This is a genomic window from Neobacillus niacini (genome assembly GCF_023715415.1).
Lineage (GTDB): Bacteria > Bacillota > Bacilli > Bacillales > Cytobacillaceae > Neobacillus > Neobacillus niacini_C.
In genome coordinates, this window is the sequence record NZ_JAMBOB010000016.1 from 1 (window position 1) to 57671 (window position 57671).

The 57671-nt window shown below is 38.5% G+C and carries 60 protein-coding genes, 1 pseudogene and 1 riboswitch (1 of these 62 running past the window's edge); of the genes and pseudogenes, 44 read left to right on the top strand and 17 right to left on the bottom strand.

Annotated elements, in window-relative coordinates; genetic code table 11:
- Positions 1–259: 259 nt before the first annotated feature.
- Entirely contained in the window at positions 260–2389 is a 2130-nt protein-coding gene (gene recQ, locus M3189_RS24180) for a DNA helicase RecQ (RefSeq protein WP_251638946.1), read from the top strand.
- Positions 2390–2491: 102 nt separating this feature from the next.
- Here the strand turns inward: recQ and M3189_RS24185 are convergent, their stop codons facing one another.
- A complete protein-coding gene (locus M3189_RS24185; protein WP_251639070.1) occupies positions 2492–3280 on the bottom strand; it encodes a formate/nitrite transporter family protein in 789 nt (262 codons plus the stop codon).
- 185 nt (positions 3281–3465) lie between these two features.
- On the opposite strand from M3189_RS24185, the gene yfkAB reads away from it, so the two are divergent.
- On the top strand, positions 3466–4584 hold the full coding sequence (gene yfkAB / locus M3189_RS24190; protein ID WP_251638948.1) for a radical SAM/CxCxxxxC motif protein YfkAB: 1119 nt from the start codon (positions 3466–3468) through the stop codon (positions 4582–4584).
- Between the two features lie 28 nt (positions 4585–4612).
- On the opposite strand, the gene M3189_RS24195 is transcribed toward yfkAB, so the two are convergent.
- The gene (locus M3189_RS24195) at positions 4613–5827 is read right to left on the bottom strand and encodes an MFS transporter (protein ID WP_251638950.1); all 1215 of its coding nucleotides are present in this window, start codon (positions 5825–5827) and stop codon (positions 4613–4615) included.
- A 230-nt stretch (positions 5828–6057) separates the two neighbouring features.
- Positions 6058–6165: riboswitch (SAM riboswitch) on the top strand.
- Between the two features lie 128 nt (positions 6166–6293).
- Here M3189_RS24195 and M3189_RS24200 point away from each other — a divergent pair.
- The 5 genes from M3189_RS24200 to M3189_RS24220 all read left to right on the top strand — a co-directional run bounded on the left by M3189_RS24200 (position 6294) and on the right by M3189_RS24220 (position 11777).
- Positions 6294–7403, top strand: coding sequence for a sugar ABC transporter substrate-binding protein (locus M3189_RS24200; RefSeq protein WP_251638952.1), 1110 nt, complete (start codon positions 6294–6296; stop codon positions 7401–7403).
- 118 nt (positions 7404–7521) lie between these two features.
- Positions 7522–8283, top strand: coding sequence for a threonine/serine exporter family protein (locus M3189_RS24205; RefSeq protein WP_251638953.1), 762 nt, complete (start codon positions 7522–7524; stop codon positions 8281–8283).
- Between the two features lie 13 nt (positions 8284–8296).
- Positions 8297–8746, top strand: a complete 450-nt coding sequence (locus M3189_RS24210; RefSeq protein ID WP_251638954.1) for a threonine/serine exporter family protein — start codon at positions 8297–8299, stop codon at positions 8744–8746.
- A gap of 482 nt (positions 8747–9228) precedes the next feature.
- On the top strand, positions 9229–10728 hold the full coding sequence (locus M3189_RS24215; protein WP_251638956.1) for an amidase family protein: 1500 nt from the start codon (positions 9229–9231) through the stop codon (positions 10726–10728).
- A 20-nt stretch (positions 10729–10748) separates the two neighbouring features.
- Entirely contained in the window at positions 10749–11777 is a 1029-nt protein-coding gene (locus tag M3189_RS24220; protein WP_251638959.1) for a potassium channel family protein, read from the top strand.
- A gap of 292 nt (positions 11778–12069) precedes the next feature.
- Here the strand turns inward: M3189_RS24220 and M3189_RS24225 are convergent.
- The 4 genes and pseudogenes from M3189_RS24225 to M3189_RS24240 form a co-directional block, all read right to left on the bottom strand.
- Positions 12070–12237, bottom strand: a pseudogene (locus M3189_RS24225) (IS5/IS1182 family transposase); the annotation flags it as partial.
- 371 nt (positions 12238–12608) lie between these two features.
- On the bottom strand, positions 12609–12998 hold the full coding sequence (locus tag M3189_RS24230; protein ID WP_251638961.1) for a DUF350 domain-containing protein: 390 nt from the start codon (positions 12996–12998) through the stop codon (positions 12609–12611).
- Positions 12992–14227, bottom strand: a complete 1236-nt coding sequence (locus M3189_RS24235; protein ID WP_251638963.1) for a glutathionylspermidine synthase family protein — start codon at positions 14225–14227, stop codon at positions 12992–12994. Before M3189_RS24235 ends, M3189_RS24230 begins: the two co-directional genes overlap by 7 nt.
- A 3-nt stretch (positions 14228–14230) precedes the next feature.
- Complete coding sequence (locus M3189_RS24240) at positions 14231–14506, bottom strand: hypothetical protein (RefSeq protein WP_285889813.1); 276 nt, start codon at positions 14504–14506, stop codon at positions 14231–14233.
- Positions 14507–14649: 143 nt separating this feature from the next.
- Here M3189_RS24240 and M3189_RS24245 point away from each other — a divergent pair, with 143 nt between their 5' ends.
- The 16 genes from M3189_RS24245 to M3189_RS24320 all read left to right on the top strand — a co-directional run bounded on the left by M3189_RS24245 (position 14650) and on the right by M3189_RS24320 (position 28701).
- Complete coding sequence (locus tag M3189_RS24245) at positions 14650–15099, top strand: hypothetical protein (RefSeq protein ID WP_251638967.1); 450 nt, start codon at positions 14650–14652, stop codon at positions 15097–15099.
- Positions 15100–15199: 100 nt separating this feature from the next.
- Entirely contained in the window at positions 15200–16468 is a 1269-nt protein-coding gene (locus tag M3189_RS24250; protein WP_251638969.1) for an ATP-binding protein, read from the top strand.
- 185 nt (positions 16469–16653) lie between these two features.
- Positions 16654–17904: an ATP-binding protein gene (locus tag M3189_RS24255; protein WP_251638971.1), complete on the top strand. Its 1251-nt coding sequence runs from the start codon at positions 16654–16656 to the stop codon at positions 17902–17904.
- A 196-nt stretch (positions 17905–18100) separates the two neighbouring features.
- Entirely contained in the window at positions 18101–19240 is a 1140-nt protein-coding gene (locus M3189_RS24260; protein WP_251638973.1) for an HD-GYP domain-containing protein, read from the top strand.
- Positions 19241–19397: 157 nt separating this feature from the next.
- Positions 19398–20579 (top strand): hypothetical protein, encoded by a 1182-nt coding sequence (locus tag M3189_RS24265; protein ID WP_251638975.1) that lies wholly within the window; start codon positions 19398–19400, stop codon positions 20577–20579.
- A gap of 149 nt (positions 20580–20728) precedes the next feature.
- Positions 20729–21811: a hypothetical protein gene (locus M3189_RS24270; RefSeq protein ID WP_251638977.1), complete on the top strand. Its 1083-nt coding sequence runs from the start codon at positions 20729–20731 to the stop codon at positions 21809–21811.
- Positions 21798–23966, top strand: coding sequence for a molybdopterin oxidoreductase family protein (locus M3189_RS24275; RefSeq protein ID WP_251638979.1), 2169 nt, complete (start codon positions 21798–21800; stop codon positions 23964–23966). The genes M3189_RS24270 and M3189_RS24275 overlap by 14 nt, the downstream gene beginning before the upstream one ends.
- On the top strand, positions 23967–24527 hold the full coding sequence (locus M3189_RS24280) for a 4Fe-4S dicluster domain-containing protein (protein ID WP_063253156.1): 561 nt from the start codon (positions 23967–23969) through the stop codon (positions 24525–24527). It abuts the gene before it with no gap.
- Positions 24528–24539: 12 nt separating this feature from the next.
- On the top strand, positions 24540–25064 hold the full coding sequence (locus M3189_RS24285) for a ubiquinol-cytochrome c reductase iron-sulfur subunit (RefSeq protein WP_251638981.1): 525 nt from the start codon (positions 24540–24542) through the stop codon (positions 25062–25064).
- The gene (locus M3189_RS24290; protein WP_251638983.1) at positions 25054–25245 is read left to right on the top strand and encodes a hypothetical protein; all 192 of its coding nucleotides are present in this window, start codon (positions 25054–25056) and stop codon (positions 25243–25245) included. Before M3189_RS24285 ends, M3189_RS24290 begins: the two co-directional genes overlap by 11 nt.
- The gene (locus tag M3189_RS24295) at positions 25238–25549 is read left to right on the top strand and encodes a hypothetical protein (RefSeq protein ID WP_251638985.1); all 312 of its coding nucleotides are present in this window, start codon (positions 25238–25240) and stop codon (positions 25547–25549) included. The genes M3189_RS24290 and M3189_RS24295 overlap by 8 nt, the downstream gene beginning before the upstream one ends.
- A complete protein-coding gene (locus tag M3189_RS24300; protein ID WP_251638987.1) occupies positions 25536–25808 on the top strand; it encodes a hypothetical protein in 273 nt (90 codons plus the stop codon). Before M3189_RS24295 ends, M3189_RS24300 begins: the two co-directional genes overlap by 14 nt.
- 23 nt (positions 25809–25831) lie before the next feature.
- Positions 25832–26503, top strand: coding sequence for a sensor histidine kinase (locus M3189_RS24305; protein WP_251638988.1), 672 nt, complete (start codon positions 25832–25834; stop codon positions 26501–26503).
- A 2-nt stretch (positions 26504–26505) separates the two neighbouring features.
- Positions 26506–27159 carry a response regulator gene (locus M3189_RS24310; RefSeq protein WP_285889806.1) on the top strand — a complete coding sequence of 218 codons (654 nt, stop codon included), beginning with the start codon at positions 26506–26508 and terminating at the stop codon, positions 27157–27159.
- A gap of 15 nt (positions 27160–27174) precedes the next feature.
- Entirely contained in the window at positions 27175–27636 is a 462-nt protein-coding gene (locus M3189_RS24315) for a GAF domain-containing protein (RefSeq protein ID WP_251638989.1), read from the top strand.
- Between the two features lie 3 nt (positions 27637–27639).
- Entirely contained in the window at positions 27640–28701 is a 1062-nt protein-coding gene (locus tag M3189_RS24320; protein WP_251638995.1) for a sensor histidine kinase, read from the top strand.
- A 35-nt stretch (positions 28702–28736) separates the two neighbouring features.
- Here M3189_RS24320 and M3189_RS24325 read toward each other — a convergent pair whose 3' ends face one another.
- Positions 28737–30434 carry a glutamine--tRNA ligase/YqeY domain fusion protein gene (locus tag M3189_RS24325; protein WP_285889807.1) on the bottom strand — a complete coding sequence of 566 codons (1698 nt, stop codon included), beginning with the start codon at positions 30432–30434 and terminating at the stop codon, positions 28737–28739.
- A gap of 120 nt (positions 30435–30554) precedes the next feature.
- Between M3189_RS24325 and M3189_RS24330 the strand changes: the two genes are divergently transcribed.
- The 4 genes from M3189_RS24330 to kynB all read left to right on the top strand — a co-directional run bounded on the left by M3189_RS24330 (position 30555) and on the right by kynB (position 35306).
- A complete protein-coding gene (locus M3189_RS24330; RefSeq protein ID WP_251639081.1) occupies positions 30555–31538 on the top strand; it encodes a Gfo/Idh/MocA family protein in 984 nt (327 codons plus the stop codon).
- A 175-nt stretch (positions 31539–31713) separates the two neighbouring features.
- Positions 31714–32727, top strand: a complete 1014-nt coding sequence (locus M3189_RS24335; RefSeq protein WP_251638999.1) for a 4Fe-4S binding protein — start codon at positions 31714–31716, stop codon at positions 32725–32727.
- Positions 32728–32857: 130 nt separating this feature from the next.
- A complete protein-coding gene (locus tag M3189_RS24340; protein WP_251639001.1) occupies positions 32858–34615 on the top strand; it encodes a WG repeat-containing protein in 1758 nt (585 codons plus the stop codon).
- A 70-nt stretch (positions 34616–34685) separates the two neighbouring features.
- Complete coding sequence (gene kynB, locus M3189_RS24345; protein ID WP_251639012.1) at positions 34686–35306, top strand: arylformamidase; 621 nt, start codon at positions 34686–34688, stop codon at positions 35304–35306.
- Between the two features lie 35 nt (positions 35307–35341).
- Here the strand turns inward: kynB and M3189_RS24350 are convergent, their stop codons facing one another.
- Positions 35342–36433 (bottom strand): copper resistance D family protein, encoded by a 1092-nt coding sequence (locus tag M3189_RS24350; RefSeq protein WP_251639014.1) that lies wholly within the window; start codon positions 36431–36433, stop codon positions 35342–35344.
- Positions 36434–36679, bottom strand: a complete 246-nt coding sequence (locus M3189_RS24355; protein WP_251639017.1) for a hypothetical protein — start codon at positions 36677–36679, stop codon at positions 36434–36436.
- A gap of 231 nt (positions 36680–36910) precedes the next feature.
- Here M3189_RS24355 and M3189_RS24360 point away from each other — a divergent pair, with 231 nt between their 5' ends.
- A complete protein-coding gene (locus M3189_RS24360; RefSeq protein WP_179157692.1) occupies positions 36911–37165 on the top strand; it encodes an amino acid decarboxylase in 255 nt (84 codons plus the stop codon).
- Here the strand turns inward: M3189_RS24360 and M3189_RS24365 are convergent.
- Positions 37162–37773, bottom strand: a complete 612-nt coding sequence (locus M3189_RS24365; protein ID WP_251639018.1) for a Crp/Fnr family transcriptional regulator — start codon at positions 37771–37773, stop codon at positions 37162–37164. The genes M3189_RS24360 and M3189_RS24365 overlap by 4 nt on opposite strands.
- A 234-nt stretch (positions 37774–38007) precedes the next feature.
- Between M3189_RS24365 and M3189_RS24370 the strand changes: the two genes are divergently transcribed.
- The 6 genes from M3189_RS24370 to M3189_RS27045 all read left to right on the top strand — a co-directional run bounded on the left by M3189_RS24370 (position 38008) and on the right by M3189_RS27045 (position 42726).
- Entirely contained in the window at positions 38008–38472 is a 465-nt protein-coding gene (locus tag M3189_RS24370; protein ID WP_251639019.1) for a flavodoxin, read from the top strand.
- On the top strand, positions 38469–38678 hold the full coding sequence (locus M3189_RS24375; protein ID WP_251639020.1) for a heavy-metal-associated domain-containing protein: 210 nt from the start codon (positions 38469–38471) through the stop codon (positions 38676–38678). Before M3189_RS24370 ends, M3189_RS24375 begins: the two co-directional genes overlap by 4 nt.
- Before the next feature lie 95 nt (positions 38679–38773).
- A complete protein-coding gene (locus tag M3189_RS24380; protein ID WP_251639083.1) occupies positions 38774–39568 on the top strand; it encodes an MBL fold metallo-hydrolase in 795 nt (264 codons plus the stop codon).
- Positions 39569–39842: 274 nt separating this feature from the next.
- Positions 39843–40979 (top strand): DEAD/DEAH box helicase, encoded by a 1137-nt coding sequence (locus M3189_RS24385; protein ID WP_251639021.1) that lies wholly within the window; start codon positions 39843–39845, stop codon positions 40977–40979.
- 88 nt (positions 40980–41067) lie between these two features.
- Positions 41068–42531 carry an amidase family protein gene (locus M3189_RS24390; protein WP_251639022.1) on the top strand — a complete coding sequence of 488 codons (1464 nt, stop codon included), beginning with the start codon at positions 41068–41070 and terminating at the stop codon, positions 42529–42531.
- Positions 42532–42591: 60 nt separating this feature from the next.
- A complete protein-coding gene (locus M3189_RS27045) occupies positions 42592–42726 on the top strand; it encodes a hypothetical protein (protein ID WP_353057489.1) in 135 nt (44 codons plus the stop codon).
- A 39-nt stretch (positions 42727–42765) separates the two neighbouring features.
- On the opposite strand, the gene M3189_RS24395 is transcribed toward M3189_RS27045, so the two are convergent.
- Positions 42766–44298 (bottom strand): FAD-dependent oxidoreductase, encoded by a 1533-nt coding sequence (locus tag M3189_RS24395; protein WP_251639023.1) that lies wholly within the window; start codon positions 44296–44298, stop codon positions 42766–42768.
- 175 nt (positions 44299–44473) lie between these two features.
- Here M3189_RS24395 and M3189_RS24400 point away from each other — a divergent pair, with 175 nt between their 5' ends.
- Positions 44474–45613 carry a trans-sulfuration enzyme family protein gene (locus M3189_RS24400; protein WP_251639025.1) on the top strand — a complete coding sequence of 380 codons (1140 nt, stop codon included), beginning with the start codon at positions 44474–44476 and terminating at the stop codon, positions 45611–45613.
- A gap of 52 nt (positions 45614–45665) precedes the next feature.
- Here M3189_RS24400 and M3189_RS24405 read toward each other — a convergent pair whose 3' ends face one another.
- The gene (locus M3189_RS24405; protein ID WP_251639027.1) at positions 45666–45806 is read right to left on the bottom strand and encodes a hypothetical protein; all 141 of its coding nucleotides are present in this window, start codon (positions 45804–45806) and stop codon (positions 45666–45668) included.
- A gap of 49 nt (positions 45807–45855) precedes the next feature.
- Complete coding sequence (locus tag M3189_RS24410) at positions 45856–46230, bottom strand: DUF1360 domain-containing protein (RefSeq protein WP_251639029.1); 375 nt, start codon at positions 46228–46230, stop codon at positions 45856–45858.
- Between the two features lie 93 nt (positions 46231–46323).
- Between M3189_RS24410 and safA the strand changes: the two genes are divergently transcribed.
- The 8 genes from safA (at position 46324) to M3189_RS24450 (ending at position 52875) form a co-directional block, all read left to right on the top strand.
- Positions 46324–46938: a SafA/ExsA family spore coat assembly protein gene (safA, locus tag M3189_RS24415; protein WP_251639031.1), complete on the top strand. Its 615-nt coding sequence runs from the start codon at positions 46324–46326 to the stop codon at positions 46936–46938.
- Positions 46939–47080: 142 nt separating this feature from the next.
- Positions 47081–47428, top strand: coding sequence for a flagellar basal body rod protein (locus M3189_RS24420; RefSeq protein ID WP_251639033.1), 348 nt, complete (start codon positions 47081–47083; stop codon positions 47426–47428).
- 18 nt (positions 47429–47446) lie between these two features.
- On the top strand, positions 47447–48091 hold the full coding sequence (locus M3189_RS24425) for a PspA/IM30 family protein (RefSeq protein WP_251639035.1): 645 nt from the start codon (positions 47447–47449) through the stop codon (positions 48089–48091).
- A 93-nt stretch (positions 48092–48184) separates the two neighbouring features.
- Positions 48185–48919 carry a cell wall-active antibiotics response protein LiaF gene (liaF, locus tag M3189_RS24430; RefSeq protein WP_251639037.1) on the top strand — a complete coding sequence of 245 codons (735 nt, stop codon included), beginning with the start codon at positions 48185–48187 and terminating at the stop codon, positions 48917–48919.
- On the top strand, positions 48916–49968 hold the full coding sequence (locus M3189_RS24435) for a sensor histidine kinase (protein WP_251639039.1): 1053 nt from the start codon (positions 48916–48918) through the stop codon (positions 49966–49968). The genes liaF and M3189_RS24435 overlap by 4 nt, the downstream gene beginning before the upstream one ends.
- A complete protein-coding gene (locus M3189_RS24440) occupies positions 49961–50593 on the top strand; it encodes a response regulator (RefSeq protein WP_251639041.1) in 633 nt (210 codons plus the stop codon). Before M3189_RS24435 ends, M3189_RS24440 begins: the two co-directional genes overlap by 8 nt.
- 358 nt (positions 50594–50951) lie before the next feature.
- The gene (locus M3189_RS24445) at positions 50952–52280 is read left to right on the top strand and encodes an oligosaccharide flippase family protein (protein ID WP_251639043.1); all 1329 of its coding nucleotides are present in this window, start codon (positions 50952–50954) and stop codon (positions 52278–52280) included.
- Between the two features lie 88 nt (positions 52281–52368).
- Positions 52369–52875, top strand: a complete 507-nt coding sequence (locus tag M3189_RS24450; RefSeq protein WP_251639045.1) for an RNA polymerase sigma factor — start codon at positions 52369–52371, stop codon at positions 52873–52875.
- Positions 52876–52911: 36 nt separating this feature from the next.
- Here the strand turns inward: M3189_RS24450 and M3189_RS24455 are convergent, their stop codons facing one another.
- From M3189_RS24455 to M3189_RS24470, 4 genes are all read right to left on the bottom strand, one after another.
- Positions 52912–53547, bottom strand: coding sequence for a Bax inhibitor-1/YccA family protein (locus tag M3189_RS24455; protein ID WP_251639047.1), 636 nt, complete (start codon positions 53545–53547; stop codon positions 52912–52914).
- Between the two features lie 63 nt (positions 53548–53610).
- Positions 53611–53985 carry a large conductance mechanosensitive channel protein MscL gene (gene mscL, locus M3189_RS24460; RefSeq protein WP_251639049.1) on the bottom strand — a complete coding sequence of 125 codons (375 nt, stop codon included), beginning with the start codon at positions 53983–53985 and terminating at the stop codon, positions 53611–53613.
- A 68-nt stretch (positions 53986–54053) separates the two neighbouring features.
- Entirely contained in the window at positions 54054–55286 is a 1233-nt protein-coding gene (locus M3189_RS24465; RefSeq protein ID WP_251639051.1) for an aminopeptidase, read from the bottom strand.
- Positions 55287–55646: 360 nt separating this feature from the next.
- Entirely contained in the window at positions 55647–56918 is a 1272-nt protein-coding gene (locus M3189_RS24470; protein WP_251639053.1) for an MDR family MFS transporter, read from the bottom strand.
- 171 nt (positions 56919–57089) lie between these two features.
- Here M3189_RS24470 and M3189_RS24475 point away from each other — a divergent pair, with 171 nt between their 5' ends.
- A protein-coding gene (locus M3189_RS24475; RefSeq protein WP_251639055.1) for a DNA topoisomerase III crosses the window boundary here: on the top strand, positions 57090–57671 show its 5' end (the start). It continues 1608 nt past the right edge of the window; only the first 582 of its 2190 coding nucleotides appear in the window; the start codon lies at positions 57090–57092; the stop codon falls past the right edge of the window.

Sequence of the window (57671 nt, forward strand, 5' to 3'; positions counted from 1 at the left end):
GGATAGCGAGAAATACTTGCGGATAGCGAGAAATACTTGCGGATAGCGAGAAATACTTGCGGATAGCGAGAAATACTTGCGGATAGCGAGAAATACTTGCGGATAGCGAGAAATACTTGCGGATAGCAAGAAATACTTGCGGATGGCAAGAAATACTCTCGCATAGCAGAAAATACTCTCAGATAACAAAATTAACTCTCGAATAAATCGAAAAAAAGGTATAATGTAAGAAGGTTATTTAGCAGAAGGGGGAGACGTTTTGTTATTTGAAAAAGCTCAGCGATTATTAGAATCGCATTTTGGTTATTCAACATTCCGCAATGGGCAGGAGCGTGCTATCCAATCCGTTTTAGCTGGAGAAAATACGATTTGTGTCATGCCAACTGGCGGAGGGAAATCAATTTGTTTCCAAATTCCTGCACTTGTATTACCAGGTACCACGATTGTAATATCCCCGTTAATTTCACTTATGAAGGATCAAGTCGATGCCCTCGTTCAGGTAGGAATTCCTGCAACTTTTATCAATAGCTCACTAAGTTACAATGAAGCAAACGAACGAATCAGGGAAGCAAAGCAAGGAATGTACAAGCTCCTATATATAGCACCCGAACGATTAGAATCGCATGAATTTATCGAGGACCTGAAACAAATGGAGATTCCATTAGTGGCGGTGGATGAAGCACATTGTATTTCTCAATGGGGGCATGATTTCCGTCCAAGCTACCGTCATATCAAGCAAATGGTCTACAGTCTTCCACAGAAACCCAATGTATTGGCGTTAACGGCAACAGCCACACCAAGAGTTCGAGAAGATATCTGTGAAACACTCGACATCGATGAAGAGAACTCCATCATTACAGGTTTTGAACGAGAGAATCTCTCCTTTGCGGTAATTAAGGGTCAAGATAGACTTCATTTTCTAAGAGATTATATAAAAAAGAATGAAAAAGAAGCTGGTATTATTTATGCAGCCACCCGGAAGAATGTTGATCAGCTTTATGAAAGACTGAAGAAAGAAAATATCAATGTGGCAAGGTATCATGCCGGGATGGGGGATGCCGAGCGAATACGCGAGCAGGATCGCTTTTTAAAAGATGAAGCCTCCGTTATGGTTGCAACCTCAGCCTTTGGAATGGGTATCGACAAATCCAACATCCGATATGTTCTCCATTTTCAACTTCCGAAAAATATGGAGAGCTACTATCAAGAGGCTGGACGTGCAGGGCGAGACGGACTCGAGAGCGAATGTATTCTTCTATACTCCTCCCAAGATGTACAGGTTCAGCGCTTCTTAATTGATCAATCCAGTGATCGAACACGGATGAATCAAGAGCTGGAAAAGTTACAGCAGATGGTTGATTATTGCCATACTGAAAATTGCCTGCAGGAATTTATATTAAAATATTTTGGGGAAATAGAGACAGAGGAATGTGGCCGATGTGGGAATTGTCTTGATTCACGGACTAGTATCGATGTAACAAAAGAAGCCCAAATGGTCATGTCATGTCTAATAAGGATGGGACAGCGATTTGGTAAAACACTTACAGCTCAAGTATTAACAGGTTCAAAAAATAAAAAAGTAACCGAGATGGGTTTTGACAAGCTGACTACTTATGGAATTATGAAGGAAAAAAGTTCGAAAGATGTCAGTGATTTTATCGAGTTCTTGATTTCACAAGAATTAATTGCAATCGAACAAGGACAATTTCCAACATTATTTGTAGCTCCGAAAGGGAAGGACATCCTTCTTGGAAAGGAAAAAGTTCATCGCAGAGAAATCGTTAAAGTTAGAGAAATTTCAAAGGATGACCCGTTATTCGAAACGCTGCGTGAAGTAAGAAGAGCGATTGCAGATAGAGAAAATGTACCACCGTTTGTTATTTTTTCTGATGCCGCTTTAAAGGACATGTGTGCGAAGCTTCCAAGAACGAGCGAAGCCTTTTTAGGTGTCAGTGGAGTCGGGGAACTTAAATTGCAAAAATATGGACTAGAATTTATTCAAGCCATTCGTCAGTTTTGCGAAGCCCATCCTGAGCGCCAACCGGAGCTGGGACAAGCTGCTGCTCCTAAAAAAGCCGCTAAAAAGGCTGTTGGTGATTCCCATTTAGAAACCTTGCAGCTTCATCAGCAAAACTTATCAATTGAACAAATAGCAGAAAAACGTGAGCTGGCACTGAGTACGGTTGAAAGCCATTTAATCCAATGTGCTCAGCAAGGGCTGGAAGTTGAATTTTCGAAGCTCATTCCTGCGGAGTATCTTCCATTGCTTCAAAAAGCGGTGGACGAGGCTGGGCGTTCCCGTTTAAAACCAATCAAGGATTTATTGCCTGAAGAAGTAAGCTATTTTATGGTGAAATCTTATCTTTATTTTTTAAGCAAAAACAAATAATATAAAACTATTTAGAATATTCATACTAGTTGTCGTCTGCCGGGTTATTTCCCGGGAATTTGTCGATAAAAAACAGCCGTATGGAAATTATACGGCTGTTTCTTATTCTTCTGTTTCATCCAAAAATGGTTTGTTGACAAAGTAATACATCCACGCCATTAAAATGCTGCCCCCAAATAAATTTCCTATGGTTACCGGTACTAGATTATGAATGACGCCTCCCCATGAAATTGTACCAGGATGATTAAGAACTAAAGCTATAGCGAAGGTACACATATTGGCAATACTGTGTTCATATCCGGAAATAAAAAAGCAAAATACAAAAAGAATCATCGAAAACATTTTGGGTCCGTCTCCCTTTAAACCAAGAGGAATAAAAAAGGCTAAGCAAACCAGCCAATTACAAAGAATGGCTCTAAAAAGCAGCTCCAATGTTGGAACCTGCATTTTCTTTTCTACTACGCTTAATAAAAAACCATTAACCGACGATTCTTCATATAATCCCGTAGTAAAAATAATAAAGGCGAAGACTGCAGCCCCTAAAATATTTCCGATATAACTGCTTATCCACAGCTTGGTGACTTCTTGCCATGCCATTTTTCGCCGCAGTGCAGCGTAGGTGTAATAGAATGTATTACCCGTAAATAAATCTCCGCCAGCGTAAGCGATTAATATGATGGCTGCTCCAAAGGTGAGAGCGGCCATTGGATAAGCCCAAGGGGAATGTTCCAAATAAAAGTAGTTTCCTGTTTTAAAAGCAACAATTACACCAAATCCAATAAACATACTGGCAAGCATTGACCTTAGAATATAACGTAAAAGGCTTTGTCTAAAGATTTTCACCTTTTTTAGCGCTAATTTTTCTACCTCATTTAAGGGCACTCTCTCCATAACTGCACCATCCATAATTTTCGTTTCATCCCTATAGTCTCTAATAACAGGTACTAAATTATGTATAATAAATGAATTGATTTCATAAGTTTTGTAAAAAGGAAAAGGAGTTTATATTAGCCAAAAAAACACTATTTCAGCTATAATGAAGTGGTTTTTCTAATACAGAACTTAAGGAGTTTATTATGTCCGATTTGAAGAAAATAACCCCAGAATATGACCCATGGGAAGCGTATAACGATATAAAGCAATACGGGAAGCCTGAGCTTACTAATATTGAATTCACGACTACAACACTATGTAATATGCGCTGTGAGCATTGTGCGGTAGGGTACACTCTACAAACAAAAGACCCAGATGCGCTTCCACTAGATTTGCTTATTTCTAGGTTAGATGAAATTCCAACCCTCCGGTCACTTAGTATCACTGGGGGAGAACCGATGCTATCCCTTTCCTCTATTAAAAATCACGTAATTCCAATATTAAAATATGCACATGAACGCGGAGTCCGGACGCAAATCAATTCCAATTTAACACAAGATTTAGCACGCTATGAGTTAATCATTCCATATTTAGATGTTTTACATATTTCACATAACTGGGGAACAGTGGATGATTTTGTTGAAGGCGGGTTTGCTAGAATGGAGCGCAAGCCAGATTACAAACAACGAGAAAAGTATTTTCTGAGAATGATCGAAAATAGCAGGGAGCTAGTGAAGGCAGGCGTGATGGTTTCCGCTGAAACCATGCTTAATAAGCGAACACTGCCTCATTTAGAAAAAATCCATCGCCAAATTGTTGATGAAATGCACTGTCAACGGCATGAAATTCACCCTATGTATCCAAGTGATTTTGCTAGTAATCTTGAAACATTAACACTAAATGAAATTAGGGAAGCAATTCACCATTTACTAGATGTTCGAGATGAAGAGGTATGGATGCTTTTTGGAACTCTCCCTTTTTACGGATGCAGCCAGAAACAAGAGGATTTAAACCTTTTGAACAGGCTCTTTCAAAGTAAAAATGTAACAGTTAGAAATGATCCCGATGGCAGGTCCCGACTGAATGTTAACATTTTTAATGGAGATATTATCGTTACAGATTTTGGTGATACCCCGCCACTAGGAAATATTCAAGATACTAAGCTAACAAAGGCATATGAAAATTGGCAAACCTCTGCTATTGCTAAGGAATTAAGTTGTCATTGCCCTGCTGTAACGTGTCTGGGTCCCAACATTTTAGTGAAGAACAGTTATTATCAAGATATAGACTTTTCCATGTTGAAAAATAATATCAGTAAATAAAAAAAAGCAGGGTTTCCTGCTTTTTTTGCTAAGCTGTATGTTTTACAAGCTTCGGATGACGATGCATGGAAATAAACAAGATGACTCCGCTTAGTATCAATAATGCACTCGTACTAATAAACACAGCGGAAAATCCTAAGTATCCAGAAATGAATCCTCCTAGCATCGGACCAATAATATTTCCAAGGAACCGTAAGCTAGTATTGTAGCCTAGAACTTCACCCTGCATGGCTATGGGTGCCTCTTGACGAATATAGGCAATGCGAACAGGGATGATTCCTCCTATTGCTATTCCAAGGGCAAAGCGGACAATAACCAATTGCCAGAACTCAGTAACTGCAGCACCTGGAAGGTAAATGATTCCGGAGACAAATAGCAGGATGACAAGAATTTTTATATAACCGTGCTTATCCGCAATCTTCCCCCAATTTCTCGACATCATTAGATTTCCTAATCCAGCTGCAGAGAAAGCGATTCCGGAATAAAAAGCGATGTTTGTGTGACCATGCAGTTCACTGACGAATAAAGATAGAATCGGCTGTATGCTAAAGTGGGCAATCTGCACGAGTGCTGAGATCAGTAATACCGTTACCAATACTGGATTTTTAACAATATGTGCTAAAACTTCTTTACTGGAGTAATGTGATTTCGTTCCTTTTTTCGGTTCAATCACATATTCCTTTGTTGCGAATACAAGCAATCCAGAAACAATAATTGCAATCGACGTCCACTTAAAGGTCATTGAGTAACCAAGTGAATCTGCTAGTACCCCGCCAAGCATCGGACCTAGGAGCGAACCCGTAATACTGCCTGTCTGTAATGTTCCAAGAACACAGCCAGCTATTTCCTTTGGTGTTTGTGTTGAAATAAAAGCTTGTGACATTGGAATAAATCCTGTGAAAAATCCCATCAATAGCCGCAAGAGGAAAAGCTGCCAAACGGATTGGACATAGCCCATAAGGAATATCGAGCATCCCATACCAATACCACAAATAATAAGGATTTTTTTCCTTCCGTAACGATCTCCAATTTTCCCCCAAATTGGTGAGAAGATAAAAGCCGATACAAATGTTACGGCAAAGGTTATACCTGACCAATGCTGTACATATTTCTCTGAAAAGTCTCCGAAAGTCTCTATGTATAACGAAATAAATGGAAGAACCATTGTCATACTTCCAGCAACAAAGAAGTTGGCAAACCACATGATTAAGATATTTCGTTTTGCCATCTCCAGCTTAGTCATGCTCGTTCACCTCTTTTTGTAAGGTATTTCGTTTTCCTAAATATAATAATACCGAAATTTCAAAAAAATGAAAGTTATATACATATCTACTAGCTTTTGGCATTCGGTTTGTTATTATGTGAGTTTGTGAAAGTAGATGGTCAATTTAAAATATTTAGAAAACACTATTGACAAATTGTTAATAGGAGATTAAATTTAGTTTAATACTTTAAACAAGTAAATCATACGTTCTCTTATCAAGAGTGGCAGAGGGACTGGCCCGATGACGCCCAGCAACCGTTCCGTTTGGAATTGGTGCTAAATCCTGCAAAACAAGAAATTGTTTTGAAAGATAAGAGAGGAGTAATCCTTCTTTTTGTGATGAAACCTCTCTTTTCTCGGAGAGGTTTTTTGTATTCATAGAACCTCTTCTAGGAGCAACGTTGGTAGGAATGCACGTACATAAGAAAAAAGGGGAGATTTCAACATGAAAAAGAATTTTTTAAAGAGCACATTTGTATCCGCAATTGCAGCAACACTTTTACTTACTGGCTGTGGTGCTGGCGGAGAAACAAAGCAAACAAGTGGAAATACAACAATTGAAGGGGTTCCAGAACGTTTTGCTAAAGGGGAACAGCCAAAAATTAAGGTCATCCGAAAAATTGGCGGGGACGATCATACTGCTCAATTCTTAGCTGGTGCCAAGCAAGAGGGCGAAGCGTTAGGCTTCACAGTTGATGTTTTTACGGCAAATGGAGATACAGCGAAATTTCATGATGCGATTAATCAAGCGTTAAGTCAAGAGTATGATGGATATATCATTTCCCATGGTGACGACGATGCAACTTTGAATGATGTGAAAAAAATTGTTGATGCCGATAAGAGTATTGTTGCTTTCGACTCGAATCCTAATCTAGCAACTGTTGATGGAGTTACTCTTACCTCGCAGGATGATGAGGCATTGGCAACATTAGCACTGGACCAATTAGTTAAAGAAACAGGTGGACAAGCCAATATAGCTTATCTTTGGGTAGATGGATTCCCTCCAATGGTTCGAAGAAATAAAGTATATCAGGCTGTCTTGGAAAAGAACCCAGGAATCAAGGAAGTAGAACGATTTGGTGTTGCTTCTGCCGATACTAGCGTACAAACGCAGAATGCGGTTGCGGCTATGCTGAATAAATACCCTAAAGGGAAATTGGATGCCATTTTTGCGACATGGGATGCATTTGCCATCGGTGCTGCCCGTGCACTGAAGGAAGCTGGAAGAGAAGAAGTTAAGCTTTATGGGATTGATGTTTCAAATGCAGACTTGCAGGAAATTCAAAGAGAAGGCAGTGCTTGGAAGTATACAGCTGCCGTTGATCCAAAACTCATTGGGGCTGTTAATATGAGATTACTTGCAAAGAAATTAGCAGGTGAAGAAACTCCGCAAACGTATAATCTCGAAGCATCATTAATCTCACAAGAAGACCTTCAAAAATCAAAAGAACCAGTCAACATGGTGAATCTTGCTAATATTATTCAAGGCTGGGGCCAATCCACAGCATTCGAAGAAGACTGGATGAAAAAACTAAAAGAGCATTATAAAAAATAGTATTAATAGATGACCTAACGCCTTTTCTAACCGAAAGGCGTTTTTTATTGATAAAAAGCTGTGTTTTGATTAAACTTAGGAAATCATAAAAAGAAAGAATAATTGTGGTGAAGGTTAGATGGAAAATGAAAAAACACATACATATGAAATAATGGAAGTTTGTTTACTTGCAGGAAAAATCATGCTCCAAAGCGGTGGAGAAACCTACCGAGTTGAGGATACCATGATGAGAATTGCGGCTGCTTTTGGAATTGAAAATTCGCACAGTTATGTAACACCAACAGGAATCATTTTTTCTGCTGAAGGGGCAGAGCCGACAAAAACAAAACTCATTCGAATATCATCTCGTTCTACGGATTTGAAAAAGGTTGCGATGGTAAATAGTATTTCACGACAAATAACAAATGGTGAAATCAATCTACAGTCTGCTCATACTCTTTTAAAAGAGCTAGAGGATTTAAATGTGACTTTTCCCTTTATCATACAGGTTGTTGCGGCTTCCATTGCCAGTGGTTGTTTTATGATTATGTTTAGAGGTGAGTGGAATGACTTTATTCCTTCCATGGTTACCGGAGGATTAGGTTATTTCGGATTTTTGTACTTTCACCGCTTCATACCGGTAAAGTTTTTCTCGGAATTTTTAGCGTCATTCATCATTGGTTTTATTGCCCTCGTCCTTGTGAAAGTAGGAGTAGGCAGCCAATTAGACAAAATTATTATTGGCTCTGTTATGACATTAGTACCCGGGCTTTTAGTTACCAACGCTGTTAGGGATTTAATGGCAGGACATTTGGTTTCGGGATTGTCAAAAGGTGCTGAAGCACTCTTGACAGCATTTGCAATTGGATCGGGAATTGCTGTTGTTTTATCTTACTTGTAAATGGAGGATTAAAGTGGATATCCTTGGACAATTAATCACCAGCTTTATTGCAACAGCTGCATTTGGAGTGATTTTTAACGCACCAAAGGAAACATTAGTAAAATGTGGGCTTGTTGGAATGGGTGGGTGGATTATCTATTATATTGCAGAAAAGTATACAGGAGATTCTGTTTTAGCCACACTTTTAGCAACTCTGTTTGTGGGGATTGTTAGTCAGGAATTAGCCAAGTTCTCTAAAACTCCTGTTATTATTTTTAGTGTTGCTGGAATCATTCCTTTAGTTCCAGGTGGTTTGGCTTACGATACGATGAGGAATTTTGTGGAGGACGATTACTTTCATGCATTAGCGTTAGGTGCAAAAGTAACGTTGCTTTCAGGCTCCATTGCTTTTGGTCTTGTTTTTTCAGAGGTTATTAATCAAGTCATTCGAAAGATAAGAAGAAATAAGGTTTTTAGAATCTAATAGTTCGTTAAAATTGGACGAAGGCAGAGGAATAAATTCCTCTGCCTTCTTTTGCTTTTGATCCAAATGGGATCACTATTGTAACTTGTGAATGGTTGTTTTGATATCAGCCATCGCAAGGTAAAAATTTATATATAATAAATGGTATTTAAAAGACCAATTTGCCGCGGTTACTCTTCCACCTGATGGTTTTATACCTAAACGATGTAAGCCCTACCTCTCTTACATCCTTACGGCTCCGAAGCCGATCCAGCGTGAATAAGTTTTACTTTTAAAACATAAGCAGAATGCCAGAAAAAATTCTTACATTGCGTTATCTCGTCTATTACAAGTTACATAATTGTTAAGCACAATTAATAATATTACACCTTATCAATAAATAAGTCAATATAATATTTTGCTTCGGAGACTTTTCTCAAAAAAAGGAAATTAGGAATCACTAGTAGAAATTATATATAAAAATCGAAGAGCGGGTGAGAAGCGTGGAGGGATTTTATTATAAGAATTATGACGGAATAGGTCTTGCAGAATTGGTGAAAAAAAAGGAAATTCATCCTAAGGAGATTGTCACGGAAGCAATTAAAACAATCGAGGTGCATAACCCAAAACTCAATGCAGTTATAAATAAATTATATGAAAAAGCGGAATCAATGGCTGAAAACGTTGATTATAACGGAAGCTTTGCTGGGGTACCAATGTTGTTAAAAGACTTAGCACAGGAAATGGAAGGTGAGAGGATTACATTTGGTTCCAAAGTCTATCAAAATCACTATGCAAAGGTAGATTCCAACTATGTAAAACAGGTAAGAAGAACTGGGGCTGTTTTCGTGGGACAAACGAATATACCAGAGTTTGGATTAATGGGAATCACAGAACCTGCCATCTATGGTCCAGCAAGAAATCCTTGGAATACGGAGCATACTCCTGGCGGCTCAAGCGGTGGATCTGCGGCTGCAGTGGCAAGTGGGATGGTTCCAATAGCAGGAGCAAATGATGGCGGTGGGTCTATCAGAATTCCGGCTGCATATTGTGGACTTTTTGGCTTGAAACCGACACGAGGGAGAACGCCTGTTGGACCTTTATCTGGCAGGAGCTGGCAAGGTGCTGCGGTGGATTTACTCTTATCTAGATCCGTACGCGACAGTGCAGCCATGCTTGATGCCTTAAGCATCCATGAGAAAGGTGCTGCGTTCCATACCCTGCCTTTTGATGGAAGCTACCTTTCACAAGTACAAACGAATTCAGATAAAAAGTTAAAAATCGCCTTTACTGTTCGGTCACCATTAGGAAATGAAATCAACCCAGATTGTAAAGAAGCAGTTATGAAAACAGCGAAATACTTAGAATCGTTAGGACATCAAGTCGTTGAAAAGGAAGCACCAGTAGATGGAAGGAAAATAGTATATAGCTTTTTAACGATGTATTTTGGTGAAGTTGCAGCACACCTGGCTTCCCTAGAAGAACTCCTTGGACGTAAAGTAAAAATGAATGATGTTGAAACGACTACTTGGATTATTGGGCTAATCGGAAAGGCAACATCAGCAGAGGAGTTTGTCTTAAGCTTAAGGGAGTGGGATAAAGCTGCAATCGAAATGGAAACCTTCCATGAAACCTATGATTTTTATATGACACCAACAACTGCGATGCTCCCAGCTAAAATTGGCGAGCTTGACCCGAGCAGGAATGAAAAACTAGCCATGCAGTTTAGCGGAAGCTTGGGACTAGGGAGAGTATTGAAGAAGGCAGGTATTGTTGAGCAAGTAGCTGAAAATAACCTGAAAAGAACACCATTTACGCAGCTGGCAAACCTAACAGGCCAGCCTGCGATGACCCTGCCGCTCCATCTTTCTCAAGAGGGGCTGCCAGTTGGTGTTCAATTTATGGCTGCAAGAGGAAGGGAACACTTATTGTATTCATTAGCAGGAGAGTTAGAACAATCAGCCCTTTGGGTACCAGTCCAAAATAATTCATTTTTTAAGTAAGTTAAGAAAGAAGGTGAAATATGCTTTTTTTTCGCAAGCTTTTCCTTACTGCATCCCGGTACCGCTATCGAACTGTAATCCTTTTTACTCTGCTTTTTATTATTGCGAATGCAGAAATGATTCGATTTCTTGAACCTAAGACGTTTGAAAGCAGCCTGCATGCAGTGTGGTGGATTCTTACGACCATGACCACGGTAGGCTATGGAGATGTATACCCAACTACAGAGGCTGGAAGAACCTGGGCGATGCTTGTTGTTTATACCTTAGGAATTGGACTGTTTGGTACGGTTATTGGGGTGATTGTAGAAGCTGTCTCGCAATACAAAAAGCGGAAGGAGGAGGGAAGATTGTCTTATAAAGGTGAAAACCATTTTGTCATTATCGGCTGGACTGCTAAGAGTAAAAGCACGGTTAAGGAACTATTATTCTGTGACGAGAAAACGGATATCGTGTTGATTGATGAATTTGAAAGAACTCCTTTTGAGCATGAACGGTTCCATTATATTCAGGGGAGTCCAACAGATGTAGAGACATTGAAGAAGGCGAAAATTGAAAATTCACAAGCTGTATTGCTGTTTGCGGAAGAAGGGATAACGAATCCTGATTTAGTAGATGGTAAGACTCTTTTAACTGCTTCTTCGATAGAACGCTATGACGATGGAACGGAAAAAAGTATTTATACGATTGCAGAAATTCTAAACGAAAAGCATGTAGATAATTTTAAACATGTTAAGATTGATGAATTTATTTTATCAAACGGCTCTGTCTCAAACCTGATGGCGAAATCAGCCCAAATGAAAGGTGCCAGCCATTTATTTACACAATTGCTAAGCAGGCAGGATGGAGATGGGGGAAGTGATCTCTGGGAGGTCAATGTAAGTTCGGAGTGGAAAACATATGGTACGGCATATGAACAACTTAAGGAAAAAGGGGCTCAGCTAATCGCTGACAGGAATGATTTGAACATCCTCAAAAAATGGAATGACCCCATCCCAAAGGAAGCTAGATTATTTGTCATATGTGACAAATATACTTACCAAAAGCTATGAAAAAAACGCATCTAAGAAGATGCGTCAGATTTTCGAGAAAGGTATCTTTCTCGGCAATTTTTATATTTCTGCCTGCCCAATGGCCTGTTGATTTCCGCTCCAGGTGCTTCGCTTTCCGCGGGCGTGCCGGGGAGCCTCCTCGGCGCTAGCGCCTGCGGTGTCTCCCCCAGCCCCGTACTCCCGCAGGAGTCTTCGCACCTTCCGCTCCAATCAACAGGAGGAATGAACCAGGAGATTGCCACACACTTTTTCCAACCTGGCTAAGTGCGTTGCAATCTTTTTCATGTTTTGGCATGTTGCGGTCATTAAGTCCCATACAAATCGGATTTGTTAAGTAACCAGAATCAAGTGCCACTGTTTCTACTTTAAATCCAAAACGTTCTACCTGACGGTCTAACCGTGATAGATAAGGGACAGAATCATGAACATTTCTTGGTGTTACAAACGCATCAGTTATGACTTAACAGGTGACCTTGAGGCACTAAATCATCAATAAATACAAATTTCGCTTCATTTTGTATCTCTATTTTGGCCTATACATTTAATCACCGTCCTATTAATATTAATAATATTATATAAATTAACGCGTGAATCGATAAAGTTATTGAAAATTAAAGGCTCTTTTCTAACAGATAGATGCTTTTATCAATATTGAAAGCAAAGAGTGGATTGGAGCGAAAGGTGCTTGACTCCTGCGGGATGTAGAGGAAAAGTCGAGACCCCACAGACGCGCAGCGTCGAGGAGGCTCGACTTCCTCCCCGCGGAAAGCAAGCACCTGTAGCGGAAAGGAACGGTCCATTTGTATACATAAGACAACATTTTATATTTTTTCAATAGGTCAAGCAGCCTGCTATCACGATTCCAATTGATACGGACAATAATAGGAGAAAAAGACCGACTGCGCGGTTATCTTCTTCAATGCTCTGGGATACGTTAAAACGACGTGGAGTGAGCCACTCGGTAAGATAAAAGACAATAATCTGTGCGGCGATTCCAACTGCTCCCCAAACAACCATATCTACTAGCGATATAGAGTTTGCTAGTGCAGAATATAAAACAATAGCAAGCCCGAGGAGCCTTCCGCCAAGGACATAACTGGCCGCTTTATTTCCTTTCGCCATTAAGGAGAATTCCTTTACCTTTGTGGTGATTTCCATTAAAAATAATCCAACGATTAATAGTCCTAAAGAAACAGCTAAATAAAGCAAGAAATCTAACAATTGTATTCCTCCTTTTTTAATCCGACTGGTAAGAAATATGATTCATTGCCTGTGATTTTTCCACCTGCTCGTATACCGATGCTGCTTGGTTTCCCCGCAATAAGGAAGGAACCAAATACCATTGATAGTTCCTCGATACCCTTTTCTGTTTCAAGTGTCACAACAGGCAGAGGTACATACGATTGATAGACTGGCAGCTCATTTTTGTAAGTTTGGAAAGCATTTTGGGTATCCACATTGGTATGTTCATCCCAAATGGTAATGGTATCTCCTTCCCTGCCGAAAGATGGCTTTTGAACATAGGTTGTTGTACCACTAAAGGTATCTGGCTCAAGATAGGTAGGAAGCATATATTTTTTTATCCATTCTTGCTCTTCCTCTGTATAAAATCCCTCGTTTTCTGCTAAGCCCCATATTAGACATTGAATCGATTTGGGTTGAAGAAGAAATGCTGAAACAGGGTTAACTATTGAAATCTTTCCTTCCCTTGTAAGCTGTAATAATTCGATTCCTACGAAATCCCCTGTTTTTGAATCCTGGTCACAAAGCAGATGTTCAAGAGGATAGGTCTGCCGATATAAAACATCAATTGGTACTCCATTCGCATCTAAAAGTGCTTCATCCGTAATCCGAAGCTCTGACATGGGAAGGGTTTGATTTTTAACCTTACATAACTGACTTAAATAAATAGTAGTATTCCAATCCTCCTTATGGTCACTATGGGCTGTGAAAACAACATTAGGAGTTACATTTCCCTTTGAGGATTCGAGGACTGCCTTTGTAATGCCAGATGAGAGAAGGCGTTCTTGATTTTCATTCGGATTACGATAGCCAAATTCTGAACAAACCTTCCCATTGATTTGGAAACATTCAACGATAAATGTCGGTGTGTCAGAATTAAACTCGAGCATCTTTAACCCATTTTCCGTAAAAGCAAAATCAAATCGGGAAATGACTGATTCAGGAAAAAGGGTTTTCATTTTTAGAAATGGAAGACTTGCAGCAGGAAAACCAAGTTCTAGAAGCTGATCGTCTTGAAGGCTTCGCAGGAGACTTGCCGTCTTAAAGAAAACCTTGCCTAGACGTTCTGTAGCTTCCATTATTATTTTCTGAGTATGGTCTGTAATCGTAAATACATGATATAAACTATATTCACCACCATATAAATTCGACCAAAAATCTGGGAATTTGGAGTAAAATTGCTTACGGTTATTTGCGTATATGGACATGTGTTAACCTCCAAATCCACCTTTAGATCCACTTCCAAAACCACCTTTGAAGCTTGAGGAAGACTTATAAGACTTGTAAGCGGAAGAATTGATTAAAGAAGATTTATTTCGGAAAAATAACCCGCCGTAAAAGAAATGCCCATAGTAACTTGATCGAGTATCATCACATTGCCAGACACCTTCTTCATCATCCCATTCCCAATCTGAACAGTTCGTGTCGTCTGGTTCAGGGGGTAAATCCTGTGCTTGAGAACATCCGGCCAGTGTGGTACCAGCCATTAGAGAAGTGAGAACACCAGTGATTAACCATTGGGTTTTCTTCACCTTTTCAGCCTCCTTTTTAAGCTATAATAATTCCATTATAAAAGTAAATTTTAGGAAAACAATGGTAAGATAAAAAGAAAACGAAAGAGGGATTGAAAATGAGGTTAGAATATCGATTGGATGATGAAGTTAATAACTATCCTGCCCTGTATAATTACCAAGATATTTCTCGGGTAGAAGCGACAGCAAGAATGACGTGTGAATACTTTGTAAAAGACAGAGAAACCTTTGTCGTTAGTGCAACTTCTATGGATCCAGACGGAACAGCGGTGATTTATGTAAAGAGAGAAACTTATAGCCACGATTCATCAGATAGTATCTATTCCCACATAGGTTTTGAAGTTAGAGAATTAATGGGAACCTCATCTATGGTAGTGGAGAAAAAGGATGTTTGGGAACATGAGGAAATAGTAGCAACACTTCACTCAGATTTTATTTACGTCCATAAGAATGGAAAGTTTTTGGAACTCTCATTAGACTCAAGGGAAATCGATGAGGACCGTAAATGCTATGTTTTTTATGGGAAATTTACTGGCAAAAGTCGATAAAGAACTAGAAGAAAATTTTCATATTTTGAAGGATAATGGCGGATAATGTCGTATTACTTATCATATATATTTAAATGGATATTTTCTTGGGGGAAATAAAATGTTGGCAGAAAAACTTCTTTTGAATTTACTTATCACGATCTCACCAGTCCTGCTTTATAGTGTCCTTTCAGATTATAAAAGAAAATTAGATTCTCCCGTTATTTCTGGACTATTACAAAGTACCGCAGCACTTTCCTGTATGATTTTTTCCTATGCTAACTATGGTTTTAACTGGGACCTCCGCTATGTTCCAATGATAATTGCTTTTTTATATGGTGGTCCAATTGCTGGAGGAATGGTTTTCAGTACTATTTTTGCGGCACGTTTATTAATGGGTGGGGACACTGTTCTATTTGGCCTAGTTAATACTCTGTTTATTGCTATTATTCCTCTTCTCATCATGAAAAGATTCTGGAATTACACTCCAAATCAAAGAGTCCTGATTACTGCATTGATTGGTGCTTGGTCCTTGCTTGTTTGCTTTTTTTCATTAACTGTACACCAAAGCTTGGAAGGGCAGGAATTAAATATTAATACGAATATTCCTGACTTATTAATAGTTGGAATAATTGATACCGTTGCTATTGCCATTGCTGCTAAGCTACTTGAAGGGTTAGTGGAACGGGCTAGAATGAAAGTAGAAATTCAAAGAACGGAAAAGCTAAATACATTAGGTGAACTTGCCGCTTCGATTGCACATGAGGTCCGGAATCCGTTAACCGTTGTTAAAGGATTTCTACAGCTTATGCAGCAGGAGGAGAAAGGGAAGAATTACGATTATTTATCACTTGTATTAAGTGAATTGGGGCGTGCAGAGTCAATCATTAACGACTATTTGAACTTTGCTAAACCTCAATTTGAAAAAATAGAGGAATTTCCCTTGGTTGATGTAATCACAGAAGTTAAAATGCTCCTTGATCCACTTGCCTTAAAACAAGGAGTTCAATTAGAAAGTGATTTAGATTCAGGGGGTTTTAATCTTTTTACAGATCGAAATCAGTTGAAGCAGGCGCTCGTGAATCTAATTAAAAATGCAATTGAGGCTACCTCTGAAGGTGGAAAAGTAACTATAACCCTAAAGCAAATAGACCATCATGCCTATATCTATATTGCAGATACAGGGAAGGGAATGAATCATGAACAACTCTCTCGGATAGGGACTTTGTTTTATACAACAAAGGACAAGGGTACGGGCCTTGGTACATCTGTGTCATTAAGAATTATCGAGACAATGAAAGGAAAAGTATCTTATTCGAGCAAGTTGGGGATTGGGACAGAAGTTACCATGATTCTTCCAGAAGGTAAAAAAGAATTGGTTAATATTTGATAAGTAAGAAGCTAACCAATTAAGTAGTGGTTAGCTTTTATTTTATATTTTGTAAAATAAGAAAGGTTCTGATGATTCTTGTCGAATTCTATCGAATTTCCAAAAAAAACATCAAAATTTTTTGGGGAAAGGTGGTAGAATAGTAGGGGATAATTTGAATCACATTAATTAAGGGAGTAACTAAAATGATAGGAAGCCCCAAGAGTCCTAGATTAATTTCTGAAGAGACAAGAACAATAAAATTCTTTCTAGTACTTTTTTATATTTTTTTCTTTGCATATGACATTTTTAATTTCTACATTTTGCCTATTTATACGAAGCGTGGTGTTAGTGGCTTATCAGATAAAGGTTTTGGATTTTGGTATCATATAGCTATTCTAGGACTCCTTTCTGTATCTCTGTATTTCATTAAAAAAGGAAATCCCTATATTGTAAAATATATCTTCCTCTATAGTTATACAGCTATAGAAACGATAAATAGTCTATTTATCTATTTGGGTTCGGATAAACCATTTGCATCCGGAAATATTGTTGAATTATTATTTGTGTTTTTCTCACCCATTTTTGTAAATAAAAAATACTTTTGGACTGCTGCTATTTGCATGATAGGAAAATATGTAATTATCGGAGTTATATTACAAGAATCAAACGTCTTACTTCCAATTATCACCTTATTTATTCTTTCAGTCATTGCGTACTTTCTATTAACACGTTTTACCTCTTATATTCATTCACTAACTACAGTACATTTAGAGCTTCGACAAAAAGAGAAACTGGCAGTAATTGGACAGATGGCAGCTGGTATTGGTCATGAGATACGCAATCCACTATCATCATTAAAAGGATTTACCCAGCTCCAAAGGGAAAGATATCCAAACACAAATGAATTCTATCCAATAATGATTCAAGAAATTGATCGAATAAATTTGATAGTTAATGATTTAATGTATCTTGGAAGACCAAAAGAAGTTAAATTTGCAAAAGCAAATATTGAAGAAATAATTGCTTATACATTATCGATTACACATCAACAGGCCGAGAGAGCAGGTGTAATGATTGAAACAATATTGGCAGGGCCATTACCGCCGCTTGACTGTGATACTCATCAGTTGAAGCAGGTCTTTATCAATCTAATAAAAAATGCAATTGAATCAATGCCTGATGGTGGGAGAATAACGATAAAAGTAAAAGTAGTAGATGGTAAAAAGATGTATATCACAATAGAAGATGAGGGCTGCGGAATTGATGAGGAAAGCATTCCAAATCTTGGTGAACCATTCTATACCACGAAAACAGAAGGAACGGGCTTAGGTCTAATGGTTACAAATCAAATAATAAATGACCATCATGGTGAAATTACGATTACCAGTAAACGGGAGATTGGCACAATCATTTGTGTCACATTGCCAATTACTCAGCAGTTAAGGAAAGAATAATTCTATAATTATACAAAAACCATCAAAATAATATATTACAACGTATATGGCAATAAGTTATAATGTAGAGGAATAAAGAAAAAGAATAATTATTGTAAAATAATGGAATAATTTAAGGAGGATAGGTTTAGTACTATCTTACTTATATATTGATACACTTCTTAATGAACATGTGTTAGGAACTCTGGAGGATTATATGATACCGCATGAAGAAAAACAAACTGTGAAATGGTACTTATTAATATCATATATTATTTTAATAGCCTATGATTTATTTTACTATTACATTTTTCCCACGATTGCTGAGGATAAAGAATGGGGATTTCCAAGTAATTTCTGGTATCTCACCTATGTAGTACTAATTGCTATCATTCCAGTTTCATTCTATTTGAATAGGATTAAAAAACAGTATTTAATTAAATTTATATTTATCATTGGTTATTTATGTTCCTCTTTTCTTGCTGATATATTTTCCTTTTATGCAAATGAAAGCACCTTTAAAAGTGGGAATATGTTAGAGGTATTTTTGGTTTTATCATTACCACTTTTCTTAAACACGAAATATTTTTGGTTAGTTAGTTTAGGAATTACCATAAAATATATCACCACAGGTGTTATTTTAGGAACAACCGTTGTGATTATGCCCATTATATTAATAACTGTTTTATCAGTTATGTCGTTCTTTTTGTTAGTTCGTTTTCAAGGATATGTTCGGGCAATCAGTACTTCGTATGATAATCAATTACAGGGAATTGTAAAAGGTGTAATCGCCACACTGGAACTAAAAGACCCATATACTAGAGGACATAGTGAACGAGTGGCTAAATATGCTCTTGAATTAGCAAACGAAATTGGAAAATTTACAAACGAGGAACAAAAATCTTTTTATTATGCATGTTTACTTCATGATATAGGTAAAGTGAACATTCCTGATATGATTTTAATGAAACCCGGAAAGCTTACAAACGAGGAATTTGAAATTATTAAGACCCACCCAGTAGTTGGTGCAGAAGCTGTTAAGAATGTAGAAGGAATTAGGGATAGTATTGACGTTATTAAATATCATCATGAACGCTGGGATGGTAAAGGGTATCCTGATCAATTAAAGGGGGAAGAAATCCCTTTACTTGCTAGAGTATCCTCTGTTGCTGATGCTTTTGATGCTATGACTTCTTCGAGATCATATCGTGAAGCAATGCCTGTAGAAGAAGCATATCGACGCATTCTTGAGGGTAATGGTACCCAATTTGACCCCGCATTAGTAGAAGCGTTCAAAAATGTATATCCAACATGGGTCAAATTTCATGGAGAATATCCTTGGAATAAAAAAATCTAAGTCATAAGGAGGTAGAAACATGAAAATCCGTAAACTAAAAAAGGTTAAAACAACATGCTGGTGGTGTTATCTTTTGGGTATGTAATGGTGAATGTAAGGATGCTGGCGAGAGCTATGCATCCTTCTTTATTATAAACTCTATAGGAATGGTGTTTTAATGAACATAACACTCCAGTCATATCTGTCTGTTGTACCGTTAGAAATACGTAAGGACAAGAAGTATTTTATCGTGGAAGACAAAGCCTCAGGCGAGTTTTACGAAATGCCAGAGATATGTATAGAAGCTATTAAAATGATTGAAAAAGGTGTCAGTTTAGGTGAAATAGAGGGGAATTTAAAAAGAAGATACCCTGCTGAAGATGTTAATCTCCTCGATTTTGCACAACAGCTCCTTGATATGGAATTGATCGAGGAGATAGATAGTGTTAAGGTTGATAAAAAGAAACAAGAAAAGGAAATTTTAGGGTTCTTGTGGATTCCTACAATTGTTGGGAAATTCTTCTTTAATAAGTTCTCACTCTCATTATATTTAGGCTTATTTATAGTAAACCTCATCCTACTTGTTACCAACCCTACCCTTTTACCAAATTACAAGGATGTATTTATTTCTGGTGTAATGGCACTGAATATAATAACTTTTTTGGCTGTAACTTTTTTTCTTGTATTGGTTCACGAATTTGGCCACATTTTGGCTATGAGGGCATACAATCTGCCCACAAAGCTCGGGATTGGTCATCGATTAATGCTTATTGTCTTTGAAACAGATATGACATCGGTATGGAGACTGCCTGCAAAAGATCGGAATATATTGTATTTAGCAGGTCTTTGCTTTGATATGTTTGTCCTCTTTCTTGCACTCATGAGTAAGCTTGTTTTTCCAAATTCCTCAGGGATTTTCCTTAGTTTAATGACTTTAGCTGCCTATGACGTATTTGTAAGAATCATTTACCAGTGTTGCGTGTATATGAAAACAGATTTGTATTATGTTTTTGAAAATATTACCGGCAGCTATAATTTGATGGAAAATGCGCAGCAAAAAATTCGAAATCGACTGCCATTTCTAAAAACTACCGATGATAAAGCTGAAGTTTTTCCAGGTGAAAACTATATCGTATTCTCTTATGCCATCTTTTATTTTATTGGGGTGACAGTCACTCTGGCATTGATGACTATATTTTATATACCTGTAGTACTACACGCAGCAGAACTTACTTTTCCTAAATTCCTGAAACCGCCGTCGAGTTTTGCCTTTTGGGATGCTGTCCTATTTTCTGCACAGTTTCTCATCATCGTTATCTTACTTTTGAATTCATATCGGAAAAAGTACTTCAAAAACTAAAAAGTGACAGAAATATGTCTAAATCGAAAATTCTAAGGGTTTTTTCCTCATGAGATGGGGGAGTTCCCCTATATTTGTATCACTAACGATTTTCTTACAATAAGAGTAAGAAAATTCGTTAGTGTTATTTTTTTTGAGGAGGAGCTCTAATGCAGGCTATTACGTCAACAACTAAAAAAGCTGAACGCTCAATCAATGATGCGTTTGCATCTAAGTTTGCAAAATCAATGTTTTTAACCGTTTCCGCTATTATCATTCTTTCCTTTATAGCAACGAGAATGTTTACCCATGTTGATTTAAATCTCTACGGGTATATGGTAGGAACGGTAGTTTTTATCGGAGGATTTTTTTATCGTTTTATCGCATGGGGAGAGAGGCCGCCAACTAAAATTTTCATTAAAAAGGGCTTAAAACTTTTAAAAAGAAAAAGCACACCTAAAACAGCAGTTAATCATTTAGCTATTTATGACTTTATTAAAAACCGCGGATTGTACCGTTGGGTACAGCATATTCTAATCGGCTGGGGTTGTGTCCTTGCCTGCTTAGTTACATTTCCGCTTGTATTTGGCTGGATGTACTTCACGATGGATGAAATGGGTCAATATACAATTGTCCTAATGGGGCTAAATTTAATGACGGTCAAAGCCGATGGAATCATTGCTTGGTTCTCCTACAATGCCTTAAATATTTCAGCGGTTATGGTCATTTCGGGTGTCTGTATGGCTCTGTACCGCCGCTTAAGAAATATGCAGGCAAGAGCGGAGCAGAAATTCATCTATGACTTCCTTCCGCTTTACTTATTGATCTTTATATCTACTACAGGACTTTTATTAACCGTTCAAAACGTTTGGCTTCATGGCTGGATGCAGCCGCAAATGTCATTGATTCACCAGTTTTCCGTTATTGTCACATTAATTTATTTACCTTTTGGAAAACTCGCTCATATTCCTTTTCGTCCGGTGAGTGTTTTTGCGAGGAATTACCGTGAGCACTATGCGGAACAGGAAGAGAAAAAGTGTAAAGTATGCGGTGACCATTTCGTATCAGTGGAACAGTCGAATGATGTCATTCAGGTATTAGGCGTTAATGCAATCGAATTTAATATGGAAGATGGCTTCAATCTTGCTGAGTTATGCCTTCCATGCCGTAGAAAATATCGTATCTCAAGATTCTCTGGTATCGCAACGCACCAAGTCAAGGTCAAGGAGGCAAATCAGAATGCAAAGGGATAAGTTTTTTAAGGAAATAGAAAATGTACGTCATCCAAATGAAACTCTCGTAAAAACACACTGCAGCTATTGTGGTATGCAATGCGGGATGAACTTACGTGTTAATACAAAAACCAATAAAATCATCGGGGTTGAACCTCGTTATGACTGGCCGGTGACAGTAGGAAAGATGTGTCCAAAAGGGGTTACTGCGTATCAGCAAACCAATCATGATGATCGTATCTTGAAGCCTTTGATTCGTGATGATGCCTCCCTTAAAGGAACAAAAGAAGGATTCCGTGAAGCAACATGGGATGAAGCGTATAGCTTAATTGCTAAAAAGTTTGGCGAGCTTCAAAACAAATATGGAAAAGACACCTTATCTGTTTTCAGCGGTGTTTCCATGACCAATGAAAAATGTTATTTAACAGGAAAGTTTGCTAGGGTAGCTATGCAAACACGTTATATCGATTATAATGGTCGTTTCTGTATGTCTAGTGCAGCGGGTGGATTTCTGCGCTCATTTGGGGTGGACCGTGGATCCACTTTGCCATGGACTGATCTTCATGAAACAGATTGTTTATTCATCGCCGGAAGTAATACTGCGGAATGTCACCCAACTTCTATGTTTCGTGTCTGGGCCGTACAAGAGAGAGGCGGTTACCTAATCGTCGCTGACCCTCGTGAAACACCAATTGCAAGAAGAGCGGATGTTCATTTAGATTTAAGACCAGGTACAGACCTTGCACTTGCAAATGGAATCTTGAATCTGTTAATTCAAAACGGCTATGCTGACGCAGAATTTGTTACTAACCATACAAATGGTTTTGAAGAAACAAAAGAATTAGTAAAAGAATTTACACCCGAATATACAAGTGAAATTACAGGGGTTGCACCTGAAAAGATTATCCGAGCAGCGGAAATTTACGGTAAGGCACCAAATGCAGTAGTCATGTTTGCCCGTGGTATCGAGCAGCAGCATAAAGGGGTAGACAACGTTTCTGCCTATACGAATATGGCGTTAGTAACAGGTAAAATTGGACGTCCAAAATCTGGTGTTGCAACCTTTACAGGTCAAGGAAATGGTCAAGGCGGCCGTGAGCATGGACAGAAGTCAGATTTACTTCCAGGCTATCGTAAAATTACAAATCCAAAGCATGTTGAAGAAGTTTGCCAGGTTTGGGGAATTACTCCTGAAGAGATGCCTCAGCCAGGTGTTTCGGCTTATGAAATGTTTGAATTAATGGAGCAAAAAACGATTCGTGCTATGTATCTGCTTTGTTCGAATCCAGCTGTATCAGCACCGAATTTGAACTTCGTCCGTAAGGCAATGAAAGGTTTAGATTTCATGGTATGTGCGGACTTCTATCTTTCTGAATCTGCCGAATTTGCAGATGTCATTCTTCCGACCGTTACATGGTCTGAAGATGAAGGGACAGTAACCAATCTTGAAGGACGTATTATAAAGATTAACAAAGCACAAGAACCACTCGGTGAGTCAAAACCAGATTGGCAGATCCAAGCAGAGCTTGCAGAATATCTAGGAAGAGGAAAGTATTTCTCACATCTGAAAACTGCAAGAGACGTTGCGGATGAATTCCGTTTAGCATCAAAAGGCGGATATGCCGATTATTACGGTGCAACATGGGATAAAATCGACAAACAAGATGGAGTCTTCTGGCCTTGTAAAGATGAGGAGGACAAGGGAACTCCACATATGTTCTTAGATAAAAAATTCTATCACCCGGATGGAAAAGCAAAAATTTGTGCCCTTCCGTACCGTCCGCCAGCAGAAGAACCGGATGAAGACTATCCACTGCGCTTAACAACAGGACGTGTCGTTTACCACTACTTATCAGGAAACCAGACACGAAGGATTCAATTTTTACGTGATATGTGTCCAGAGCCGTATGTTGAGGTGCACCCGGAGACTGCAGCAAAATATAACATTGAACATGAAGAATTTGTACGTCTGTTTACACGAAGAGGCGAGGCTGAATACAAAGTTAAAATTACGGAAGCTATCCGAAAAGATACGGTTTTTGTACCCTATCATTTTGGTCACGATAAATCTATTAATCTATTAACAATTGCTGCTCTTGACCCAATGTCAAGAATGCCTGAATTTAAAGCTTGTGCAGCACAGATTGAAAAACTTGAATTAAAGAAGGTGCAGTAAATGAAAAAGAGGTTATATCTTGAACTTGAAAACTGTATAGGCTGCCGCTCTTGTTTAGCTGCCTGCACACAGTGCGGGGGGCACGAGGAGCGTAACCGTAACTACGTATACGATGTTAACCCGCTTGTTAACCGTCAAACCATGCCTCTAATGTGCCTTCACTGTGTGAATCCAGCATGTGCGAGAAGCTGTCCGGCGCAAGCGATTCAAATACATGAAACAGGAGCCGTTCTGTCGGCTCTTGTAGAGAAGTGTATTGGCTGCCAAAACTGTACGATTGCCTGCCCATACGGTATTCCAAAATTTGATACCGAGCAAAATCTAATGTATAAGTGTGACCTTTGTATCGACCGTACAAAAGACGGGATCCCTCCAATGTGTGCAAGTGTATGTCCGTCCAATACTTTGCAATGGTTAACAGATGAGGAAATTGAAGCGAAGCAAAAGCAATTTAATTTAGATAACGGTAAATGGGTAACAAGCATGCCTTATTTAGAAGGCGAAACAAATGTTAGAGTGAATCTCCCTGGAATCCTTCAGGGTGTCACGAAATTGTTTTAGGAGGGATTAACCATGACTGATAAAAATAATAAAATCCCGTTCAATGAAGATAACTATACACATAATATAAACCGCAATAATGAAAGAAAATTGGACCGCCGTGGTTTTATGAAAACATTAGTCGGTGCTGCAGGTGTATTTGCAGTTTCCTCTCTTCCATGGGGAGTTCTGGCTGCGAAAGAGCTAAACGGACTGGGTGACAAGAAATATCCAAAACAGAAAATTATTGATGTTAAGTCATTACCTATTGGTGATGCAGTAGATTTTTATTTTCCAGGTGAGCATGATAGTGCGATATTAATCAGGCTATCCGATGAGAAATATGTTGCCTATCAAAATGCCTGTACTCATTTGCGCTGCCCTGTCTTTTGGAAGAAGGATGAGGGGGAAATGCTCTGCCCATGTCATCACGGGAAATTTGACGTTGAAACAGGTGCACCCACAGCAGGTCCGCCTAGACGGCCGCTTCCTGAGATTTATGTGAAAGTTGAAAACGGGACCGTTTTTGCTGTAGGGGTGAAGCGATATGAAGCGTAGTTACGTAAGTGTTGCTCTCCTTCTAGCCATATTGATGTTAAATATTATCGCTACACAATATATGGTTCATCAGTATTTTTATGAAAATTATACAAACACAATTGGTGCAGCAATCATCAATGTAATCCTTTTTCCAGCCGCATTCTTTATTTATAAAAAAGGTGTGAAAATCAATGACTAGTGAAACGTATCTAGATTTTTGTTTTGTACGAGAACAAACAGGTAATTTTGCTGCCGATATTGATGAAGTATTGAAAAACATGTTTGGGAAAAAGCGATTAAATTGGTTTCTTGAAGAAAAGACAATTGATGGAGCAGAAATGGTAATTGCTGAAGTAAAAGGCATGAGTGATTGGGGCTCTGAAGAGGAAACCATCCTATTCCTTGAGGAACATGCTGATTCAAAGTTCTGGGAGTACCTACAAGGTTACAAAATGTTCATCTATCCAGTGAAGAAGGGATGTAACAGCTGTGGAACCCATTAACATTGATGAATTGCAAAGATTCGTTGGGGAAACAATGGAAATATCTATAGAAGATACTGAGGGTGGAGACCAAGCCCCAAAGATTAAGAAAACCATTAAAAAAATCCAATTTTGTCCTGATCATACACATGTTCGTTTTTATTTTGATTCTATGTATTTTTTAGCAGTCCCGCTTATCAGTAACGTAAATCAATCAGAAGTTAGTTTTTTAGCTTCTGACCATGAAAGTGGATTAACCTATACATTTCAAAAAGTTTAGATAAAAGGTAACGGGGGTTAAGTATGGAGCAGTCGGTCTCAAAGCAACAAATTCGTTCTTATATTATTCAATCACAAGAGGAAGAAATTAAACGTATTTCTCTGGAGCTGCATGAAGGTGTTGGGCAAAATTTATACAGTATTCTTACTGGATTACAATTTGTTGAATCAGGATTAAGTCAGCCTCATTTGAAAAATTATTTACATGAAATGACCCAGTTGATTGAAAAGACGATACAAGAGATTAGATTGCTTTCAGTTGAACTTCATCCCCCTGCCTTAACGACACTTGGCTTACTGCCAGCCATTAAGAGTTATATTAAATTATATACCTCAACATTTGGAGTTCTTGTTGATTTTGAATCCATTGGGGAAGAGAAACCAATTCAAGAGCAAAAAAGTGTTGCGGTTTTTCGTGTTTGCCAGGAAGCCCTTACCAATATCGCTAAACATGCAGATACATCAAATGTGAAAATGGGTTTGATATGGAAGGAAGAGGAATTAAGAATCTCGATTATTGATTTCGGTGGTGGATTTGTAGCAGATGAACTAGAGAATAACGCTGTTACCTTAGGAATAGCAGCCATGAAGGAAAGAATGCTTCTAACTGGCGGACAGTGTGTGATTTCCTCTAAAATAGGAGAAGGTACGTCTGTTGAAATATCTCTTCCTTTATTGGAAGGGAAGGAGAGTTAACATTGATTAAAATCCTATTAGTTGATGACCATGCCGTGGTAAGAATGGGTCTTACCATGCTGTTAAATTCTAACCCCGAAATGCAAGTAATTGGTGAAGCCTCAGAAGGCAATGAAGGCATAAAGAAGGCCATGAAGCTTAAACCAGATGTAGTGGTGATGGATTTAAGTATGCCTCATGGTAAAGATGGATTATCTGCGACATCTGAATTGAAAAAGCTGATGCCGAATGTAAATATTTTAATACTAACCATGCATGATGATGAGGAATACCTTTTTAGAGCCATTCAAGCAGGTGCGTCAGGCTGTATATTAAAAAGTGCGCCACATGATGAGCTTATGTCTGCAATTGAGTCCGTCTCATTAGGGAATGCTTACTTACACCCTGCAGCTACAAAACGATTAATGGAAGAATATTTAGGCAGCATTAAGCATGACAGCCATGATACCTATCATCTTTTATCCGACCGTGAAAAAGAAGTTTTAACGCTTGTAGCTAAGGGCTATGCAAACAAAGAAATAGCGGAGCAGTTAGTCATAAGTGTAAAAACGGTTGAAACCCATAAGGGGAACTTAATGGAAAAACTGCAAATGAAGACAAGACCTGAACTAGTGGAATATGCGGTTAAAAAGGGGCTCTTAGGTTATGGAATATAAGGAGAAGGTATGCGAATGACAGAAATAAGAGAAAATCATGGTGTAATGGAGGTTTGTGATCGGTTACGGAAGGAAGTGGGCTGTGATTTTGTAGCCCTTGCCCTTCAAAATGAAGTAGGTCCTGATGTCAGGTGGCACTATGCTTCAGGAAACGTAAACGATAAATACAAAAGAATAACCGTCCGTTTTGGAAAAGGAATCGCTGGAAAAATCATTTCAAGCGGCAGTCCAATGATGATGAGCGACTTTCCGAAAGATATCTATGGAAAAGTAACCGACCATCCCATTATGCTTGCTGAGAAACTTATTTCCTGTTATGCGGTGCCTTTATTTTTTAATGGCTCCCCAAAGGGTGTATTACTTATTGGAAAGAGAGTTTCATATACTTTTTCTAAAAGTGAACAGGAAAAGGTGAAAGAGTCGGGCGAAGCACTAGAGCAGCTCTTAAGAAGTCATATCTTAGGGGGAGGGCCTTAAGTTATGGAGACAAATCGTAAGCAATCAATAAATGAGCTCACCACCCTAGAATTGGAATTGAAAAAGTCGATTCAAGAATTAATGGATATTAAATTTGCTCTTGATGAGTCTTCTATTGTAGCAATAACCGATTCTAGGGGAACTATTACATATGTAAATGAACAATTCATTCAAATTTCGAAGTATACAAAAGAAGAGCTTATTGGGCAGGACCATCGGATATTAAATTCCGGCTACCACTCTGCAGAGTTTTTTATGGAAATGTGGAGAACGATTGGTTCAGGGAAGGTCTGGAAAGGTGAAATTCGCAACTCTGCCAAAGATGGGACCCACTATTGGGTGGATACTACGATTGTTCCATTTATGAATGATAAGGGGAAACCTTATCAATACTTAGCGATTCGTTATGAAATAACTGAGCGTAAAAGAGTAGAACAAGAACTTCAAAAAATGATGACAACCATCATTGATGTTCAAGAAGAAGAACGCAAGCGCTTATCGCGAAATTTACATGATGGCATCGGTCAAAATTTATATAGTCATCTCATTACGATAAATCGTTTACTTTCAGAATTAGACCATCCACTTCTTGAGCAAATGCAAAAGGAAGCAACCCAGCTAATTGAAGAAATCCGCGATATATCTTGGGAATTACGTCCATCGGTTTTGGATGACCTTGGACTCGTTCCTGCGATTCGTTCCTTCCTTGCCCGCTTTTCTGAAAACTATCATATCGACGTTTTATTTGAATGTATGTTAAAACGACGTCTCGATATAAGTATTGAATTAACGATATATCGAATCATTCAAGAAGCACTAACCAATATTCGTAAGTACGCAGACGTATCTGAAGCGGCTGTTACCGTTAGAGATTTTGACCAGAGTGTAAGGGTATTGATAGAAGATAAGGGCAGAGGTTTCGAGCTAGGAACCCATACCCGTGGTGTTGGGCTTTTCAGTATGGACGAAAGAGCAAGGGCCGTCGGTGGAGAACTAACAATTAACTCATCCCCAGGTAAGGGAACAAGAATCATCCTAGAAATCCCAAAATACCCTGAACAATAAAAAATAGAACCCGGCATTATGCCCGGTTCAATTTTTTATATCTTAAATGAACTCTTTAACGAAACAATTCGGTTAAATACGAGCTTATCAACAGTCGTATGCTTCGGATCTACATTGAAATATCCATGTCTAAAGAATTGGAACTTGTCATGTGGTCTGCTTTCACGCATGTTTGGCTCAACAAATCCTTGTAAAACTACGAGTGACTCAGGATTTACATTATCAAGGAAGGTTTTTTCTTCCTCGTCCTCTTCCGTTTTATCGAGAATAAGTGGTTCGTATAAACGAAACTCCGCTGCAACAGAATTGGTTGCTTCCACCCAATGAATGGTTCCTTTTACCTTTCGTCCAGTAAAGCCAGTACCACTTTTGGTTAGCGGGTCATACGTGCAGCGAAGTTCAACGACTTCTCCGTTTACATCCTTGATGACTTCTTCACATTTAATAAAATATGCATGTTTAAGGCGTACTTCATTACCAGGGAAGAGACGGAAATATTTAGCCGGAGGATTTTCCATGAAATCGTCCTTTTCAATGTAAATCTCACGAGAAAATGGTATTTTCCTTATGCCCATTTCAGGAACCTCAGGATTAATCTCGGCATCAAGTAATTCAATTTGGCCTTCTGGATAGTTTGTGATGACAACTTTTAATGGATTTAGAATTCCCATTGTCCGAGGAGCTTTTAATTTTAAGTCTTCTCTAACAAAGTGTTCAAGCATTTGGGAATCTACGGCGCCAGAACCTTTCCCTACACCTGTCTCACGAACAAAATTACGAATCGATTCAGGTGTAAATCCTTTTCGTCTCATTCCAGAGATGGTTGGCATCCTTGGGTCGTCCCAGCCATCAACAAACCCTTCGTCCACAAGTTGCTTTAGTTTCCGCTTACTCATTACCGTGTTGGTTACGTTTAAGCGGCCGAATTCTATTTGCTGAGGCGTACTTTCCATTTCGCATTGTTCCACTATCCAGTTATAAAGTGGACGCTGGTCTTCAAACTCAACGGTACAAATGGAATGGGTTACGTCTTCAATCGCATCCTCTAAAGGATGAGCAAAAGCGTACATTGGATAGATACACCACTTATCACCGGTGTTATGGTGAGTGGCATGAGCAATTCGATAAATGACCGGATCGCGTAAATTGATATTAGGTGATGTCATATCAATTTTTGCACGAAGGACCTTTTGTCCATTATCAAATTCTCCGTTTCTCATCCTTTCAAATAAATCAAGATTCTCCTCGACTGAACGATTACGATAAGGGCTATCTTTACCAGGAGAGGTTAAGGTACCACGGTACTCACGAATTTCGTCAGCGGACAGGTCATCCACGTAGGCAAGTCCTTTTTTTATTAACAGTACAGCACGTTTGTACATTTCTTCAAAATAATCTGAAGCAAAGTATAAGTTATCCCATTCGAATCCGAGCCATTTTACGTCTTCTTTAATGGAATTAACATACTCGACATCTTCCTTTAACGGATTGGTGTCATCAAATCGCAGATTGGTTTTTCCGTTAAATTCATCCGCTAAACCAAAATTTATAATGATGGATTTAGCATGACCAATATGTAAATATCCATTGGGCTCTGGAGGGAAACGAGTGATAATTTTATCATGTTTGCCAGATTCCAAATCCTTAATCATAACATCTTTTATAAAATTAGAACTTAGATTGTCCACTCTATTCAACCTCTTTCTTTCATCTCTATTACTTATAAATAACATAAAATATGATATTTTTCCATTGTACCCAAAGATTCATTAGAAAAATAGTGGAATTGGAAAAAAGAGTGCAAAAAGGCTACAATATATGCTTATAGAAGGAGTGGAAGGGGATTTTTTATGATTAATTTAGGTACAGTCGGAACAGGGTGGATTACAGAATCCTTTATTGAGGCAGCAAAGTTGAGCGGGAAGCTAAATATAACATCAGTCTACTCCCGAACAGAGGATAAAGCAAAAGACCTTGCCGGTAAATATAACGCAGCACACTATTTTTCAGATTTAGAGGAAATGGCAAAAAGTCCTAAGATTGATGCTGTCTATATTGCTTCACCGAATTCAGTTCACTTTGAGCAGGCACTTACTTTTTTAAAAAATAAAAAGCATGTTATTTGTGAAAAGCCGATATTCTCAAATACAGCTGAATTAGAAGAAGCTTATCGATGTGCCGAAGAGAATGGAGTTTATTTGTTTGAAGCGATTCGCAATATCCACACTCCGAACTTTCGTATTCTAAAAGAAAAGCTTCATATGGCAGGTCCACTAAGAAGTGCTATTCTTCCATATATGAAGTACTCTTCACGCTACGATGTGTTTCTACAAGGTGAGGAGCCAAATATCTTCTCAAGTACTTATTCTGGTGGCGCTTTAGTGGATTTAGGGGTGTATCCGCTCTTCCTAGCTGTCGGCCTATTTGGTGAGCCGAAGCAGGTCACCTATTATCCAGTTATACTAAGGAGCGGAGTCGATGGGAGCGGTACGCTTATATTAGAATATCAAGACTTTGTCTGTACCATTCTATGTTCAAAGATTTCTGATTCGGAACTTCCATGTGAAATTCAAGGAGAAAAGGGAACCTTTGTCCTCGAAGATGCCGCACCCATTTCTGAAATAAAATTCATTGACAGTCATACAAAAGAGAGCGAAATCTTAAGTAGGGCTCAAGAGGAAAAAAATATGGTCTATGAATGCATAAAATTCGCTGAAATCATTGAAAAAAACAACGACCAAGAATATGAGCAGCTAAAGGAATGGAGTAAAAAGGTATTACGAGTAACAGAAGAAGCACGGAAACAGAGCAATATTGTGTTTGGAGTAGAACGCTAGGGGGCTTTGGAGATATCTGTAAAACCAACCCTATACATAGTACAAACTAATTATGTCTTTTTTAAGAATATGGTTGTGAACTCTTTATGAAAACGGTATTTTGGATGACTTTTATCACATACCCAATTTTACTTCGTTCCTTATATTTAAGGTGAAGAAGATTGGAGGAATCGTAATGAAGTCAATGAACTGGTACAAGAAACAGTTGAAAAGAAAGCCGGTTCAAATAACAAGGTACGTCGTTCAAGCTGTATTCCTGTTATTTTTACTATATGTCGGTGTCCGCTTTTATCAATTTTATATGCATTTTGAAACCCTTGGAGAAACACCCTTTGTAGAAAGGCCATCAGCGGTTGAAGGGTTCCTGCCAATTAGTGCCTTAATGGCATTAAAGGTATGGCTGGCAACTGGGGATTTTGATGTCATTCATCCAGCAGGACTCGTTTTATTAAGCTTTTTTGTCGGTGGAGCTATTCTTTTCAAGAGATCCTTTTGCAGCTGGATTTGTCCGATTGGAACAGTTGGGGAATGGATAAGCAGATTGGGGAAAAAACTTTTCAAAAGAAATTTCGAGGTACCCACTTGGCTCGTTTGGCTGCTAACCCCAATAAAGTATTTATTCCTACTTTTCTTCTTAGGTATGGTCATCGTAATGCCGACCTATGGTGCGATTTCCTTTCTAAACGAACCCTATAACAAAATATCTGATGTAAAAATGCTGTCATTTTTCTTAGATATTAGCACTTTCGGGATTGGTTTTCTCAGCGTAATGTTTATAATATCTTTATTTTATAAAAATTTCTGGTGCAGATTCCTCTGTCCGTATGGAGCGTTCATCGGACTTGGTTCGATTTTTAGGATTTCTAAGATTAGCAGAAATGAAGAAACTTGTACGAACTGTGAGATGTGTACAAAGGTTTGCCAATCTAGAGTAAAAGTGCACAAGGTTGAAACCGTAAATAACTTAAATTGTACCGCTTGTATGGCCTGTGTAGAGGCATGCCCTGTAAAGAATACCTTGAACATGACAGTTGCAAATAAAAAGGTAAGTAAATGGTTTATACCTGTTACCTTCTTTGTAGCCTTTTTCTTAATTATTGGCTTTGCAAAGATTACCGGGCATTGGGAATCAATCATCAGTTATGAAGAATGGAAGATATTAATTCCTGAAGCAAAATATATAGATTAGGATAGTATTAGGAAGAATCAATTTTGAAGAATCATTGTCAAAATTGATTCTTTTTGTTTGTGATTGAAGATAAGCTACATTCCGCCCATTTTTTCATATACATAATAAAAAATAAAATGGGGTAGTACGGATGTCTAGAAGAAATACGGAACAGGAAAATTGGATTATCTACCTCCTTTCCTTATCGAGAATGATTTATCTTTTTCCAGCAACAGTAAAAGGGATAGGCGGCAGTAAATGGGGTTATATCAACGAGAAGGGTGATTTTGTTCTTCCGCCAAAATATGAGATAGCTCATGATTTTCAGGAAAATGGTTTAGCTATTGTTCAAGTAAATCATCTAACTGGAATCATCAACAGTGATGGTTATTTAATTGTGAAACCAAAATATGATACAATCAGCCCTTTTTCAGAAGGGCGGGCAGTTGCTATCAATGATGAAGGCTATACAGTTTTGGATGAAAGTGGAAAGGAAATCACCACACAGGCATATTTCTATATTGGAGATTATCACGAGGGCAGAGCAGTAGCTGCCAATAATAACGAGCATGATAACTATTTACTTGGTTATTTAAATAGAAGGGGCAAGGAAGTCATTCCGTTGTCCTATGAAGCTGCTAGTGACTTTCAAGACGGTAAAGCGTTAGTAAAGTCCAAAGAGGGCGGATATTCGTTGATTGATCTCACAGGAAAGGTATTGAAATCCTACCCCTACCCTTTTGTGAATTTTAATGGAGAAGGGTTACTTGGATTTAAGGAAAAGGAAGAGGGTAACTGGGGTTATATGGACGAATCGGGGAAGGTGGTCATTGAGCCAAAGTTTAAAGACGTCCAGCAGTTTATCGATGGAAAAGCGATTGTAACGGTAGAAAACAATAATCAGAGTTATTATGGATTAATCGACAGACAAGGAAATTTTATCATCAAACCACACTATAATAGCCTATTAAATCTTTCGGAAGACCGATTTGCGTTAGGGAAGGCGATGGATCCTGAAAAGCCATATCTGTTTCCTAAGTATGCAATCGCTGACGCTAGCGGTCAAATTTATACTGGTTTTATTTATAACGGTGTATCTAAATTTAAGAATGGAATCGCCTCCGCTTATAATGATGAATTCACGTTCTTTATCGATAAACGTGGTCAAAGGATAGAACATCTTCCTAAGGTTACTGGCAGTGGTTCATTAGCATTTGAGAAATCTTTAATTAAGGGAGAAGTTGATTTCCGAACCTTTTATCTGGATAAAATAGGAAGATTGGTTTGGAAGCAAAATACCATTATTCCATTAAACAACGATTATTCTGTAATCGAAAACAAATATAAACCAAATAAGGATTATATCGTTTATTATCCACAGTTAAAGGGTGTTGAAAATCAGGAGAGCGTTAATCAGATTTTGAAGGACCTATCTGGCGTGAAGCCAACGCTTGCGCATACGCAATTGGAATCAAGCTATGCAGGTGATTTTAATGTTCCTTATTATAAGGAACATCTCGTTGTAATCGAGATAAATGGTTATGATTATCCCTTTGGTGCGGCTCATGGAATGCCAGTAAAGAAGCATGCACATATAGACTTAAAAACAGGGAAATTTTATCAACTAAAAGACTTGTTTAAGGCGGAAGCAGATTACGTAGAGGTCATTAGTCAAATTATTGGAGAACAAATTAAAAATGAAGATCAATATTCCTATGTCTTCCCAGATGCTTATAAAGGGATACAAGCAGACCAGCCATTTTTTATTAGTGAAAGTGCTTTGAATGTTTATTTTAGGCCCTATGATATTGCCCCATATGCTGCTGGTTTTCCAACTTTTACGATTCCGTTTAATGAGATATACAGCATCATTAATCATGAAGGAGACTTTTGGCTATCGTTTCATTAATTGACAACATCCTTGCAGCGATATATTTTTAACATAGACGAAATAAATGCTGTGGAGGGGAGTGGGAGGCATGAAAACGATTGATATTTCCAGAAGGCTTGAAAATGGAATGCCGGTGTGGCCGGGAGATACACCCTTTCAATATGAAGTATCGGTGTCCAAAGCGGAGAGTGGATCTGTGAATGTAGGAAGCCTTTCAATGAGTACACATACAGGTACACATGTGGATGCGCCTTTTCATTTTGATGATAATGGAAAAAGAATCATTGAATTGGACCTCGAGCTTTATATCGGTCCTGTAAGGGTAATCGATATGATAGGGAAAAGTAGCATAGGAGCTAAAGATTTAGAGAATGTAGATGTAGACGGCTTTGAGAGAGTAATATTTAGAACCCTCGCTTGGGAGAATTCTGTTGAGTTTCCTGAAATGATCCCTTTTATAGAAAATGACCTTGCTCCATACTTAGCGGAGAAGGGAATTAAGCTCATCGGGGTAGATGTTCCGTCTGTCGATCCGATTGACAGTAAAGACCTGTACGCACACCATAGCTTAAATGAAAACGGAATCCATATCCTTGAATCAGTACTATTAGATCAAGTAGAACCAGGTGATTATGAGCTAATTGCCCTGCCGCTCCCATTGGTCGAAGGAGACGGAAGTCCAGTAAGAGCCGTGTTACGAACATTATAAAAAAGAAGCAGCGGAATCCATTTCCGCTGCTTCTTTCATGAAAGGCTTAACATAAATCCTATATAGCCAGATACGATAAATAATAGACTCATTACTAAGGACAAAGCCTTTGGCGCTTTTTTGATAAAAGTAACAATCACTAACGCTAGAAAAAGGATAGCAATTAGAAAAAGGGCTATCGAAACAATCCCAGGGGAAAAGTGGATAGGAAAATTTATATTACCTGGATGGAAAAAGGAAAAAAGCTTGGAAGCACCTTCAGCTCTAATCATCGAATCAAGTTCATGAGGTGGTGAAGCCTGTCCAAGCGCACCTGTAATAGAAAAAACAATTAAGATAATTACACTCTCAAGCTTTGCCCATGGAAGGGGATTAAAAGATGAATCTTTTTGCAGCCTTTTCCGAATCAAAAAGCTATTAATAAAAGCGAAAGCGAGTAATGGCAAAATTGCAATATGCTTAATTAATAATGTCTGCCCATAAGTAATAGCTGTTACACTTACATAATCGGACAATTCCATGTGAAAAGTCATTAAAGATATACCTGTTAGGGTCGTAATAACTAAACATAAAATAGCAACAGGAGAAAACCACTTCAAGAATTTCAGCCAATGATCATGGTTCCGTGAAAACCAGCTCACCACCATCAGGATTCCAACCCAAGTTGTGATCGCAAGAAAGTGGGCGGTATGTATGAAGAAACCGGCCATTTTGGATAAGGATGCAGCATGGCTGGACCAGCCAAGGGAAGCGATTAAGATGAGTGTAAAGGCTAGACCTGTCAAAGAGAATAAAGGTTTTTGTTCAAGTTTAATGGGAAGTAGATAGATGAACAGGATCAACGAAATAAAACCCGTACTGATCCAGGTCTTGCCTACCTCGAAATTTGTTAACACAGATTTAAGGGTATAGCCTAAACCTAGGTCCTCATATAAATATAGAACAATTTTTAATACCGGTAAAAATGAAAATAAAATAATTCCTAATGCGGAAGCCAAAAGCACACCTTTTGGTATCCAAATTTCTGGTCGGGCATTTTTGGGAATGAGATTCAAAATAAAGCTTCCGAGTAACAATGAAAAACAACTATAAAGTAATGCCTCACTTACAATTCCTGCAATAAACATCTAGATTTGTTTCCTCCTAAAAATCAACCAATAGCTTCCGAAGCCCAAAACAATAATTAAGCCCATTATAGCTGGGAACACATAATTTATCATAGAGGGATTTTCTGAGGTCGTGTTATTTATCTCCGTAGCTTCTTCTTTCATTACCGCTTCAGTATCTGGGGCAGTAGTATGGGAATGCGCAAAGATAGGTGAACCAAATAAAAAGAACAACAAACAGGAGACCAGAGTAATTTTATTTAACATCATTTTCAACTCCGATATATTGTTTTCTTGCTGCTCTTCATTCTACCACCAATCAGAAGAGGTTATATCAAATTAAAGATAATGTTCACAATACGTTCAAATATTAATATGACCTAATCCTACTATGGTTATATACTAAAACATAGTTTAACTTGACATATATCAATTTTCAAAATACAAAATGGTGTTACACTCGGAGATATCATTACTTAATGAGGAGATGAAAAAAGGATGAGCAGTTTCCAAATAGAAAATCAAAGAGCCGTCATAGATATTCGCGAAAGAGTCTTAAAGGGCGAACATCCACGACGGGAAATCATAAATTTTGTAAAGTCAGCACCTGTGGGTACTATATTTGAAATTCATTTACCACATCGTGGAGAGCCACTGGTTGCGACTTTTCAATCATTAGGAATGAATGCGATTGTAAATGAAATCGAACCAGCACACTTTCGTCTTATGGCAATAAAGTTGAATGAAATTTAACCAAATTCAGAGATCCTTTTTAGTTGGTCTAGCTCTAGAATCTGTATCTGCCTTTGCCCTTCCAAGCGAATAATATTTTTGGACATAAAAGTCAAAAGCTTTCTGCTTACAGATTCTGGGGTTGTTCCGATAAAACTTGCTAAATCCTTCTTTGTAATTGGCAGCGTAAAAGCCTCATTCTTGAAGTTCATTTTTTCATGGAAGAGTAGAAGAGCCTTTGCTAGTCTTTGTTCAACTTCCATTAAACTTAGATTCCCCATGGATTCATCTGCTTCATAAAGACGATCGTTCATAGCGACTAAAAAGCGGAACGCCATATCTGAATTACCCTCCATCGTTTTTAAAAAGTCCTTCTTTTCGATTGAACAAATCATCGTTTGCTGGACGGTTTCAGCATTAATATAATGTTTTTCATCTCTTAAAAGAGAATATAAGCCAAAAAAATCTCCAGGAAACAGAAGTCGAACAATTTGCTCTTTTCCGTCTGCAGATGTTTTCGTTAATTTTATCAGCCCTTCACTCACGACAAATAACGTACTAGAGCGTTCGCCTTCTCTAAAAACATATTCTCCTTTATGTGCCATTCGGCTGTGCGTTACCTTCCGCAATTGCTGAATATCCTCCTCATTCAGTCCTTTAAAAACAGGAACAGTGATGAGGCATGATGATTCATGTGAGCAATGTTCGCAACACATAGTCAACCACTCCCTTAGAGTATTCGTTACTATAAAGTTTATCTTTCTTTATTTATATTTGTAGTGATTTATATCAACTCTTGATGTTAGTCAATGTTTCCTTTCCAACTTTCTTATAAGATTAAGAAAAACAAGAGGTGAATAAGAATGAATGCAGCTTGTTTAATCGTATATGCAAGTATGACTGGTAATACTGAGGACATAGCACACACAATAGCCGAAGGAATTCAACTGTCAGGCAGTGAAGTTGAGATAAAGGATATAATAGAAGCAGATGTGAATGAACTTCAAAACTACAGTGGTATCCTGCTGGGTGCATACACTTGGGGTGACGGTGAACTCCCTGATGAGTTTATCGATTTTTATGAAGAAATGGATGGCTTAAACTTACAAGATAAAATAGCTGCGGCCTTTGGGTCCTGTGATTTTTCATATGAGCATGTAGGGGGCGCTGTTGATATTCTAACAGATAAACTAGAGAATCTAGGTGCAAAGGTCGTTAACAGTGGATTGAAAATTGAGCAAACCCCTACTAATGAGGACAAAGAAATTTGTATTAATTTTGGCAAATCCTTTGGAGCTGCCATTAAAGAAAAGGAGAGATTCAAATGAGTATCATTCAGTTGTCATTAAATGATGTTGCCTGCTCTGGGTGTATAGGGAAAATCAAGAGGAAAATAAAAAGGTATAACGGAATAGAGAAAGTTAGGATTTTGGCAGGAAGCGGGAAAATTGAAATAAACTATAATGATGCGATTATTGAATTGGAGGAAATAAACTCCACGATTCATAAACTGGCGATAAGAACATTTGATTAATAGATTGATTCTCTCTGTTAAATAATAAACAAAAACAGGGGGGGATTTTTTTGGAGCAAAATCAAGACAGCAAGTTTGAAGGAGCATTTCTACCGATGACCTCCATTGGCAGCGGAATGGGTATGGCCGTTTTGTCAGATGTATTTTGTTATACGAACAAAATCGTCAATTTAGCCTTAGTGGGAAATGAGAATGAATTTGTCCTTGTCGATGCAGGTATGCCAAAGAGTGCCGATGAAATTATCGAAATGATTGTAGAACACTTCGGTGAACAGGCGCGACCAAGTGCCATCATTCTGACTCATGGTCATTTTGATCATGTTGGTTCACTGGTTGAACTTCTAGAAAAGTGGCGAGTTCCTGTTTATGCACATGAATGGGAAATTCCTTATTTAACAGGAAAAAAGGATTATCCACCAGGGGACCCAAGTGTGGATGCAGGAATGGTGGCAAAAATGTCCCCGATGTTTCCGAATCATGGGATTAATATTGGGGAACAAGTAAAGGCTTTTCCACAGGATGGTTCCATCCCTCATATGCAGGGATGGAAATGGATTCATACCCCAGGGCATACTCCTGGTCATGTTTCATTCTTTCGGGAAGAAGATCGAGCTTTAATCGCTGGGGATGCCTTTGTCACTGTGAAACAAGAATCACTTTATAAAGTACTAACGCAAACCCAGGAAATAAGCGGGCCGCCTCGATATTACACAACGGACTGGGAGGCCGCCTATGAGTCCGTGAAAAAGCTGGAAGCATTGAAGCCGGAAGCTGCTGTAACCGGGCATGGCCTTCCAATGAGCGGGGAAGAGTTAAGAGAGAATTTAAGCTATTTAGCAGTTAATTTCAGAGAAATTGCTATGCCGAAGAATAGCCGATATACAAACTAACTGATTATCGAAAAGTACATGACATCGGGCATGTACTTTTTCAATTTTAAGATATTAGAATTGGAGTGACCGAAGAGTAAGCTGAAAAAGGATTTGAGTAACTCCAGCCCATCTGGAGTGACCGAAGAGTAAGTTGAAAAAGGATTTGAATCACTCCAGCCCTTATGATACCCGGGGGAATGGGTTTTTTATGGACACAATTTCCTAAATAGGTTAGTATCAGAGGCGTGTATGGATATAATATGTAGAAATGAGATAAATAAAGGAGTCATATATGATAAATAACTTAAGCCCTTTTTTACAAGAAAACTGGGAAAAGTCCGGATTTCAACAACCTACTTCCATTCAGGAAACAGCAATCCCTCTAGTTCTTGAAGGTAAAGATTTGATTGCAGAATCTCCAACTGGTACGGGCAAAACACTTGCTTATTTACTGCCGTTATTAAATAAAATCGAATCTACTTCACAATCCCTGCAGGCTGTTGTATTGGCATCTTCACAGGAACTGGTCATGCAGGTTTATCAAGAATTTCAAAAGTGGTCAGAAGGCAGTGGAGTAAGAGGCACCTCCATAATAGGCGGGGCAAACGTAAAACGTCAGCTTGAAAAATTGAAAAAACGTCCCCATGTGATATTTGCTACGCCTGGGCGTTTATTTGAATTAATCAAACAGAAAAAAGTGAAAATGCACGAGGTGAAGCTTGTCGTTTTGGATGAAGGCGATCAACTGCTGATTCCGGAGCATATTAACACGGTCCAAAATATTGTTAAATCAACAATGGGTGACCGCCAAGTTGTATTATTCTCAGCAACAATGAAAGCTGGGACTGAGAAATTGGCAAAGGAAATTACCAAGGAACCTGAAATCCTTCGAATTGAAAAGGATGAACTGGCTTCTTCTGGAGACGTTGAGCATATCTATTTTCTAGCTGAACCGAGAGATAAGATTAAGCTCCTTGAAAAGATTGTTCGTTTAGAAAACATCAAAGCACTTGCATTTATTAATGATATTGGCGAAATTCAAGTTTACAAAGAAAAGTTCAATTTTAAAGAATTGTCCACTGGAATTTTACATAGTGACATGAAGAAATTGGAACGACAAGCAGAGCTTAAAGCTTTTCGTGATGGTAAAACAAAAATGCTAATCGCAACAGATGTGGCAGCGAGAGGACTGGACATTCAAGGTGTTACACATGTTGTTCATGTGGACTTTCCGAGGGACATTGCCCAATATGTGCATAGAGCTGGCAGAACAGGAAGAATGGGTGCAGATGGTACCGTTATTTCCTTAGTGACAGAGCGTGAAGAACGAGAATTAAAACGGTATTGCCAAGAACTAAATGTCACGCCTAGTAAGAGAATATTCTACAAAGGGCAAATTGCTGAACCAGAACAAAAAGCAAGGCGTTAACCTCCAGACAGTAGGGATACCTGCTGTCTTCTTAAATTTGCAGGATTTTCATAAATTTTATAGAATTTCTATCACAGGGGGGATGACCATGGAAAATCCTAAGTTAAAGAAATATCTAAATGAATGGATAGAGGAAGCAACAATTACTCAAATGCAGGAAAAAATGACGAACGGAGAGCTTACATCTAAAGAACTTGTGATGCTGTATCTACATAGAATTTCTGTTTATGATAAAAAGATTCACTCAATCATTGAGGTGAACCCAGATGCGCTGCATATCGCAGCAGCTCTTGATACAGAACGCAAGGAAAGCGGACCACGCAGTGCGCTGCACGGGATTCCCATTCTAATAAAAGATAATATTGATAGTGCGGATAAAATGCATACAAGCGCAGGTTCTTTAGCTTTAAAGGATTCCATTGCCTTAAAGGATTCTTATGTTGCAGAACAGTTACGGAAAGCAGGAGCAGTTATTCTTGGGAAAACAAATATGACTGAGTGGGCAAACTTTATGGCAATTGGTATGAAAAGCGGTTATAGTTCACGAGGCGGTCAAGTATTAAATCCCTATGGTCCTGATAAATTTATTGTTGGTGGTTCTAGTTCAGGTTCAGGTGCAGCAGTTGCGGCAAATTTAGCTGCAGCGGCAATTGGAACGGAAACGTCGGGATCAATTTTGAATCCAGCCTGTCAAAACTCATTAGTAGGAATCAAACCGACAGTGGGACTGATCAGCAGAAAAGGAATCATACCGATTGCCCATACCCAGGATACAGCTGGACCAATGGCTCGAACTGTCATGGACGCGGCAATTTTATTGAATGCTTTAACAGGTAAAGATGAGGATGATGCAATAACTAGAACAAATCCACTCATGGAGAAGGATTTTACAGAGCATCTACGTAAAAACGGACTTAAAGGTAAAAGAATCGGCATAGCCTCAGAAGGATTCATCGAACAGGTAAGTGAAGAAAAGCAAAAGATCTATCATGATGCTGTCGCCATTTTGGAGGCAGCAGGCGCAGAAGTAATTGAACAAATAGAAATTCCGTCTGCGAAAGTAAAATGGTCTTATGATGTTTTAACGTATGAATTTAAACCAGACTTAAATGCCTATTTAAGGAATCTTCATCCGTCTGTACCAATTAGAACGTTAAAAGACTTAATTCAGTTTAATAAGGATAATGAAGAGCAAATGCTTAAGTTTGGACAAGCAGTATTAGTGGAGTCAGAGGCTACTAGTGGTTTATTAACTGAGTCAGAATATGTATCGGCCTTGGAATTTGATCAGTACCATTCTACGGAGCGGGGAATTGATTATGCATTAGAGACGTACCAATTGGATGCGATTCTTTTCCCTAGTGAGGAAGGTTCACATATTAGCGGCAAAGCTGGTTATCCATCTGTTGCTGTTCCTGCTGGGTATACTCCACAAGGTGAACCTGTAGGAATAACCTTTGCTGGGACCGCTTATAGCGAACCACAGCTGATTGAAGCCGCCTATGCTTTTGAACAGTTAACAAAGTTCCGAAAAGCACCATTTCTAGGATAGAATAACTTCATTTCTTTTCACTCATACTATTTATGAATTTCTCTAAAAGGAGATGATAGTGTGGGAAGAACGAAACTCGGAAATGCCAATGCTCAGCGAAATAACAATCGTAAAAAGGGAATGAAAAACAGCGCTGAACTTGTTGAGTTTTCAACAGGTGAAGAATTAAAACAGAATCGTCCACATGGTAAATAAAGGAACACGCCTCCTGCTTTAGGAGGCGTGTTTTTTCTATTATCTATCCCCAACATATTTAAGCGGCTTCTTAGCTGGACCTTCAATCACGTCCCCCTCATAGGAGAAGCGAGATCCGTGACATGGGCAGTCCCATGATTTTTCTGCATGATTCCATTCACATTCACAGCCGATATGTGTACAAGTTGTATCTACAATATATAGCTTACCGTTTTCATCCTTGTAAGCCCCTGCACGCTGTCCATTATGCATGACGACAGAGCCTTCACCATTTTGTAAATCCCCAGGATCCTTCGGCACAAATTCAAGCTTTCCTTTTAGTAAATGCTTTGCTACGTCAGCATTTGTGGTTACGATTGATTTAATATCTGGGTCAGCATCGAAACGGGATGGTGAATACAAGTCCTTATATGGATTTTCACGATTCAATATATAATCCGTAAGAACATGGGCAGCAAGAACCCCCGTAGTCATACCCCATTTTTTATAGCCGGTTGCGACTAAAATATGTTCCTTTGCAGAAGTAATTGGACCGATATATGGAACATTGTCTAAAGTGACCAAATCCTGTGCGGACCACCGATAATGGTACTCAGGAAGATCAAATACCTCTTTCGCAAAGGACTCCAGTGCGAGATAATGCCTGAGTGTATCTATTCCTTGTCCAGTTTTGTGGTTCTCACCGCCAAGAATAAGAAGATTACCTTCCGCTAAAGGTGTATTGCGAATTGAGCGAGCAGGGCTGTCAGCGCTAATATACATACCTCCAGGATATTCCTTATTCGTTTTAATTCCAATCGCATAAGATCTATCAGCGTACATCCGTGCAAAATAAAGACCAGGTTTATCGTAAAAAGGGAAGTGGGATGAGATAATCACATGCCTGCAGGTAATACGGTTTCCATCCTTGGTAACCACCTTTGGCTGTGAGGTCTCTTCATCCTCAATTGTATCTGCTACTGTATTCTCATAAAAAGAACAACCTGCCTTCACAGCTTCATCCAGGAGCCCTTTTAAAAATTTCAATGGGTGATATTGAGCCTGTTTTCGCATTAGCAAAGCTGATTTTATTTGAATATCAAACGGAATGTTACCTACTAAGTCCCCATCAATTCCAAGTCTTTGGTAAGCAGACCACTCTGTTTCAAGCTTCTGGGCATATTCGTCTGAGGTAGCGTAGACATAGGCGTCTTGTTGACTAAAGTCACAATCTATTCCCTGTTCTTTCACCGTAGTTTCAACAAACTTAATGGCATTGGAGGCTGATTCGAAATATTGCTTTGCCTTTTCCTCACCAAAATGTCCTATTAATTCATCGTATATCAATCCATGCTGAGCAGTCAGCTTTGCAGTTGTATGTCCGGTAGTCCCGTTCAATACGCCTCCTGCCTCAATAACTGCTACCTTTACACCTTCTTTTGCAAGTAAATAGGCAGCTGTAATGCCTGTAATTCCGGCGCCGACAATGACAACATCTACCGTTTTATCCTCATTTAACTTTTCAAAAGTTGGTAATTGTATTTCACGCCAGTAGGTACGTGGAAATTGGTGGGTATTTTCAGTTGAACTCATTGGTTGACCTCCAGTAAGATATTCATAGCTTTAATTTTTCCAAAATTAGCGAAATCATGTAATGGTTCCCTCTATAAAAAAATATTATTTAGAAATAGAATTATATTGACGAATGATACAGGTATTGATATTTTCAATATAATAACTATTTTGAGAATTAAGAAGAGGTGCTGATATGGGGAAGAAGTTTGAGACAGAAATTTTACATGGTGGAAAGAAAAGTAATAGTAAAATAGCTAGTAAAGTTACACCGATTTATCAGACCTCTGCTTTTGCCTTTAAGGATCTTGATGAATTAGAAGGATATTATCATGGGAATGGTCAATATCTTTATTCACGGGTAGGAAATCCGAACACAGATGAACTAGGAGAAAGTGTTGCAAGACTTGAGGGTGCTCCTGCTGGAGTAGCTGCCTCATCAGGATTGTCAGCTATTTTAGCCGGTGTGTTAGCGGTAGTAAAAAACGGAGACCATATCATTGCAGCAGATGATTTATATGGCGGCAGTTACCATATGCTGAAAGAAGAATTAAATCATTTTGGGATTGAAACAAGCTTTGTTTCCTTTACGAATTTAGATGAAGTAGAAAAGGAAATAAAAGAAAATACGAAACTGCTTTACACGGAATCCATCACAAATCCTTTATTAAGGGTGGAGGATATCAAAGGTGTTGTGGAACTAGCTCATAAGCACCAACTAAATACACTCGTTGATAATACCTTTGCGACTCCTTACCATTGTCAGCCATATTTAATGGGAATCGATTTGGTCGTGCATAGTGCAACCAAATATATTGGCGGGCACAGCGATGTTACTATTGGAGTTCTTACTGGCAGAGAGGATTTAGTTGCAAGTGCACGTACAAAAATTGTAAACCTTGGTACTAATGTAAGTCCGTTTGAAGCATGGCTGACATGCCGTGGTCTAAAAACACTGGCATTGAGAATGAAAGCACAGTCGAGCAACGCTAAGAAATTAGCTGAAAGCTTGTCACATAATCGTTTTGTTGAAAAAGTCTATTACCCCTTTGACCAAGATCAAGATGGCTTTGGCGCAATGGTAACCATTGAGCTTTCAAAAAGTGTCGATATCAATCAATTTTTCGGCTCGTTAGCCTGGATCAAAATTGCTCCAACACTTGCTGGAGTCGAAACAACTGTTTCCCATCCATTAACAACTTCTCACCGCTCACTTCCAAAAGAAGCCTGTGAAGCATTGGGGATTACGAAAGAAGTTGTACGGATTTCAGTTGGAATCGAGCATGCAGATGATATTATTGCACAATTTGAACAAGCAATAGAGAAATCTCTATAATCATACAAAAGAACCCTGGGCTTCCAAGGTTCTTTTCGTTTTAATTATTTTATTAGTCTGCATCCTTTTTAACCGGATCAATTCGGGTGGAGTCCTCGGAGTTAAGACTTCCTCTTAAAAAATAAACCATTGTACCTCCAACAATACCAAGACAAATGATAAACCCAATGGCAGTGATCCACCATCCAGCCATTCAAATCCCCCCTTTTCTAATGTTTATGCGAAGAGGGGAATTTTTTTCGTTATTTCTTCTTTTCTAATTCAGCATAATAATCAACCTTTTTAATATTTACGCCTACAAACGTTTCAAGGATGGATTGACCGCCTGCAATTGAGAAAATCAAAATAAAGACAAATGTAACTCGTGGAAAAAGTAAATAGCCGCCGCCAAGAAGGATCGCACTCCAAACCCCAGCACACCAATAACACTTCAATAAATACCCAAACATGCCTTTCGGTACTTCCTTTGTCTCCATTCCATGATTGGTTTCAACCTTAACCTTCTTCATAAAGGGCTTGCGAATAAATTCGGTAATTTTATCAAAAACAATTAAATGGGTTAATCGATAACTCGCTAAAATTAACATGACATAAGTAATCCACGAAATGTCTCTCACATAGTTTCCTCCGAACTTTACCTAAAAATTTATTTTGACACTCTGTATATTTTGAACCTGAAATTTGAAATATATATCGGAGGAGGCGTAAAAATGAAAAAATCATTTTGGATTAGTTTACTGTTTATGTTATCACTGTTTTTTGTTCCAAAGGTGTCATTTGCCCAGCAAATTCACACAGTTCAGTCTGGAGATACACTCTGGAAAATCGCTGTGCGTTACCAGGTTGGGATTACTGAAATCATTTCAGCAAATCCGCAATTCAAAAATCCAAACCTTATTTATCCGGGAGATAAAGTTACGATTCCCAGCTTTGATGCAACGAAAAGCATTGAAAGCCAAGTAATCCAATTAACAAATCAAGAACGAGCAAAACATGGTCTAAAACCTTTGACACAGGATTGGGAACTATCAAGGGTTGCACGTTATAAATCAGTGGACATGAGGGACAAAAACTATTTTAGCCATACCAGCCCGACATATGGCAGTCCTTTTACCATGATGAAGAACTTCGGGATTTCTTACCGTGCAGCAGCAGAAAATATTGCAGCTGGACAAACAACGGCTCAAGAAGTGGTTAACTCCTGGATGAACAGCTCAGGTCATCGAGCAAATATACTAAGTGGAACCTATACGTATATTGGTGTTGGATACGCAAAAGGCGGATCGAATAGACATTATTGGACACAAATGTTTATCGCAAAATAAATACAGAAGGGTCAGTTCCAGCACAAGGGACTGACCCTTTCTACGTCTTAGGACCGATATGAAAATAAAGCGCAGGTTCGTTATGAGAAATTTGGATAAGAGGTAAGATGATATCAAGATAAAGAAAGGAGGAAAAAACAAAATGAAAAAGTTTGGTTTACTACTTGCTGGTGGTGTTGCAGCCATCATTCTACTTTCATCCATAGGTCCAATGATAGGATTCCTAGTTGGTCTTGCGGTTCTCTACTTCATTTTTAAACAGTTCTTAAAGGCTGAATCGACCGGAGGCAAGATTGTTCTAGGGATTATCGGATTCTTTGTCCTAATGGCCTCTATTCATAACGCTCCTGCTATCATTGGAGTTCTTGCTGCCTATGTACTTTATCTGGTTTATAAAAACTGGAATAGCAGCAAAAAGACTATTGTAAAAGAGGATTCTGATCCGTTTGTAAATTTTGAGAAACAATGGAATGAATTAAATAAAAACTAATCTAAGGAGAGATTGATAATGACAAACCTATTAACTAGAATAAAAGATACGATTATGGCTGATTTACATGCTGCTGTTGACCAGAAGGAAAAGAAAAATCCCATTGCTCTGCTTAACCAATATCTTCGCCAGTGCGAGCAAGAGACAGAGAAGGTAAGAAAGCTTCTGGAACGTCAATATGCCCTGAAAGATGAATTCACTAAAGAACATACCCAGGCTGTGGAGCTTGCAGAAAAAAGAAAGTATCAGGCAGAGGTTGCATCTAAGGCTGGAGAAATGGAGCTTTATGAGTTTGCTTTAGCGGAACATCAACAGTATTCAAGCCGTGTGGAGCGACTAGGAGCTTCACTTGAGCAAGTAAAAGGTCAGCTGGGGGAATTAGAAAGAAAATATGAAGAAATGAAGCATAAGCTAAAAGACATGCAAATCAGACGCTTGGAATTAATGGGCCGTGAAAATGTAACACGTGCCAATCATCGAATGAATGAAGTATTAGACTCAAATCATATAACAAATAGTGCAAACAAGCGTTTTGAAGAAATTGATCAGTACTTAGATCGTCTAGAACACCAGGTAAAAAGTTCTTATTACCGCGATACGATTGACGTAAAAATCGCTCAATTAGAAAAAGAAATGAAATTAGAAGAAAGCAAGTCCATTTAATAACCAAAACATGGTATTCTAAAAAGGTGCACACTTAGCTGCACCTTTTGGCCTTAATTCAAACAGAAAAAATATCAGGGGAGGGTTGGCCAGATGTTTAAAAACGCAAAGAATGATTATACAGGATGGCTGGTGGTAATTGGGGTTGTCGTTCTACTGCTAGAAATTCTATTTTTTAACAGTGGTCTTATATTCTCCCTATTTTTTTCTGGTGGACTTATCTATCTAAGTAGAAGAAAAGCAGGGAAGAAGAGCGGGAAAGTTTTTTTCTTTGCAGGAATTATTTTTCTCTTAATCAGTGTGTTTAGTATGATGACCTTCAGGTTTTTATTGCTGGCTATTCTCTTACATTTTATTATCCAATTTTCTAAATCCAAAAAGAATCCAAATAAGATTACACTAAACATTAAGGAATCAGAGCAGGTCGGGCAGGAAGAAACGCTAATTAAGACCAAGCCGCTCTTTGAAAATATATTTTTCGGGCAGCAAAAAACGCCTAGTGGTGTTTATGAATGGAACGACATTAACATCCAATCAGGAATTGGAGATACCATCATAGATCTAAGCTATACGGTTTTACCAAAAGGTGAAACCATCATCTTTGTTCGGAATATCATTGGAAATATCCAAATTCAAGTACCTTATGAAATTGAAGTAAGTGTTCATCACTCCTGTGTTGTAGGATCAACAACGGTTTTAGAAAATCATCAGTCACAGGTTTTTAATCAAGCTTTCCAGCTAAAGACAGCAGGGTATGATCAGGCAGAGCAAAAGGTAAAAATCTTCACATCCTTGTTAGTGGGAAATTTAGAGGTGAGCCGGATATGAGCACTATCCAAAGGCAGGTTATTTGGAATATCGGCTTTTCCGTCCTCATCGCTCTTGTTGTGGCTGCTGCCTTTATCATTGTTTTTCCAATAGCAGATTGGTCAGAATTATGGAATCGACATTTCATGGATATCCCATTTGTTATTTTCATTCCGGCTTTCAGTATTGCCATTGGGATAATATTGGGCATTATTTCAGGTATGTTCTGGAGAAGACAGTTTCAGTCTGTTGAACACTCCTTACACCAATTGGAGCAGGGGAAACAGATTGGATTCGTTGAAAAACAAGCCATATCGGAAATGGAAGGTATTGCGGAACAAATTGATAAGATAGGCAGGCAAATTTCTGAGCAGGCCAAGCTCTCACAACGTTTGGCTACAGAAAAGGTAGAAGACCAGGAAGCGAGAATCCAAGAAATTATTGAACAGGAACGAAACCGTCTTGCACGTGAATTACATGATTCAGTCAGTCAGCAGTTATTTGCTGCCTCTATGATGATGTCTGCCATTAATACAACAAAACAAAGTACCAATGAGGAGGATAGGGAAGCAAAGCAGTTGAAGATGGTTGAAGAGATGATTCATCAATCACAACTTGAAATGCGTGCCCTGCTTCTTCATTTGCGTCCTGTTGCGTTAAAAAATAAAACGCTGCAGGAAGGAATTGAAGAGTTATTAATCGAATTATCACAGAAAGTAACAATGGAAATTAAGTGGAAGGTGGAAGCATTTCCGCTTGATAAGGGAATCGAAGATCATCTTTTCCGTATCCTCCAAGAGTCTGTATCCAATACGCTTCGACATTCAAAAGCGAGCAAACTTGAAGTTTTATTGATAAAGCGGGATGACCTTGTCATATTAAGGATTGTTGATGACGGTATTGGTTTTGAAGTCGAAACAAAAAAGGCGGGTTCCTACGGCATGCAGAATATGCACGAGCGGGCGCTTGAAGTTGGCGGCACGTTAAAGGTGATTAGTGTAAAAAGTAAAGGTACAAGGCTGGAAGTAAAGGTACCTGTTATGATAAATGGAGATGGTGTAAATGATTAGGGTAGTATTTGTCGATGATCATGAGATGGTGAGAATTGGAGTTTCCGCTTATTTATCAGCACAGCCTGACATTGAAGTAGTTGGTGAGGCAGCTGATGGAAAAAAGGGTGTGGAGCTGGCACTAGAGCTTAGGCCTGATATTATTTTAATGGATTTAGTGATGAAGGAAATGGACGGAATTGAAGCAACAAGGCAAATTATTGAAGCATGGCCAGATGCAAAAGTAATCATTGTCACCAGCTTTTTAGACGATGAGAAAGTTTATCCTGCCTTAGAAGCAGGTGCTACTAGCTATATGCTCAAAACATCCAAAGCAGATGAAATCGCTAATGCTGTCCGCGCTACATATCATGGCCAGTCCGTTCTTGAACCAGAAGTAACAGGGAAAATGATGGTGAAAATGCGCCAGAAACATCAACAGCTACCACATGAAGAACTTACCAGCCGTGAAATGGAAATCCTCATGTTAATGGCACAGGGAAAAACAAATCAAGACATTGCAGATGAACTATTTATCGCCTTAAAAACAGTGAAAACCCATGTCAGCAACATACTAAGCAAACTAAACGTCCAAGACCGAACACAAGCAGTCATCTACGCCTTTAAACACTCATTAATAAAATAATAATAAAAAAGGGCTTAAAGGGTCCTTTTTTTATTTTGGCTGTGTACAGGAAAATTATTGAATGTTGATTGGAGCGGAAGGTGCGAGACTCCTCGAAAATGCTATCGCATTTTCTTCGTGCGTGGGAGGATTCATGGAAGTAAAATCAATGTCCTGCAGGAGTACGGAGCAGGGGAGACCCCGCAGGCGCTTTAGCGCCGAGGAGGCTTCCCGCAACGCCTGCGGAAAGCGAAGCACCTGGAGCGGAAATCAACATTCAGGATTACCATTGCATAGCCTCGAAAAAAATCCCTACTAATCTTTGAACTTGTCTCATAGGTTTATAAAAGTGAGATTGTGTTTAAAGGGGAGTCTGGGAATGGGTATCTTTTACAAAGGAATCTTATTTTTAGCCCTTTCTGCTTTTTTAGGGGAAGGCGTTGAGTTCTTAGTCAATTTAATTCTTGCAAAAGAATTGGGCAAGCATGGTTTAGGTTTATATATGTCTATACTTCCATCCATTTATTTACTGGTTCTTTTATCAAGCTTTGAACTGCCGGTATCCATATCAAAGTTTGTTGCTGAAAAAGAGGAAAAGTTTCATCGAAATATCCTATACCATGCCATTACAATCACCATTATTTTTACGTGTCTCCTGTTCGTGTTTGCCACGGTACTCATGCCTTTTATATCCGTATTTAATGGATATCATCCTTATACACGATGGCTCATTATCCTACTAGTTCCTGTCATTTCCTTTACCTCTGTAGCACGGGGTTATTTTATGGGCAGACACCAAATGGGGAAAATCGCCATCGCCAATTTTATAAGAAAATCAGTACAACTCGTTTTGTTATTTTTGTTGTTTCGTTTTTTTCAATTTGAATCAGAAACAGCCGTACTGATTGCGATTGCCTCCTTTATCGGCAGTGAAATCGCAGTGTTTCTTTATTTATGCTACACATTGATTATCCAATTTCAGCAGCTAAGACGAATGCCCTTTTCCAATTTAAACCGTAAGGCTGTTCGGAAAAATTTAATGGCTGTCTCTGTGCCAACGACAGGATTGCGACTATTCTCCGCACTAACAGGTGCGATACAGCCCTTCTTAATTAAGGCTGCATTGGTCCAGTCTGGACTTTCTGAAACCATTGCGACCGAGCATTTTGGGATGTTAATGGGTGTTGCCGTTTCAATTGGATTTTTTCCTGCATTTATTGCTCATTCCTTAATGACGGTTCTAATACCAGCAGTATCGAAAACGTATTCGATGAGAGATTACACCACACTGCAAAAAATGCTTTCGCAGGTAATGACACTCACATTCCTTTACGGCGTACCAGCAGTGGTCATTTTCTATATATTTGCCCGTCCGCTCACGTCGATATTCTTTGAATCCTCAACTGCAGCTATTTATTTACAAATGCTTTGGCCGTTTTTTCTATTCCATTTCTTTGTCATGCCAATGCAGGCAATCTTAATTGGTTTAGGACTTATAAAAGAAACCTTTATCCATGCGATTTGGTCTACAATTGTATCCTTTGCTATCATCATTGTCTTAGCGTCACGCCCCGAATGGCGGATGGAAGGCGTGATTATCGCAATGAATACCGGATCTGTTTTACTGGCTTTGATGCATTATTTAAGTATTTGTAAAAAAATTGGCGTTTCTATTTTTATGAAAGGTCTCATAGGTAAAAATAGTTGAGGAAAGTGTAGGGGTTAGTCGTTTTTATTCCGTCTATATATATAAGAAGTATTGAAGGAAAGAAGGTACGAAAAAAATGCGGGATAGAATGATAGATTCGTTTGAAGAAATCGTGATAGAACATGGGAAAGCCATTTTTAACTATATATTTTCTTTAGTTAGGCAAAAAGAACTTGCAGAGGACCTCTATCAGGAGGTTTTGGTATCTGCCTATTTGGCTTTCCATACCATTAATGAACCTGCCAGAATAAAAGGCTGGTTGTTTACGATAGCCAGAAATAAGTGTCGGGATTATTGGCGGAAGGAAAATAAAACAAAACAATTTTGGAAGGAAGAGGTTTATTCTTACTCGTCAAATGTTGAAGCACCCTCTCTTCCCGAAGAGGAGGTACTACATAAATATTCAAACGAGAAAATGGTTGAAAGTGTAAGGGCATTACCAGAAATATACCAATCTACACTATTACTCTATTATTTTAATGACCTTACCATAATGGAAATATCAAAAAGAAAAAACATCCCTATTTCTACAGTGAAAACAAGAATGAAAAGGGGAAAGGAGCACCTTAAACCAAAGCTCCAATCCTTTGCATAAGAAAAAGCCGGAATGAAGCTCCCGGCTTTTTGCTTATTAATCTTTACTTGATAGAATTCCAAAGATACGTAAGATACTCACAAACAGATTGATAAAGTCTAAGTATAGGTTCAATGCCATTAAAGGAACCTCTTCAGCACTTACACCGTAATGCTTCATTCGGTTGAAATCATACAATACATATCCACTAAAGACCAACACGCCAATGAAAGAAAATGCAAGCATAGCAGTTGAGCTAAGCGGCATGAAAATATGCCAAATAGAAATGACGACTAATGCTAGCAGGGCAGCTAGTAAAAATCCCCCTAAAAATGAGAAATTACGTTTTGATTTCGTGGCATATACCGCTACTCCCGTAAACACCACAGTGGTAGTCGCAAACGCCATCATGACCACATTTGCTCCAGCAGTCATGGCGTAATAGGAAACAATAGGATATAAGGTAATGCCTGAAATAAAAGTAAAGATATACAGGAACGTATAAGAAATGGCCTTTTTACGTCTAAAGAAAAAGGCAATCATCAACAATACAAATTCTAGTATTGCTAATGGTAAAAATAATGCCGTCGGTACAAAGGTGCCTGCCATAGTCCCGACAAAGGCAATGGCAAGTGATAAAGCAAACGTCCTTAGTACAGAAGGTAAAAATTCAGTAGATGTTTGTGTATACATTTTCTTCACCTCTAGTGTCTTTTATATATAGAATATACGAAGAAAAGGTCAAGATGTTTCATTTTATTTAGAAAAATCTTTTTCGGCTCTTAATAAATCTCGTATCTCAGCAAGAAGCTCCTCTTTCTTATCAGCTTGAACAGCTGCTGCCTTTGTTTCCTCTTTCTTTTTAAAACGATTGAGAAATTTTATAAATAGAAAAATTGAGAACGCAATAATTAAGAAATCGATAATGGATTGAATAAATACACCATATTTTAATGGTCCATACGCCAACTCAGAAACATTAACCTTTCCAACCAGTATTGTGACTATCGGCATAATGATATCTGCCACAAGCGAAGATACAATCTTACCGAAGGCTCCACCGATGATAACCCCGACCGCAAGATCAATCACATTACCTCTCATAGCAAACTTCTTAAATTCATTTAACATAATAGAACCTCCAAATTTTCAATAAAAGAGCAGCTTCCTTTTCAGAAACTGCTCCATCTATTATACCATTAAAATGCCCAATTGCCTTTTCTAAATACTGGTTCAGTCGTTCCATCCGCTTTAATGCCATCAATGTCCATTTCCTGTGAGCCAATCATGAAATCAACGTGAGTAATACTTTCATTGAGTCCATTTTCCTTCAGTTCTTCAGAAGACATTTTCTTACCGCCTTCAATACAGAATGCATAAGCACTACCGATGGCTAAGTGGTTTGAAGCATTTTCATCGAACAAAGTATTATAAAATAGAACATTCGATTGAGAAATTGGTGAATTGAAAGGTACGAGTGCAACTTCACCAAGATAATGAGAGCCTTCATCTGTCTCAACTAAACGCTTTAGGAATTCTTCACCTTCTTCAGCCTGATAACCAACAATTCTTCCGTTTTCAAAGGTAACAGAGAACCGGTCGATAATATTTCCGCCGTAGCTTAATGGCTTTGTGCTTGCAACGGTACCATTTACACCTTCACGATGAGGAACGGTGAAGACTTCTTCAGTAGGCATATTGGCCATGAATTCAAAACCACTTTCATTGACACTGCCTGCACCAACCCAAAGATGGTTGTGAGGGAGTTCGATGGTTAAGTCTGTTCCTGGTGCAGTATAGTGAAGCTTTTGATAGTTTCTTTCATTTAGGTAGTTTACCTTTTCATGAAGAGTTGCATCATGTTTTTTCCAAGCTTCCACTGGATTATCTGTATCAACACGAACCGCTTTAAAGATGGCATCCCAAAGTAAGGAAACTTGTTGGTCGTTCGGTGCATCTGGAAAAACTTTAGCAGCCCATGCAGGAGATGGAGCAGCAATCACAGTCCAGCTAACTTTATCTGACTGTACGGCTTGGCGGAATTTTGCTAAAGCAGTTCCAGCAGCTTTTTGGAAGTTGGAAATACGTTCAGGATTAATCCCTTTTAATAAGTCAGGGCTAGAGGCAACAATCGACATAAAAGCAGCGCCTTGTTCAACGAATTCCTCTTGTTCTTTTGCACGTAAGGCAGGGTATGTAGTAAAAGCTTCATCTGGTGCTAATTCGTATTTTGTTCTGGATACCACATCGTCGTTCCAGTTAACGACCACGTTATTTGCGCCTGATTCATAGGCTTTTTTAACAACCTGTCGAACCAATTCGGCAGCATCTAAGGTCGTATTCACTACTAATGTTTGACCCTTCTGGATATTAACACCAACTTTAACAGCTAGCTCAGCATATTTCTCAAGGTTCTTTTGAAATTCACTCATATTTTAGTCTCCCTTTTTTCGAATCTTCCTTCTCAATTTTAGCCTTTTTCATGTTAAAAAGAAACTGATAACACTAGTAAGGCAGTGGAGCACAAATCTAGGCAAAAAAATAAGCAGGGATATGAATCTCTACTCTAATTTACTGCCGTATACTTTTATATTAAAATAAACACCCGCAGAAAATAATACTAAAAATGTAAGAATACCGGACCATGAAGTGGGGGACATAAATTGGGATAATTCCATCAATACCACCATCCTTATAATAGAAAACGATTACAGGTTAATTATAATAGTAAACCGGTAAAATGTGAACAATTTAGTACAATTTATTGACGATTTTTTGAACAAAAAAGGATCCTAATTAGGATCCAATGCTGTTTTCTTCTCAAAAGAATAAAACATTAGCCAATACAATCCTGCACTTGCTAGAGCCAGCAGAGAAAGTACAAAAAATGTCCACTCATACCCTATCAAAACGGTCAATGGGATAGATAATGGAGCGATGGTTCTACTGATAGTAAATCTCAAACTGGCAGCAGCAAAGTATTGTCCTCTCATATGCTCAGGTGCAAGCTTGGAGACAAAGCTTTGTTGAAGTCCTGCTCCCATTAACTCCGCAAAGGTAAAGACAGCCATTGCGATGATAAATCCCCAAATCCAGTGTGTCTGACTAAATAGTACGATGGAAATGGCGTATATGACAGATGAAAGTACAAATACATTCCGTTCTTTATATTTACCCATCCATTTAGTAATGACAACCGTTAGTAATGCAACAAGGAAGCCGTTTTCTGCAAGTACTATTCCAAAGGCCTGCTCACCCTTAACGGTGAATGACCAGTCTCCGATTGAAAACATCGTTTGAAGATCGATTACGTCTTTCATATAAACAGGAAATAACAAATCCAATTGCATAAAGGTTTGACCAGCTAAGACACCTGCAATGATAAAAAGTAGAAAGGTTTTATCTTTGATTATTAATGTGTAGTCTTTCAGTTGGTTCTGTAAGAAATAGTACCATTTACCTTCCGATTCCAATGAATCGACTTTTTGTATGGGTGCGGTTTCCCTCGTGAATTTTGCTAATATTAAGCCTAGTAACATACAAATAATACCGGCAAAGAGCAACGTTTCAAAACGGTAATTCACATAAAAAATTGCCCCTAAAATAGGACCAATTACTACAGCGATATTAATAGAAGTATAGAAAATGGCAAATACATTGCTTCTATCTTTTTCGTCAACGACATCTGCGACCATTGCTTGACTGGCAGGCCAATAAAACGAACCAAATACGCCAGCGATTGCGAAGGAGATAAATCCTACCCATGGAGATTCAAGCCAGGGCGAACTTGCTAGCGCAAAAGCGATAAAAGAAAGTCCTTGTCCAAAGGCTGAGAGAACCATCATTCGTTTTCTACCAAAACGATCTGCACAATATCCGCCCATTAAGTTGGCCAATACGGAGAAAATCTGTGAAAATACCAATAAAAATCCTGCTCTATTTTTACCAAACGCCTCAGCAAAATAGATAGTCAAAAACGGAAAGAACATCCAAAAGGTAATGTTCATCATCGCTTCGCTAAATAAGCGAACCTTTAAGTTAGGATCCCAATCTCTAATCCTCATCTTTTACCCCCAAAAACCAATAAGTATGATAGCTAATACATCATACTATCCTCAAATAGGAAAATACAAGAAAAAAGTAAGAGCTTTTTGTGCATAAGAGTGTCTATACTTAACCCACGCTGAAACTATGGTATATTAGACGGTACATAGTTAGTAAAGGAGTCTAAAAAAATGGCAAAAAGTTTAGTGATTGCTGAGAAACCTTCCGTTGCACGTGATATTGCAAATGTATTGAAGTGTACGAAGAAAGGCAATGGATTTTTAGAAGGAAACAATTATATCGTCACTTGGGCGCTAGGACATTTAGTTACTTTAGCAGATCCTGAAGCTTATGATAATAAATATAAAACATGGAACCTAGAAGACCTTCCAATGCTTCCAGAACGCATGAAATTAGTTGTCATGAAACAAACTGGAAAGCAGTTTAATGCTGTAAAATCACAATTAATCCGTAGTGATGTGAATGAAATAATTGTGGCTACGGATGCAGGGAGAGAAGGAGAATTAGTTGCACGCTGGATTATTGAAAAAGCAAATGTTCATAAGCCAATCAAACGTCTTTGGATTTCCTCTGTAACAGATAAAGCGATTAAAGATGGATTCAATAACTTAAAGTCTGGAAAAGCTTATGAAAATTTATATGCTTCAGCTGTAGCACGCTCGGAGGCAGACTGGTATATCGGTTTAAATGCAACTCGAGCATTAACAACTAAATTTAATGCTCAATTAAACTGTGGTCGTGTACAGACACCA

Excerpts from the sequence above, each read along its gene's own strand:
- M3189_RS24470 (WP_251639053.1), bottom strand. The coding sequence starts at position 56,918 with ATGAGGATTAGAGATTGGGATCCTAACTTAAAGGTTCGCTTATTTAGC.
- M3189_RS24245 (WP_251638967.1), top strand. The coding sequence starts at position 14,650 with ATGAGGTTAGAATATCGATTGGATGATGAAGTTAATAACTATCCTGCC.
- M3189_RS24260 (WP_251638973.1), top strand. The coding sequence starts at position 18,101 with ATGATACCGCATGAAGAAAAACAAACTGTGAAATGGTACTTATTAATA.
- M3189_RS24250 (WP_251638969.1), top strand. The coding sequence starts at position 15,200 with ATGTTGGCAGAAAAACTTCTTTTGAATTTACTTATCACGATCTCACCA.
- M3189_RS24380 (WP_251639083.1), top strand. The coding sequence starts at position 38,774 with ATGACCTCCATTGGCAGCGGAATGGGTATGGCCGTTTTGTCAGATGTA.
- M3189_RS24370 (WP_251639019.1), top strand. The coding sequence starts at position 38,008 with ATGAATGCAGCTTGTTTAATCGTATATGCAAGTATGACTGGTAATACT.
- M3189_RS24335 (WP_251638999.1), top strand. The coding sequence starts at position 31,714 with ATGAAGTCAATGAACTGGTACAAGAAACAGTTGAAAAGAAAGCCGGTT.
- M3189_RS24440 (WP_251639041.1), top strand. The coding sequence starts at position 49,961 with ATGATTAGGGTAGTATTTGTCGATGATCATGAGATGGTGAGAATTGGA.
- M3189_RS24375 (WP_251639020.1), top strand. The coding sequence starts at position 38,469 with ATGAGTATCATTCAGTTGTCATTAAATGATGTTGCCTGCTCTGGGTGT.
- M3189_RS24295 (WP_251638985.1), top strand. The coding sequence starts at position 25,238 with ATGACTAGTGAAACGTATCTAGATTTTTGTTTTGTACGAGAACAAACA.
- M3189_RS24425 (WP_251639035.1), top strand. The coding sequence starts at position 47,447 with ATGACAAACCTATTAACTAGAATAAAAGATACGATTATGGCTGATTTA.
- M3189_RS24395 (WP_251639023.1), bottom strand. The coding sequence starts at position 44,298 with ATGAGTTCAACTGAAAATACCCACCAATTTCCACGTACCTACTGGCGT.
- M3189_RS24465 (WP_251639051.1), bottom strand. The coding sequence starts at position 55,286 with ATGAGTGAATTTCAAAAGAACCTTGAGAAATATGCTGAGCTAGCTGTT.
- M3189_RS24420 (WP_251639033.1), top strand. The coding sequence starts at position 47,081 with ATGAAAAAGTTTGGTTTACTACTTGCTGGTGGTGTTGCAGCCATCATT.
- safA (WP_251639031.1), top strand. The coding sequence starts at position 46,324 with ATGAAAAAATCATTTTGGATTAGTTTACTGTTTATGTTATCACTGTTT.
- yfkAB (WP_251638948.1), top strand. The coding sequence starts at position 3,466 with ATGTCCGATTTGAAGAAAATAACCCCAGAATATGACCCATGGGAAGCG.
- M3189_RS24320 (WP_251638995.1), top strand. The coding sequence starts at position 27,640 with ATGGAGACAAATCGTAAGCAATCAATAAATGAGCTCACCACCCTAGAA.
- M3189_RS24265 (WP_251638975.1), top strand. The coding sequence starts at position 19,398 with ATGAACATAACACTCCAGTCATATCTGTCTGTTGTACCGTTAGAAATA.
- M3189_RS24350 (WP_251639014.1), bottom strand. The coding sequence starts at position 36,433 with ATGTTTATTGCAGGAATTGTAAGTGAGGCATTACTTTATAGTTGTTTT.
- M3189_RS24450 (WP_251639045.1), top strand. The coding sequence starts at position 52,369 with ATGATAGATTCGTTTGAAGAAATCGTGATAGAACATGGGAAAGCCATT.
- M3189_RS24390 (WP_251639022.1), top strand. The coding sequence starts at position 41,068 with ATGGAAAATCCTAAGTTAAAGAAATATCTAAATGAATGGATAGAGGAA.
- M3189_RS24255 (WP_251638971.1), top strand. The coding sequence starts at position 16,654 with ATGATAGGAAGCCCCAAGAGTCCTAGATTAATTTCTGAAGAGACAAGA.
- M3189_RS24275 (WP_251638979.1), top strand. The coding sequence starts at position 21,798 with ATGCAAAGGGATAAGTTTTTTAAGGAAATAGAAAATGTACGTCATCCA.
- M3189_RS24200 (WP_251638952.1), top strand. The coding sequence starts at position 6,294 with ATGAAAAAGAATTTTTTAAAGAGCACATTTGTATCCGCAATTGCAGCA.
- M3189_RS24305 (WP_251638988.1), top strand. The coding sequence starts at position 25,832 with ATGGAGCAGTCGGTCTCAAAGCAACAAATTCGTTCTTATATTATTCAA.
- M3189_RS24220 (WP_251638959.1), top strand. The coding sequence starts at position 10,749 with ATGCTTTTTTTTCGCAAGCTTTTCCTTACTGCATCCCGGTACCGCTAT.
- M3189_RS24235 (WP_251638963.1), bottom strand. The coding sequence starts at position 14,227 with ATGTCCATATACGCAAATAACCGTAAGCAATTTTACTCCAAATTCCCA.
- M3189_RS24325 (WP_285889807.1), bottom strand. The coding sequence starts at position 30,434 with ATGTTATTTATAAGTAATAGAGATGAAAGAAAGAGGTTGAATAGAGTG.
- M3189_RS24280 (WP_063253156.1), top strand. The coding sequence starts at position 23,967 with ATGAAAAAGAGGTTATATCTTGAACTTGAAAACTGTATAGGCTGCCGC.
- M3189_RS24185 (WP_251639070.1), bottom strand. The coding sequence starts at position 3,280 with ATGGAGAGAGTGCCCTTAAATGAGGTAGAAAAATTAGCGCTAAAAAAG.
- M3189_RS24285 (WP_251638981.1), top strand. The coding sequence starts at position 24,540 with ATGACTGATAAAAATAATAAAATCCCGTTCAATGAAGATAACTATACA.
- M3189_RS24355 (WP_251639017.1), bottom strand. The coding sequence starts at position 36,679 with ATGTTAAATAAAATTACTCTGGTCTCCTGTTTGTTGTTCTTTTTATTT.
- M3189_RS24290 (WP_251638983.1), top strand. The coding sequence starts at position 25,054 with ATGAAGCGTAGTTACGTAAGTGTTGCTCTCCTTCTAGCCATATTGATG.
- M3189_RS24270 (WP_251638977.1), top strand. The coding sequence starts at position 20,729 with ATGCAGGCTATTACGTCAACAACTAAAAAAGCTGAACGCTCAATCAAT.
- liaF (WP_251639037.1), top strand. The coding sequence starts at position 48,185 with ATGTTTAAAAACGCAAAGAATGATTATACAGGATGGCTGGTGGTAATT.
- mscL (WP_251639049.1), bottom strand. The coding sequence starts at position 53,985 with ATGTTAAATGAATTTAAGAAGTTTGCTATGAGAGGTAATGTGATTGAT.
- M3189_RS24360 (WP_179157692.1), top strand. The coding sequence starts at position 36,911 with ATGAGCAGTTTCCAAATAGAAAATCAAAGAGCCGTCATAGATATTCGC.
- M3189_RS24445 (WP_251639043.1), top strand. The coding sequence starts at position 50,952 with ATGGGTATCTTTTACAAAGGAATCTTATTTTTAGCCCTTTCTGCTTTT.
- M3189_RS24315 (WP_251638989.1), top strand. The coding sequence starts at position 27,175 with ATGACAGAAATAAGAGAAAATCATGGTGTAATGGAGGTTTGTGATCGG.
- M3189_RS24385 (WP_251639021.1), top strand. The coding sequence starts at position 39,843 with ATGATAAATAACTTAAGCCCTTTTTTACAAGAAAACTGGGAAAAGTCC.
- M3189_RS24400 (WP_251639025.1), top strand. The coding sequence starts at position 44,474 with ATGGGGAAGAAGTTTGAGACAGAAATTTTACATGGTGGAAAGAAAAGT.
- M3189_RS24205 (WP_251638953.1), top strand. The coding sequence starts at position 7,522 with ATGGAAAATGAAAAAACACATACATATGAAATAATGGAAGTTTGTTTA.
- M3189_RS24195 (WP_251638950.1), bottom strand. The coding sequence starts at position 5,827 with ATGACTAAGCTGGAGATGGCAAAACGAAATATCTTAATCATGTGGTTT.
- kynB (WP_251639012.1), top strand. The coding sequence starts at position 34,686 with ATGAAAACGATTGATATTTCCAGAAGGCTTGAAAATGGAATGCCGGTG.
- M3189_RS24340 (WP_251639001.1), top strand. The coding sequence starts at position 32,858 with ATGTCTAGAAGAAATACGGAACAGGAAAATTGGATTATCTACCTCCTT.
- M3189_RS24435 (WP_251639039.1), top strand. The coding sequence starts at position 48,916 with ATGAGCACTATCCAAAGGCAGGTTATTTGGAATATCGGCTTTTCCGTC.
- M3189_RS24455 (WP_251639047.1), bottom strand. The coding sequence starts at position 53,547 with ATGTATACACAAACATCTACTGAATTTTTACCTTCTGTACTAAGGACG.
- M3189_RS24405 (WP_251639027.1), bottom strand. The coding sequence starts at position 45,806 with ATGGCTGGATGGTGGATCACTGCCATTGGGTTTATCATTTGTCTTGGT.
- M3189_RS24240 (WP_285889813.1), bottom strand. The coding sequence starts at position 14,506 with ATGGCTGGTACCACACTGGCCGGATGTTCTCAAGCACAGGATTTACCC.